General features: G+C 52.9%; 52 protein-coding genes (1 of these 52 running past the window's edge). 17 read left to right on the top strand and 35 right to left on the bottom strand.

Annotated features, from left to right (window positions below):
* From BLX24_RS09325 to BLX24_RS09310, 4 genes are all read right to left on the bottom strand, one after another.
* On the bottom strand, positions 1-1,057 hold the 5' portion of the coding sequence (locus tag BLX24_RS09325) for an aspartate aminotransferase family protein (protein WP_071503194.1). It extends 149 nt beyond the left edge of the window; 1,057 of the gene's 1,206 nt are visible here — the first part of the coding sequence; its start codon is at positions 1,055-1,057; its stop codon lies off the left edge, out of view.
* Between the two features lie 155 nt (positions 1,058-1,212).
* Positions 1,213-3,567, bottom strand: coding sequence for a PAS domain-containing sensor histidine kinase (locus tag BLX24_RS09320; RefSeq protein ID WP_071503193.1), 2,355 nt, complete (start codon positions 3,565-3,567; stop codon positions 1,213-1,215).
* 224 nt (positions 3,568-3,791) lie between these two features.
* Positions 3,792-4,895, bottom strand: a complete 1,104-nt coding sequence (locus BLX24_RS09315; protein ID WP_071502865.1) for a mevalonate kinase family protein — start codon at positions 4,893-4,895, stop codon at positions 3,792-3,794.
* A 174-nt stretch (positions 4,896-5,069) separates the two neighbouring features.
* The gene (locus BLX24_RS09310; RefSeq protein ID WP_071502864.1) at positions 5,070-6,446 is read right to left on the bottom strand and encodes a Gfo/Idh/MocA family oxidoreductase; all 1,377 of its coding nucleotides are present in this window, start codon (positions 6,444-6,446) and stop codon (positions 5,070-5,072) included.
* Between the two features lie 514 nt (positions 6,447-6,960).
* On the opposite strand from BLX24_RS09310, the gene BLX24_RS09305 reads away from it, so the two are divergent.
* On the top strand, positions 6,961-7,581 hold the full coding sequence (locus BLX24_RS09305; RefSeq protein ID WP_071502863.1) for a T9SS type A sorting domain-containing protein: 621 nt from the start codon (positions 6,961-6,963) through the stop codon (positions 7,579-7,581).
* A 166-nt stretch (positions 7,582-7,747) separates the two neighbouring features.
* Here the strand turns inward: BLX24_RS09305 and kbl are convergent, their stop codons facing one another.
* Entirely contained in the window at positions 7,748-8,953 is a 1,206-nt protein-coding gene (kbl, locus tag BLX24_RS09300) for a glycine C-acetyltransferase (protein WP_071502862.1), read from the bottom strand.
* A gap of 10 nt (positions 8,954-8,963) precedes the next feature.
* Positions 8,964-9,917: an NAD-dependent epimerase/dehydratase family protein gene (locus BLX24_RS09295; protein WP_071502861.1), complete on the bottom strand. Its 954-nt coding sequence runs from the start codon at positions 9,915-9,917 to the stop codon at positions 8,964-8,966.
* Positions 9,918-10,140: 223 nt separating this feature from the next.
* On the opposite strand from BLX24_RS09295, the gene BLX24_RS09290 reads away from it, so the two are divergent.
* From BLX24_RS09290 to BLX24_RS09275, 4 genes are all read left to right on the top strand, one after another.
* Positions 10,141-10,602, top strand: coding sequence for an Lrp/AsnC family transcriptional regulator (locus BLX24_RS09290; RefSeq protein WP_071502860.1), 462 nt, complete (start codon positions 10,141-10,143; stop codon positions 10,600-10,602).
* 14 nt (positions 10,603-10,616) lie between these two features.
* Positions 10,617-11,633: a LacI family DNA-binding transcriptional regulator gene (locus tag BLX24_RS09285; protein ID WP_071502859.1), complete on the top strand. Its 1,017-nt coding sequence runs from the start codon at positions 10,617-10,619 to the stop codon at positions 11,631-11,633.
* Between the two features lie 80 nt (positions 11,634-11,713).
* Positions 11,714-12,514 (top strand): SDR family oxidoreductase, encoded by an 801-nt coding sequence (locus BLX24_RS09280; protein WP_071502858.1) that lies wholly within the window; start codon positions 11,714-11,716, stop codon positions 12,512-12,514.
* 43 nt (positions 12,515-12,557) lie between these two features.
* Positions 12,558-13,430, top strand: a complete 873-nt coding sequence (locus BLX24_RS09275) for a glycosyltransferase family protein (protein ID WP_071502857.1) — start codon at positions 12,558-12,560, stop codon at positions 13,428-13,430.
* Here BLX24_RS09275 and dprA read toward each other — a convergent pair.
* On the bottom strand, positions 13,427-14,542 hold the full coding sequence (dprA, locus tag BLX24_RS09270; protein ID WP_071502856.1) for a DNA-processing protein DprA: 1,116 nt from the start codon (positions 14,540-14,542) through the stop codon (positions 13,427-13,429). The two genes, BLX24_RS09275 and dprA, sit on opposite strands and share 4 nt — an antisense overlap.
* Positions 14,543-14,702: 160 nt before the next feature.
* Here dprA and BLX24_RS09265 point away from each other — a divergent pair, with 160 nt between their 5' ends.
* On the top strand, positions 14,703-16,190 hold the full coding sequence (locus tag BLX24_RS09265) for a PhoX family protein (RefSeq protein ID WP_071503192.1): 1,488 nt from the start codon (positions 14,703-14,705) through the stop codon (positions 16,188-16,190).
* A 62-nt stretch (positions 16,191-16,252) separates the two neighbouring features.
* Entirely contained in the window at positions 16,253-18,055 is a 1,803-nt protein-coding gene (locus BLX24_RS09260; protein WP_071502855.1) for a cytochrome-c peroxidase, read from the top strand.
* On the opposite strand, the gene BLX24_RS09255 is transcribed toward BLX24_RS09260, so the two are convergent.
* Positions 18,052-18,429 carry a MerR family transcriptional regulator gene (locus BLX24_RS09255; protein ID WP_071502854.1) on the bottom strand — a complete coding sequence of 126 codons (378 nt, stop codon included), beginning with the start codon at positions 18,427-18,429 and terminating at the stop codon, positions 18,052-18,054. The genes BLX24_RS09260 and BLX24_RS09255 overlap by 4 nt on opposite strands.
* A 182-nt stretch (positions 18,430-18,611) precedes the next feature.
* Here BLX24_RS09255 and alaS point away from each other — a divergent pair, with 182 nt between their 5' ends.
* Complete coding sequence (gene alaS, locus BLX24_RS09250; RefSeq protein WP_071502853.1) at positions 18,612-21,272, top strand: alanine--tRNA ligase; 2,661 nt, start codon at positions 18,612-18,614, stop codon at positions 21,270-21,272.
* Between the two features lie 71 nt (positions 21,273-21,343).
* On the opposite strand, the gene BLX24_RS09245 is transcribed toward alaS, so the two are convergent.
* The 3 genes from BLX24_RS09245 to BLX24_RS09235 all read right to left on the bottom strand — a co-directional run bounded on the left by BLX24_RS09245 (position 21,344) and on the right by BLX24_RS09235 (position 24,168).
* Positions 21,344-21,601, bottom strand: coding sequence for a hypothetical protein (locus BLX24_RS09245; RefSeq protein ID WP_071502852.1), 258 nt, complete (start codon positions 21,599-21,601; stop codon positions 21,344-21,346).
* A 230-nt stretch (positions 21,602-21,831) separates the two neighbouring features.
* Positions 21,832-23,463 carry a gamma-glutamyltransferase gene (gene ggt / locus BLX24_RS09240; protein ID WP_083421914.1) on the bottom strand — a complete coding sequence of 544 codons (1,632 nt, stop codon included), beginning with the start codon at positions 23,461-23,463 and terminating at the stop codon, positions 21,832-21,834.
* Between the two features lie 141 nt (positions 23,464-23,604).
* Positions 23,605-24,168 carry a hypothetical protein gene (locus BLX24_RS09235; protein ID WP_071502850.1) on the bottom strand — a complete coding sequence of 188 codons (564 nt, stop codon included), beginning with the start codon at positions 24,166-24,168 and terminating at the stop codon, positions 23,605-23,607.
* 101 nt (positions 24,169-24,269) lie between these two features.
* Between BLX24_RS09235 and dinB the strand changes: the two genes are divergently transcribed.
* Positions 24,270-25,349, top strand: coding sequence for a DNA polymerase IV (dinB, locus tag BLX24_RS09230; RefSeq protein WP_071502849.1), 1,080 nt, complete (start codon positions 24,270-24,272; stop codon positions 25,347-25,349).
* A 166-nt stretch (positions 25,350-25,515) separates the two neighbouring features.
* Here the strand turns inward: dinB and BLX24_RS09225 are convergent, their stop codons facing one another.
* The 6 genes from BLX24_RS09225 to BLX24_RS09200 all read right to left on the bottom strand — a co-directional run bounded on the left by BLX24_RS09225 (position 25,516) and on the right by BLX24_RS09200 (position 29,848).
* A complete protein-coding gene (locus BLX24_RS09225) occupies positions 25,516-26,226 on the bottom strand; it encodes a PepSY-like domain-containing protein (protein WP_071502848.1) in 711 nt (236 codons plus the stop codon).
* A 152-nt stretch (positions 26,227-26,378) separates the two neighbouring features.
* A complete protein-coding gene (locus BLX24_RS09220) occupies positions 26,379-26,900 on the bottom strand; it encodes a Spy/CpxP family protein refolding chaperone (RefSeq protein ID WP_071502847.1) in 522 nt (173 codons plus the stop codon).
* An 8-nt stretch (positions 26,901-26,908) separates the two neighbouring features.
* Positions 26,909-27,202: a hypothetical protein gene (locus BLX24_RS09215; protein WP_071502846.1), complete on the bottom strand. Its 294-nt coding sequence runs from the start codon at positions 27,200-27,202 to the stop codon at positions 26,909-26,911.
* Positions 27,203-27,240: 38 nt separating this feature from the next.
* A complete protein-coding gene (locus BLX24_RS09210) occupies positions 27,241-27,825 on the bottom strand; it encodes an RNA polymerase sigma factor (protein ID WP_071502845.1) in 585 nt (194 codons plus the stop codon).
* A gap of 164 nt (positions 27,826-27,989) precedes the next feature.
* Positions 27,990-28,778, bottom strand: coding sequence for a CPBP family intramembrane glutamic endopeptidase (locus BLX24_RS09205; protein ID WP_071502844.1), 789 nt, complete (start codon positions 28,776-28,778; stop codon positions 27,990-27,992).
* 65 nt (positions 28,779-28,843) lie between these two features.
* The gene (locus tag BLX24_RS09200; protein WP_071502843.1) at positions 28,844-29,848 is read right to left on the bottom strand and encodes a 2-hydroxyacid dehydrogenase; all 1,005 of its coding nucleotides are present in this window, start codon (positions 29,846-29,848) and stop codon (positions 28,844-28,846) included.
* 148 nt (positions 29,849-29,996) lie between these two features.
* Here BLX24_RS09200 and BLX24_RS09195 point away from each other — a divergent pair, with 148 nt between their 5' ends.
* Together BLX24_RS09195 and BLX24_RS09190 are read left to right on the top strand one after the other, a co-directional pair.
* A complete protein-coding gene (locus BLX24_RS09195; protein WP_071502842.1) occupies positions 29,997-30,917 on the top strand; it encodes a hypothetical protein in 921 nt (306 codons plus the stop codon).
* Positions 30,918-30,969: 52 nt separating this feature from the next.
* Positions 30,970-32,454, top strand: coding sequence for an ATP-binding cassette domain-containing protein (locus BLX24_RS09190; protein ID WP_071502841.1), 1,485 nt, complete (start codon positions 30,970-30,972; stop codon positions 32,452-32,454).
* 88 nt (positions 32,455-32,542) lie between these two features.
* Here BLX24_RS09190 and BLX24_RS09185 read toward each other — a convergent pair whose 3' ends face one another.
* Both BLX24_RS09185 and BLX24_RS09180 read right to left on the bottom strand, forming a co-directional pair.
* Positions 32,543-33,508, bottom strand: coding sequence for an alpha/beta fold hydrolase (locus tag BLX24_RS09185; RefSeq protein WP_071502840.1), 966 nt, complete (start codon positions 33,506-33,508; stop codon positions 32,543-32,545).
* Between the two features lie 193 nt (positions 33,509-33,701).
* Positions 33,702-34,100, bottom strand: a complete 399-nt coding sequence (locus tag BLX24_RS09180) for a hypothetical protein (RefSeq protein WP_071502839.1) — start codon at positions 34,098-34,100, stop codon at positions 33,702-33,704.
* Between the two features lie 139 nt (positions 34,101-34,239).
* Between BLX24_RS09180 and BLX24_RS09175 the strand changes: the two genes are divergently transcribed.
* Together BLX24_RS09175 and BLX24_RS09170 are read left to right on the top strand one after the other, a co-directional pair.
* On the top strand, positions 34,240-35,085 hold the full coding sequence (locus BLX24_RS09175; RefSeq protein WP_083421886.1) for a glycoside hydrolase family 16 protein: 846 nt from the start codon (positions 34,240-34,242) through the stop codon (positions 35,083-35,085).
* A gap of 48 nt (positions 35,086-35,133) precedes the next feature.
* Entirely contained in the window at positions 35,134-35,475 is a 342-nt protein-coding gene (locus BLX24_RS09170; RefSeq protein WP_071502838.1) for a cupin domain-containing protein, read from the top strand.
* Here the strand turns inward: BLX24_RS09170 and BLX24_RS09165 are convergent.
* The 4 genes from BLX24_RS09165 to BLX24_RS09150 form a co-directional block, all read right to left on the bottom strand.
* Positions 35,465-36,277, bottom strand: a complete 813-nt coding sequence (locus BLX24_RS09165) for an alpha/beta hydrolase (RefSeq protein WP_071502837.1) — start codon at positions 36,275-36,277, stop codon at positions 35,465-35,467. The two genes, BLX24_RS09170 and BLX24_RS09165, sit on opposite strands and share 11 nt — an antisense overlap.
* A 125-nt stretch (positions 36,278-36,402) precedes the next feature.
* Entirely contained in the window at positions 36,403-37,827 is a 1,425-nt protein-coding gene (locus BLX24_RS09160) for an arylsulfatase (protein ID WP_071502836.1), read from the bottom strand.
* Between the two features lie 73 nt (positions 37,828-37,900).
* Entirely contained in the window at positions 37,901-38,299 is a 399-nt protein-coding gene (locus BLX24_RS09155) for a response regulator (RefSeq protein ID WP_071502835.1), read from the bottom strand.
* A 194-nt stretch (positions 38,300-38,493) separates the two neighbouring features.
* Complete coding sequence (locus BLX24_RS09150; protein ID WP_071502834.1) at positions 38,494-39,615, bottom strand: MBL fold metallo-hydrolase; 1,122 nt, start codon at positions 39,613-39,615, stop codon at positions 38,494-38,496.
* Positions 39,616-39,801: 186 nt separating this feature from the next.
* Here BLX24_RS09150 and BLX24_RS09145 point away from each other — a divergent pair, with 186 nt between their 5' ends.
* Complete coding sequence (locus BLX24_RS09145) at positions 39,802-41,778, top strand: sensor histidine kinase (protein WP_083421885.1); 1,977 nt, start codon at positions 39,802-39,804, stop codon at positions 41,776-41,778.
* Here BLX24_RS09145 and BLX24_RS09140 read toward each other — a convergent pair.
* From BLX24_RS09140 to BLX24_RS09130, 3 genes are all read right to left on the bottom strand, one after another.
* Positions 41,711-43,426: a M14 family metallopeptidase gene (locus tag BLX24_RS09140; RefSeq protein ID WP_071502832.1), complete on the bottom strand. Its 1,716-nt coding sequence runs from the start codon at positions 43,424-43,426 to the stop codon at positions 41,711-41,713. The genes BLX24_RS09145 and BLX24_RS09140 overlap by 68 nt on opposite strands.
* 99 nt (positions 43,427-43,525) lie before the next feature.
* The gene (locus BLX24_RS09135) at positions 43,526-44,959 is read right to left on the bottom strand and encodes a Gfo/Idh/MocA family protein (RefSeq protein WP_071502831.1); all 1,434 of its coding nucleotides are present in this window, start codon (positions 44,957-44,959) and stop codon (positions 43,526-43,528) included.
* Between the two features lie 62 nt (positions 44,960-45,021).
* Positions 45,022-48,657: a carboxypeptidase regulatory-like domain-containing protein gene (locus tag BLX24_RS09130; RefSeq protein WP_071502830.1), complete on the bottom strand. Its 3,636-nt coding sequence runs from the start codon at positions 48,655-48,657 to the stop codon at positions 45,022-45,024.
* Positions 48,658-48,798: 141 nt separating this feature from the next.
* Here BLX24_RS09130 and BLX24_RS09125 point away from each other — a divergent pair, with 141 nt between their 5' ends.
* Together BLX24_RS09125 and ypfJ are read left to right on the top strand one after the other, a co-directional pair.
* Positions 48,799-49,482 (top strand): MCP four helix bundle domain-containing protein, encoded by a 684-nt coding sequence (locus BLX24_RS09125; RefSeq protein WP_071502829.1) that lies wholly within the window; start codon positions 48,799-48,801, stop codon positions 49,480-49,482.
* A gap of 109 nt (positions 49,483-49,591) precedes the next feature.
* Complete coding sequence (gene ypfJ, locus BLX24_RS09120) at positions 49,592-50,452, top strand: KPN_02809 family neutral zinc metallopeptidase (protein ID WP_071503190.1); 861 nt, start codon at positions 49,592-49,594, stop codon at positions 50,450-50,452.
* A 91-nt stretch (positions 50,453-50,543) separates the two neighbouring features.
* Here the strand turns inward: ypfJ and BLX24_RS09115 are convergent, their stop codons facing one another.
* The 5 genes from BLX24_RS09115 to BLX24_RS09095 form a co-directional block, all read right to left on the bottom strand.
* Entirely contained in the window at positions 50,544-50,852 is a 309-nt protein-coding gene (locus tag BLX24_RS09115) for a hypothetical protein (RefSeq protein WP_310590776.1), read from the bottom strand.
* A gap of 156 nt (positions 50,853-51,008) precedes the next feature.
* Positions 51,009-51,239: a hypothetical protein gene (locus BLX24_RS09110; RefSeq protein ID WP_071502827.1), complete on the bottom strand. Its 231-nt coding sequence runs from the start codon at positions 51,237-51,239 to the stop codon at positions 51,009-51,011.
* Positions 51,236-51,799 carry a phosphonate degradation HD-domain oxygenase gene (locus BLX24_RS09105; RefSeq protein ID WP_143092631.1) on the bottom strand — a complete coding sequence of 188 codons (564 nt, stop codon included), beginning with the start codon at positions 51,797-51,799 and terminating at the stop codon, positions 51,236-51,238. Before BLX24_RS09105 ends, BLX24_RS09110 begins: the two co-directional genes overlap by 4 nt.
* A 149-nt stretch (positions 51,800-51,948) precedes the next feature.
* Positions 51,949-52,581, bottom strand: coding sequence for an orotate phosphoribosyltransferase (gene pyrE, locus BLX24_RS09100; RefSeq protein ID WP_071502825.1), 633 nt, complete (start codon positions 52,579-52,581; stop codon positions 51,949-51,951).
* A gap of 16 nt (positions 52,582-52,597) precedes the next feature.
* A complete protein-coding gene (locus BLX24_RS09095) occupies positions 52,598-53,887 on the bottom strand; it encodes a hemolysin family protein (RefSeq protein WP_083421884.1) in 1,290 nt (429 codons plus the stop codon).
* Positions 53,888-54,073: 186 nt separating this feature from the next.
* Between BLX24_RS09095 and BLX24_RS09090 the strand changes: the two genes are divergently transcribed.
* Entirely contained in the window at positions 54,074-54,745 is a 672-nt protein-coding gene (locus BLX24_RS09090) for an NUDIX hydrolase (protein ID WP_071503189.1), read from the top strand.
* 16 nt (positions 54,746-54,761) lie between these two features.
* Here the strand turns inward: BLX24_RS09090 and coaD are convergent, their stop codons facing one another.
* From coaD to BLX24_RS09070, 4 genes are all read right to left on the bottom strand, one after another.
* Positions 54,762-55,226, bottom strand: a complete 465-nt coding sequence (coaD, locus tag BLX24_RS09085; protein WP_071502823.1) for a pantetheine-phosphate adenylyltransferase — start codon at positions 55,224-55,226, stop codon at positions 54,762-54,764.
* 153 nt (positions 55,227-55,379) lie between these two features.
* Complete coding sequence (locus BLX24_RS09080; RefSeq protein ID WP_071503188.1) at positions 55,380-56,261, bottom strand: DUF3822 family protein; 882 nt, start codon at positions 56,259-56,261, stop codon at positions 55,380-55,382.
* Between the two features lie 74 nt (positions 56,262-56,335).
* Positions 56,336-56,797, bottom strand: coding sequence for an NUDIX domain-containing protein (locus BLX24_RS09075; protein ID WP_374755000.1), 462 nt, complete (start codon positions 56,795-56,797; stop codon positions 56,336-56,338).
* Positions 56,798-56,946: 149 nt separating this feature from the next.
* On the bottom strand, positions 56,947-57,384 hold the full coding sequence (locus BLX24_RS09070; RefSeq protein ID WP_071502821.1) for a CBS domain-containing protein: 438 nt from the start codon (positions 57,382-57,384) through the stop codon (positions 56,947-56,949).
* Positions 57,385-57,671 lie beyond the last annotated feature (287 nt).

Below are 57,671 nucleotides of genomic sequence, written 5' to 3'. Positions count from 1 at the left end.
TAATCGCGCGGTCGATGACTGGTTTAAGTACCTCGAATGACTCCATGCCGGCCGCCAGCATCAGCCCTTTACCGCGAATCTCAAGCAGTTTCGGGTGAACCAGTAAGTCTCTGATCAACCGGCCTTTGGCTTCGGCTTGCTGGTAAAGGTTGTTGGCCAGAATGGTTTGGAGCGTAGCCAGGGAAGCCGCCGCCGAAACCGGATGGCCGCCAAAGGTAGTGATGTGTCCCAGAATCGGGTTTTCTTTAAACACACCCATGATGTCGGGTGAGCTGATAAACGCGCCTATGGGCATACCGCCACCCATCCCCTTTGCGCAGAGCAGGATGTCGGGGACAATCGGTTCGCCAAAGCCCTGGAATGCCCAGAACGTACCTGTACGGCCGAAACCAGTCTGAATTTCATCGAAAACCAGCAAGGCTCCGACGTCTGTACAGCGCGCTCTGACGGCCCGCAGATAGGCCGGGTCCGGAACCCGTACCCCGGCTTCGCCCTGCACGACTTCCATGATCACCGCCGCTGTCCGTTTGGTAATGTGTTCGAGATGAGGCCAGTGGCCGTGTTGGATGTGACGGATGTCGGGGAGTAAAGGCCGGAAATTACGCTTGAAATTCTCTTCGCCCGATAAAGACAACGCGCCCTGGGTAGAGCCATGGTAGGCGTTGAAACAACTGATGATTTCAGTGCGGCCGGTGTAGCGTTTGGCGAGTTTCATGGCGCCCTCCACGGCTTCGGTACCGGAGTTGGTAAAATACACATTGCTCAGGGCGGCCGGCAAGGTCTGGCTCAGGGCGTGTGCGAGCCGGGTTTGCGGGCTCTGCACATATTCCCCGTATACCATCAGGTGCATGTAATGATCGAGCTGCTCCTGAATAGCCGCCAGGATGGCCGGGTGCCGGTGGCCGACATTACTGACGCCGATTCCGGAAATCAGGTCAATATACGCCTGGCCCCCGTGGCCATACAGATAAATGCCTTCTGCCCGGTCGATTTCCAGGGCAAGGGGAAAATCAGATGTCTGGGCAACATGCTGAAAAAAAAGCTGCCGATGCGTAATTTGCTGCAATGGAAAATAAAACTGGTCTGTCACAAAGGTACGGCTTTCACGGATTTTTAAAGTAGTTTCCTCTGTGAAAAGGGGCGCGCCTTCCAGAGATCATTCTTACCGTTCCTGTTCCGTTATGACAGTCCGGTCTTGCCTTCTTTTTTAAACTAGGCGTGTCGGCAGGGCAGAATAATGCGGAATATCGCCCCTTTCCCTTCTTCTGAAACCGCCGAAATCTGACCGGCATGATTAGCCACAATGCGTTGGCAGAGGGCAAGCCCGATGCCGGTGCCTTCGTACTGATTTTTGCTGTGCAGCCGCTGGAACAAGCCGAAAATTTGCTGGGCATACTTCGGGTTGAAACCGATTCCATTGTCTGTTACCAGTATTTCGCAGTAATCAGACCCCATACCGGTTTCGGCCCCATCCGGCAAATGCGGCATAATGGTCGACGAGATGGTGATCAATGGCGGAAGGCCTGCCTGGCTGAATTTCAGGGAGTTGCTGATGAGATTATAAAACAGCTGATAAATCTGTAGCGGAACGGCATCAATGGTGCAGAGGTTTTCGAAACTGATGTGCCCGTTTTTTTCAGAAAGCAATAGCTCAAGGTCATTCATTACATCACGGATAACCCGATTAAGGTCGACCCGCTGCATCGGTTGCTCCTGCTGGTTAATCCGCGAAAAATTCAGGATATCCTTAATGAGCAGCGACATCCGGTTGGCCGATGCTTCTATCCGGTCAAGTAATCCGGTTGCGGAGTGGCCGAGCTTATCGCTAAACTCTGCCTGTAGTAAGCTGCTGAATGACTGTATCTTACGTAATGGTTCCTGCAAGTCGTGCGATGCAATGTAAGCAAACCGTTCCAGTTCCTGATTGGATTGCTGCAGGTTGACATTAAGTTTGCGTAGTTGCTCGGTGCGTTGTTGAACGAGGCGCTCCAGCTCCTGCTCAGCCAGTTTCTGGGCTGTAATATCCTGTACGGTTCCGATAATCAGATGGGGAATGCCGTCATCGTTGAAAAACACACGGCCTACGGAACGAACAACCCGCTCCTGACGGGTGATCAGGTGCACAATGGTGTATTCATCTTCATAGTAGCCATTGGTGCCGGATTCAAGCGTCTTTTTGGCTTTTTCAATAAATCGGGGGCGGTCTTTGGGGTGTATCGCAATGACCCCTTCTTTGGGATCAATGCTGGTTTGTTCGAAGCCAAACCATTGACGAAGCCGCTCCGAAAAGAACGCCTGACGCTCCTGAATGTTGATACGCCATGTCCCGAGCTGGGCGGCTTCGATCGCCGTCCGGAGCTGTTCTTCGGCCTGGCGGACCTTCCGCCGGTTGTGTACCAGATTTGTCACATCGACAGCCATATTCAGGATCGCGTAAATGTCGCCCTGCGAATTGCGGAGGGGTTTATACGTGAAGTTGAAATAATAGCTTTGCAGTTTGCCGTCAACAACCAGATCGGCGCGGTCTTCTTCGGCCTGGTAGGGCACACCGGTTTCGTACACAGTGGCCAGCAACTCATGAAACGGCTGCCCTTCCAGCTCAGGGAGGGCTTCTGCCAGTTTTTTGCCGATGACATCCGGTTCTTTACCCCAGACCTTGAGCATGGCTTCGTTCGCCAGCTGAATAACCATGTCTTTCCCCTGATAAACGGCGGTAGCAATAGGCGCCTCGTCAATCAGGGTCTTAAATCGTAACTCACTTTCAACCAGCTCTTTCTGTGATAAAACCTGACTCGTGACCTCATAAGCCACCACCATAATGCCCCGGTTTGCCTGGTTGATTTCGTTGAGAGGGGCGTATACAAAGTTGAACCACGCCTCTTCAAGCGTATTGTTTCTGAATAAAAAGACCTTTGCATTAAAACCGGTGTAGGGTACTCCGGTTTGGTAGACATCGGCCAGAATATCGGGAAACGGCTGTCCGACCAACTCGGGTAAACCTGCCAGAAGGGGCAGGCCAAGAACCGCGCTGGTTTTACCCCATACCGTCAGCAGCATGGCATTGGCGGATTCTATAATCAGGTTTTCACCACGTAAGACACCCACGGCAACGGGGGCCTGCTCAATCATTTTACTGAAACGGGTTTCACTTTCAGCCAGCTGATGCTTGGTGTTTATTTCATCGGTGACGTCAATGGCGGTACCGGCAAACCGATAGGCAACATGCTGATCATCAAAGTAAACCTTCCCCTGGCAACGTAGCCAGCGCAGTTTATGGTCTTCGGCACCAATGGTCCGGAAAACGCAGTAATAGCGCCCGTCAGAGTTGGGGTCCAGCGCTCGTTTTACCGCCGAATCGACTGTTTGCTGATCGGCCGGATGAATATGTTTCAACACCTCTCTGTAGGTGATGATCGTATGTTGTGAAAAGCCGTAAAGTTGCTGGCAGCGTTCATCCCAATGAATGATTTCATTGACAGGGTCAAGGTCCCATATACCCATTTGGGCTGATTCCAGCGCAAAGCGCATCCGTTCTTCATTATCGGTTTCGTAGCCTGCCTGTGCCATTTTAAGATAGTGTACCAGGATGATAAAGCTACAAATCACAAAAATGTTTAAGGTTTCCCAAACATAAAAAACTGCAAAATCAGATTGAACGGGACGGGATACGAAGCAATAGAAACGGAATGTAAGGTGGTATTCAGGTAATATTCAGAAAAAGAAGCCCCGGCTAAAGAAACTTCAGCCGGGGAGCTTATGGTAAATTATACGTCGAAAAGAAAAGTAATTCCTCAGTTTGTAACAAAAGCAGGTACGGTTTCCTGCCGCGTACCTTCATCCACATGGATGACATACGCTTTTCCGCCCGCCCGCTCAATGGCTTCTGCCACCTTGTCGGGCTGCTCCGGCGCATAGGCAAACATACAGCCGCCGCCCCCGGAACCATTGATTTTTCCGCCGTATGCGCCGGCCTCAAGGGCAGCGTCGAGCATACGGTCGATTTTTGGGGTTGAGATGCGCTGCGCCTCCCGTAAATTCGTCTGATGACGGTACAGCAACCGGCCAAACGCTTTGTGGTTAAGTTCAGGCGCCTGGACAATCGTCAGGGCTTCCCGCAGAATGTCGCGGTTGTCGATATTGCCCAGCAATAGCGTAAACTCATCGGCAGTAAACAGGTGCCGGAACGGGGCAACCTCTTCGGCCGTAGTCGTATGCAGGCTGAACGCAGGAATTTCGGCGTTCAGCCGTTCCATAATCCGGAGCATACCGCCTTTTACCCGGCCCAGAATACCAATGGTATCTTTAGGCTCGGACGAGTCGCCGAGTACAAAACTCCCCAGAGCCGGCCGCAGGGATTGCAGCTGAATCGACGGCTGGCTGTTCAGGTAAATGAGATTACCGACAGCGGTTGAATAATGGTCCATCATGCCGCCCGGTTCACCAAATTCGAGCACTTCGGCTACGTAGGCAAGTTCGGCCAGTCGGGTGGCCGGAAGTTGCTCCGGCTGATCGGCCAGCCGGGTAAGTACGTTCAGCCACGAAATCAGCAGTGCCGATGAACTCGACGTACCTGCGTTGATCGGAATGTTGCCGTGAATCTCACCCTGTATGCCACGACTGAAGCTAAACCCTTCGCGACGCAGCACGTTGATGGCACTCCGGAAATAATCCCGGTCGTGCTGATACACCAGCGGCGAGTCGGTCAGGTCGAATACGTCTTCGGCGCCGATGTCCGGCAATTCCAGTCTGACCTGCTTGTCAGGCGTAGCCGTGGCACTGATCTGCACCCGGCGCGAAATAGCTGCGGCAATGACCGGTAAGCCCAGGTAATCCTGATGCTCACCGAAAAGGCAGATGCGGCCGGGTGTCGAAACGGTTAAGGGTGAAGGATGCATGAATGTCGGGTAATTAAACAAAGCGTAACGGGGGGATAAGCCGGTTTTTCAGGTTGAGTAAATCAGAAAAGCCTAAAATGGACAATGTGTAATGAATAATGGACAATGTAAAATGAATAATGATGGCTTAAGCCCCGTTACAACATTATTCATTGTCCATTAAACATTATTCATTTAATATATGTCGTTCAGGGCAAAGATCGGAGCGTTGGTTTTCCATTTGCCACGGGTGAAATCAGGGATTTCGATAGGCTTGCTGCCCTGCGCGATTGACTGCTCCGACAACGGACTGATGGCGCTCCAGACGGCGGCATCGTATACATCAATCGGTGGCGCCACCTGATTTTTTACAGACTCGATAAACGCACGGAGCACAAAAAAGTCGATCCCGCCATGTCCGGAGTTTGCGGCGGTTTCAGCATGTTTTTTCCACAGCGGGTGGTCATACTTATCCTGATAGTCGGCAAACGGTTCCCACTGATGCGGCTTCGGACTCTTTCCTTCCAGATAAATCATGTCGTTATCGTCCATCCAGATGCCTTCTGTGCCTTGTGCCCGGAAACCAAGTGAATAGGGGCGGGGCGAGTTGGTATCGTGGATAATCATGATGTTTTCTCCGTTGGCACACTGCAGCATTGTTGTCACCACGTCGCCTAGTTTAAAGTTGACCTTTGCGTTCGGGTGGTTGGCGCCGCCTTTGTCAACGACATATTTATGCAGCCCCCGCGATTTGGTAGCCATGCTGGTGAGGTACGTAAAGCGGTTTCCCCGGTTGATGTTCAGCCAGTGAGCAACCGGGCCGAGGCCATGGGTCGGGTACAAATCACCGTTGCGGTCGACTGAATGCTGGGTACGCCAGCGGGCTTCGGAGTAGCCTTTCTCCCCGAATTCAGCGCCGACACCGCCAATCGACTTTCCGTCGTTGAACTTAATGTTGCGCAGGTCGTGCTGGTACCCGCAGTGAGCATACAGCATTTCGCCGAACATTCCCTGCCGGATCATGTTCAGAATCGCCATCACATCGCGGCGGTAGCATACGTTTTCCAGAATCATGCAGTGTGAACCTGTTTTTTCAAACGTATTCACCAGATCCCACGACTCTTTGAGCGTAACGGTTGCCGACACCTCGACACCGGCATACTTGCCGGCTTTCATCGTGGCTACGGCCATCGGAACGTGCCATTCCCACGGCGTTGCAATCACCACTCCGTCGATGTCATCCCGTTTAAGCATCTGTTGGAACGCTTCGTCCCCTTTGGTATAGGCTTCCGGAAGTTTACGGCCGGCCTTCTCAATCATTTTATTGGTCCGGCTGATGGCGTCCGGGTCAACATCGCAGATGGCGGTAATATCGACATCATTGCGGTAGAGCGCCTGCGCAACGTGGCTGCGGCCACGGGCACCGACGCCAATGAACGCCAGACGCACCCGCTGAAGCGGTGCTTTAACCGGCGTTGCCGCTGCCGGCGAGAGCAATGACGGGATAAAAGGCGTTGCCGCGCCGGTAAGGGCAGCCGTTTTCAGAAAAGTTCGACGGGAAGTCATAGGCATATAGCGTAGTGCTTAAAATCGGCAAAGGTCATCTCAGGTTAGGCTTAACCCGATTTCGAAGGAAAGTTAGCTGGCTGGCCGGCGAAAAACAATGATAATCTAAAGGTAAAAGTGGTAATCTCCCGAATATTTATTGTACAAACGTTTGCACACTTGTATGCAAACGTTTGTACAAAATCACAGAAAATACAGGATTTAAGCAGGGATTTTTCGGATCGTCTGACAAGAGTTTTTCTGTTACGAAAAATAGCTGGAAAATCAAAATAGTACTAAAGAAATATTTTTTGTATTTTTCTGAGAGCATAGTCCAATAATTTAGAATTATTAGAAAAATACAATCGAACTGACTTTTTAATGAATCTATGGTATTTAACCAATAATTGCCCTAATTATCCCGAAAAATGTAGGACAAAATAAAGAACTTTTGCATTTTTCAAATTGGATCGGTACAAAAGTGTTGCTTTAAAAATAACTGTGAGCATACCTTTGTCACGGAAAAATTAAATAATCCATTATGAAAACGATCCAATTATCCGCAGCTGCACTGATCGCAGCATTTACCCTGGCAACAGCCACTACAGCGTCCGCATTTGATGGTGCTATTATGGGTAAAGTTACAGTTGTTAAATCTGAATCTAAGAAGTTTCAGTTGCACATTCCTAAGACAATGACACAAGGCAGCGGTGCTGTACAGGTTTCATTGATCGATGTAGACGGTACAACCTTGTTTACCGGTACAGTAATCGACCGTACACAAAAAGGTGTTCCGTTCGACGTAGCTTCTCTGCCAGACGGTAAATATTACCTGACAACAAGCACTAACACATGGTGGTCTTCACAGGAGCTGAACATCCGCGACAACGCCCTGTCAATCGATGATACAAAGCTGACGCAGATCGCCCGCCCAACCATCTCTACATACGCCAAAAATAAACTGCAGGTAACCATCCCGACCGTTAACGTTGAATCGACAAACGTTGCGATCTACAATCAGAACGATGAGCTGGTATTCGTTGAAGAAGTAGCCGGTAACATCAGCCGTCTGGATCTGAACGGATTGCCTGAAGGTGCTTACACCCTGACCGTTGGTTCAGACGTAAAGCGTTTCGCCGAACAAATTAAGGTACAAAAATAAGAGATGGGGTCAGCGCTCGTATGTCGGCCCCCTTTCTTCTCGCTTTCCCTTCGGTTGAGAAGATAAAACGCCCGGATTCGTGATCGATCCCGGGCGTTTTTTTATTGAGTGATTGAGTGGCCGCTTTGCGGCAATTGCTGATTGAGTGATTATCGCTTCGTAAGGCTTAAACCGTAGCTTCGGCGGGGATGACGCCGAGTTCCTTACCGACTTTCGTGAAGGCCGCTACTGCTTTTTGCAGGTGTTCCATCTCGTGGCCGGCCGAAACCTGCACCCGGATGCGGGCTTTGCCTTTCGGTACGACCGGATAGAAGAACCCGATGACGTAAATGCCTTCTTCCAGTAAGCGTGCGGCAAAGGTCTGTGCCAGCGGCGCATCGTATAGCATAACCGGTACAATCGGGTGCTCACCCGGAATGATGTCGAACCCTGCCGCGGTCATCGCTTCGCGGAAATAACGGGTATTGGCTTCCAGCTTATCCCGCAGGGCCGTTGATTCTTCCAGAATATCCAGCACCGCCAGCGACGCACCGACAATCGACGGGGCGAGGGTGTTGGAGAACAGATAAGGCCGTGACCGCTGCCGCAGCATCTCTACAATTTCCTTCCGTGCGGCGGTAAAGCCACCCGAAGCGCCACCCAGCGCTTTACCATAGGTACCGGTAATGATATCAATCCGGCCAAACACATTTTTCAGCTCCGGCGTACCCCGACCGGTTTTGCCCATAAACCCGCTGGCGTGGCATTCGTCAACCATCACCAGGGCTTCGTATTGGTCGGCGAGGTCGCAGATTTTGTCGAGCCGGGCAATGGTGCCGTCCATCGAAAACACACCGTCGGTCACAATCAGTTTACGGCGACAGCCCGACGCGGCCTGCAACTGGGCTTCCAGATCGGCCATGTCATTGTTTTTATACCGGAATCGTTTGGCCTTACACAACCGGATACCGTCGATAATCGACGCGTGGTTCAGTTCGTCCGAAATGATGGCATCTTCTTCGCCCAGCAGCGGTTCAAATACCCCGCCGTTGGCATCAAACGCTGCTGCATACAAAATGCAGTCTTCGGCACCGACAAACTCAGCCGTCCGGCGTTCGAGTTCTTTATGAATGTCCTGCGTGCCACAGATAAACCGGACCGACGACATCCCGAAACCGTGCGTGTCCAGTGTTTTGTGCGCGGCTTCGATTACCGACGGATGCGAAGACAGACCAAGGTAGTTATTGGCGCAGAAGTTAATGACCTCGCGGCCATCCTGAATGGCAATCGCGGCCGATTGCGGGGTAACAATAATGCGCTCGGCTTTATAGAGGCCGGCTTGCTGTATGGCGTCGAGCTCCTGACGCAATTCGTTTTTCAGATTTCCGTACATGGCTGTTGGTTTATGCAGTTTGTTGATAAAGTGCTGTCAATTGATGGATCATCTCGCGGGTCATCCGCGGCAGGTCGAAGGCCGGTTGCCAGCCCCAGTCGCGCCGCGCAATCGAATCGTCGATTGACTTTGGCCACGAATCGGCAATCTGCTGCCGGAAATCAGGCTTATACTCCGTTGTGAAAGCCGGAAAATACTGCTGAATTTCAGTAGTCAGCTGCGCCGGGGTAAAGCTCATGCCGGCCAGGTTGTAGGATGTCCGGACCCGGATCCGGTCGGCCGGAGCCTCCATCAGCTCAAGGGTTGCCCGGATAGCATCGTCCATGTAGATCATCGGCAGGAGTGTGTCCTTGTCAAGAAAACACTCAAAATTATTCCCTTTTACGGCCTCGTGGAAGATTGCCACCGCATAGTCGGTTGTACCGCCGCCCGGCATAGATTGGTAGCTGATCACCCCCGGATAGCGGAGGGAGCGGATATCCAGCCCGTAGCGTTTGTGGTAATACAGCTGCCAGTTTTCGGCGGCCACCTTGCTGATACCATACACCGTTGCCGGGTCGAGCGATGCCGTCTGGGGCGTTTCGTATTTGGGTGCCTGATCGCCGAAGGCGGCGATAGAACTCGGGACAAACACTTTGTCGAGGCTGAAGGTGCGGGCCACTTCCAGCACATTCAGGAGTGTCTGCATGTTGAGGTTCCAGGTGGCAATCGGGTCTGTTTCGCCTTTGGCCGATAAGACAGCGGCCAGGTGATAAATCTGGGTAATGCCGTGTGTCTGCACGATATCGGCCAGATCGTCGGCCCGGGTAGCATCCAGCTGTAAGAAGCGGTGGCCTTCAGCAGCGGGTTTGCGCAGGTCGGCGCCAATGACCTGATCCGCGCCGAAGCGGTGCTGAAGTTCGGGAAGGAGGGCGGTTCCGATTTGCCCGTTTGCTCCAATGATTAAAACGGTTTCCTGTTTCATAACGGCCTTTTTGTTAAGGTCTTGCGGCGGCAGAAACCACCGTAAGCGTTGTTTAGCGGAACAATTATTGATGAAGTGATTTTATTGGCAAATGTATAAATGAAAGGTAAAAAGATGGAGTATTGTTAATAAATCAGTTAATATTGTGGTTTAGATCTTTATATAAAGAAAAAATATCTTATTGATTATTTCTTTGGAGAACGCATAAAGAAAAAATTTCTTCATGGAGCAGATCGACGAAATTGACAAGACTATCCTGCGTCTTTTACAGCAGGACGCCAAGCTGACGACCAAGGAAATTGCCGCACAGCTCAGCCTGACATTGTCGCCGGTTTATGAACGCATAAAGCGGCTGGAAAACCTCGGATTTATTAAGCAGTATGTGGCCATTCTGGATAAAACCCGCCTCGGACGGCCCATCACTACCTTCTGTCAGGTGTCGATGCGATACCATGATAAGGCGTTTATCGAAAAATTTGAAGAGGAGGTACAGAAACTGGAAGAAGTGCAGGAATGCTACCACATGGCCGGCCAGGTCGACTTTCTGCTGAAGATCAACATCAGCAGTCTGGACGAATACCATGATTTTGTCAAAAATAAACTGTCGCAGATTGAGAATATCGGTATTCTGAACAGCACCTTTGTGTTAAAGGAAATTAAGCACGAACTTGGATATCGGGTGTAACGCATGGAGAAACGATGAAAGAAGCCGTAACGATCAAAGAAATTGCCCGTCGGTTAATGATTTCGCCGTCGACGGTCTCCAGGGCGTTGCAGGATCATCCCCGCATCAGTGTTGCCACGAAGCAGGCGGTCAGGGCGTTAGCGGAGGAGCTGAAGTACCTGCCCAGTACTACTGCCCGGAACCTGCGGCAAGGAAAAACGGGCATGATTGGCGTTGTTCTGCCCGAAATCCGTGAAAACTTCTTTTCGGAAGTACTGAACGGGGTTGAAGCAATCGCCTTCGACCGGAATTATACGGTGGCACTCTATCAGTCGCATGACCGGTATGACCGCGAAAAGCAGATTCTGGACGTATTGGCCGCCCAGCGGGTCGATGGTGTTTTGCTGTCGGTGGCCAAGGAGTCGCGGCGGTTTGAGCATATTCAGCGCCTGATTGACTTACAGATTCCGGTGGTGTTGTTTGACCGCATACCGCCTGATATCCGGACGCATCAGGTAAGCTGCGATATGGAAAAAGGGGCGTATGAGGCCATTAAATGGCTGGCGGGGCGGGGTCACCGCCGGATTGCCTTACTGAACGGGCCGCACCCGCTGGTAGCCAGCGAAGAGCGCTATCGGGGCTATATTAACGCACTGCTGGAAGAAGAACTGCCGGTCGAAAATGCACTGATCAAACGGGTTGACCTGACCCGTGCCGACATTCATCAGAAAATGGCCCAGCTGCTGGCCCTGCCGGAGCCGCCGGATGCGGTGCTGGCCTTCAATGACTATGTGGCGCTCGATGCCATGCAGGTCTGCCGGACGCAGGGGCTCCGGATGAATCAGGATATTGTCTTTGTCAGTTTTGCCAATCTGCCCCTCAACGCCTATCTCGAACAACCTCCGATGGCATCGGTGGAGCAGCATCCTTTCCTGATCGGGCAGACAGCGGCCTCTATTCTGATGGAGGTTGTACAGGCGAAGGAGCCGGTGACAGACTGGAAACAGGTCATGCTGGAACCAAAGCTGGTGCTGCACAACGGACAGGGGTAGCGGAATGACATTCCGCTGTAGATGTAGTAAATCCTGTCAAAAATGCCCAATTTTGAGGCTCCAATCAATTAATAGCAGCAATGGCAAAAGTTGTGCTCATTACCGGCGCTTCGACCGGCCTGGGTGAACGCATTGGTAATCATCTGGCGCAGAAAGGATATATCGTGTACGGCACTTCGCGGAATATCGAAGGGCAGAAAAAAGTATTCAAAACGCTCAACATGGATGTCAGCAATGAAGAAAGTGTTGGCCGTGGCATAGAGCGTGTGCTGGCCGAACAGGGACAGATCGACGTTCTGATCAACAATGCCGGTCTGGGTATTGCCGGTCCTGTTGAATCGTTACTGACCGATGATATTACCCGTGTTCTGGATACCAATGTCATCGGGCCGGTCCGTACTATTCAGGCTGTGCTGCCCCATATGCGTGACCGCCGGACGGGTCTGATTATCAACATCAGTTCAATTGCGGCCGAAGCCGGCCTGCCGTATCGCGGAGCCTACAGTGCCAGTAAGGCGGCCCTCGACCGGATTACCGAAGCCCTGCGGCTCGAACTGGCCCCGTTCGGAGTGCAGGCCTGTACCGTACAGCCTGGCGGTGTCCGTACCGACATCAACAAAAACCGCCTGAAGGTGCAGTTACCGGTAACCAGTGTCTACAAAAAAACATTCGACCGGACCTACGAACTGATTGACGAGAGTGTGAGCCAGGGGCTGGCGCCGGAGCTGTTCGGTGAGCTGATCGAAAAAATAATCAATACCCCGAACGTAGACCGCCTGTACCGGTTAGGGAAACCGCTGGAAAAGTTTTCGGTTATCCTGAAACGTATTTTACCCGTCGCCACCTACGAAAAAATGATCCGCAAGCATTACGACATGTAACCCAACTCCACGCGGTAACCCAACCCCAAACGCATACACAACGATGAAAGTCAGTGGTTTTACTATTATCCGGAATGCCCTGAAATACGATTACCCGATTGTTGAAGCGATCCGGTCGATTCTGCCGGTTTGCGACGAAGTGGTGGTTGCCGTCGGAAATTCGGAAGATGGTACCCGCGAGCTGGTGGCCGGCCTGAGCCCGAAAATCCGGATTATCGACACCGTCTGGGACGATAGCCTGCGGGCAGGGGGGCGTGTGCTGGCTGTCGAAACCGACAAGGCGCTGGCGGCTATTTCGCCCGATGCCGACTGGGCTTTTTACATTCAGGGGGATGAGGTCATTCATGAAAAGTACCTGCCCGTTGTACGGAAAGCCATGGAACAATACCTCGATCAGCCGGAGGTCGAAGGGCTGTTATTCAACTACCTGCATTTTTACGGCTCTTACCGTTACGTGGGCGACTCCCGCCGCTGGTACCGCCGCGAAATCCGGGTAATCCGGCCGACGGGTAAGGTAGTGGCCTACCGCGATGCCCAGGGCTTCCGGACGCGTGATAACCAAAAGCTGCATGTTAAACTCATCGATGCCTGGGTCTATCACTATGGCTGGGTGAAGCCGCCCGAAAAACAGAAAGCCAAACTCCGGGATTTCGGCCGGTTATGGAACGACGACAGCAAAATGGACGGCGTGCTCGAACGAGCCGAGACATTCGACTATTCCGGTATTGATGCCCTTGCGCTCTTCAAAGACACCCATCCCGCTGTTATGCAGGAGCGCGTTGACCGCATGAACTGGCTGTTCGACTTCGACATCAAGCAAAAAAAGTACTCGTTCAAAAACCGGATTCTGATGGCTGTACAGCGCTGGACAGGCTGGCGCGTCGGCGAGTACCGGAATTATAAGCTGCTGCGTTAGACATAAACGACCTGGTATTTTTTGCCCGGCAACGAGCGGATAACGCCCTGGAATTCGAGGGTGAGCAGGATGGAGGCCAGGCGTCCCATCGGTATCCGGCTTTTCCAGCTGAGGTCGTCAATGTGCAGGTCGCTGTGTTGCCGGAGCAGGGCCACGAGCTGGCTTTCTTCTTCCGTAAACTGATGGGTAATCGGCGGGGTGTTGGCGCTGCCCGGCTTGTCTGTCCGGTCGGGCTGGTCCCAGTTCATGGCCGTAATCAGGTCGTCGGGGCTGGTATAGATCTGGGCCTTGTTTTCGCGGATCAGTTTGTTGCAGCCCAGCGAAAAGGTCTGATTCAGCTGTCCGGGAACGGCAAATACCTCCCGATGGTAATTATTGGCGTATTCGGCCGTGATCAGGCTGCCGCTTTTGGCCGCTGACTCCACCACCACCACCATGTCGCTGAGACCGGCGATAATCCGGTTTCGGGCCGGAAACAGCCGTGCGTCGGGCTTCACGCCCGGCCGGTTTTCGGTCAGCAAGCCACCTTGCAAAACCATTTCCTGTGCCGTTTTCTGGTGGACAGACGGGTAAATCACATCCAGCCCGCTGGCCATGACACCGATGGTCGGTAGCTGTGCGGCCAGGCTGGCGCGGTGGGCAATGATGTCGATGCCGTAAGCAAGACCGCTGATGATACTGACCCCATACGGTTTCATGCCCTGCACAATGTCTTCCGTAACCCGGCGGCCATAGTCTGTGGCCTGCCGGGTGCCAACCAGTGCCAGTGTCCGGCGGGCGTTGTGGTCCGCGACTCCCTGCGCATAGAGCATTACCGGTGCATCGTAAAGATCCTTGAGGCGTTTGGGATAGGTGTCGTCGGTATAAAACAAGGCACTAGCCTGCATCCGGCCGAGCTTCTGCGCTGTTTTTTCAGCCTCCTGCCGGACATCTGTGTGGCGGATTGCATGGGAGGTAGCCGGTCCGATTCCCGGAATTTTCTGCAGTTTTGCCGGGGTGCTCCGGAACACATCCTGCGCCGAACCACAGTAGGCCATCAATTGCCGGATCAGGATATCGCCGATGCCCGGCACGAGCGTTAACGCAATCTGGTGGAGTTTTTCGTCTGTCACAGCGTAGTCGGGAAATGAACACGTGTCAATGATATATTAGCGTTACTTGTGACGGGAAAACCCGTTAATTGGACACAGTATCTTTACGTTTCATTCACATTAAAGTAATATCCGGAGTAGAATTTTGCAGGTGATTCTGGTAATCATCTATCTACTCTACATGTACAAGACCAACCTTCTAAACGTATCCGCAGTTATCTTCGGGGTGACTGCGTTCTTCGCCTGTTCAACGGATGAGCCATCGAACGGGGTAAATTCAGCCATTGTGTTTAAGGCACATTCGGTCAATCCGTCACTGGTAAAAACAATGACGGGCTTTGAGAATCTGGAGGTGCTGCCGCTGATCAGCTCAGACGACAAACTGGAGCAGTCGCCGAATTTTGTGTATGGCGGTCAGCCCGACGGAGCTGGTCTGATGAAAGATCCGGCAAGCGACGGCTACATTTTCGTAACGAACCACGAATACCTGCGTTCGGCCTCCCGCGTTTACCTCGACAAAACCCTGAAACCCGTGAAAGGGGAGTACATCGTTAACTACGAAGGCGGGGTATGGCGGCTTTGTTCGGCCACCCTGGCCACCCCTGAGGTACATGGCTTCGGGCCGGTGTTCCTGACAGCCGGTGAGAGCGGGGCCGAGTCGATGGTGCATGCCATCAGTCCGGTTGGGGCTGCCGATGTGAAAAACAAAGACCGTGTATTGCCGGCCCTCGGCAAGGCATCAATGGAAAATGCGGTACCGCTTCCTAAAGATGCTTTTGCCGGTAAAACGGTGATTATCATCGGCGAAGATGACTCGAACGGTCAGCTGCTGGCGTACGTATCGAATACGGTCGGCGACCTGCAAAACGGTAAACTCTACTTCCTGCGTCAGAAAAGCCAGGACCCGGTTGAAACAAACATGAAAGTTGGGCAGGCCTACGATGTTGAATTTGTGGAAGTTGACAATGCCAAAACGCTGACGGGTGCGCAGATCGCTTCCCTGTCGGTCGAGAAAAAAGCTATCCAGTTTGCCCGTGTCGAAGATGTCGATTACCGCAAGGGCGGCGGGGCCAACAGCCGGGAGATTTACTTTACCGCGACCGGTGTGGCGGCGGCGCAGAAAGACCCGATTGCCGGTAAAACGATGTGGGGCCGCGTGTATAAACTGGTACTGGATGCGGCCAATCCGCTGGCCGGTAAACTGACGCCGGTGATTGATGGCGAAGTAGACCCGGGCAACAGCATCGTTAATCCGGATAACCTGTGCGTTACCGAAAATTACGTATACATCCAGGAAGACGGGGATTCGTTCTATCTGGACAACAAACACGACGGCCGCATCTGGCAATTCAATATCGCTACCGGTCAGAATAAGGCAATGATCGAAATGAACCATCGCCGGACGGATGCAACGTTTAACGCGAAATACAACTCCGTGAACACTAATCTGCTGAGTTCATGGGAGTACGGGGCGATGCTGGATATTTCAGACATCATCGGTGTGCCCAATACGTTTATGATCAACCTGCACCCGCATACGTGGCGGGACATGAAATACAGCAACGCCGACGGAAGCTCAGTGAGCAAAGCCAGCAGCCTGACCGATGCATCGACCGGCGCCTATGCCGAAGGTGGTCAGACGATAATCGTTCGTGGTATTCCCCGTTAACCCAATCCACTAAAAACCGGCCCCTCATGCCTGTGTGTGAGGGGCTTCTATTTTTTAGCCATATGAAGCAGAACGGATTGGTATTGGCCGGCATTTGTCTGGTGGCCGTACTCACGGTTAGCTTTCTGAGTATCCGGCAGTCCGGACAGCCGTTGTTCCGGCCGGCAGAGCAGCTGAAAGGACAGGTCGCCCGTCAGCTGGATTCACTGGATATGCGGCTGGAGCAGACGTTACTGATCCCCGCCGCGAACGGGGCGACACCCGATGAGCTGCGACGGGCTTTTCTGGACTGCCGCCGGATCTACAAGGGCATTGAACCCTTCTCCGAATATTTTTTCCCGGCTACCTCACGCTTAATCAACGGTCCGCCTTTGCCCGAGATCGAAGCGGAAGAAAACAAGGCGTTTGAACCCGAAGGCTTTCAGGTGATTGAAGAATTACTGTACCCTGAATTTGATACCACGCAGCGCGAGGTGCTAACGGGCGAGACCCGGAAGCTGCGCCGTGAAGTGGCCCGTTGCCGGCAATTGTGGGCGGTTACCGAAGTGACGGACGCACACGTATTTGATGCCCTGAGGTTACAGGTTTTCCGCATTCTGACACTGGGCATCAGTGGATTTGATACGCCGCTGTGTCAGGCCGCTATTCCGGAAGCGGCTGTGAGTATGCAGCATATCCGGCTATACCTGCATGGCTATGCAAAAACGCAGCCTGCGGGTGATACCCTGATTCATCAGCTTGAGGCGGCAGTGGCCTACCTGAATCAGCATCCGGATTTTAATTCGTTTGACCGTGCCCGGTTTATCCGGAATTATGCCAATCCGGTATCCGAGCAGTTACTGGCGTTTCAGCAAAAACTGTCGGTGCCGGTGCTGACCGACCGGCGGCCGTTGCGGCCCTCGGCGGCTACGTTGTTCGAGAACGGCGCTTTTGATGCCGACGCCTACGCCACCACCGCCGATGCGCGTATGAATCCGGCAAAAGTTGCGTTGGGCCGGAAGCTGTTCTTCGACCCCGTTCTGTCGGGCAATAGCCAGCGGTCGTGTGCCGGGTGCCATCAGCCGGGTCGTGCGTTTACCGATGGTCTGGTGAAAAGTAAAACCCTGACGGGAGACGGATTGGTGGCCCGCAACACGCCGACGTTGCTGAATGCGGCGTTGCAGGCGGCGCAGTTTTACGACATGCGGACGCCGACGCTCGAAAGCCAGTCGTTTGACGTGGTGCACAATACCGGTGAAATGAACGGTTCTTTGCGGCAGGTAGCCGCTGACTTACAGCGTTCACCGGCATACGTAGCCTTGTTCAAAAAAGCCTTTCCGGCCCATCGGGGGGCCATTGAGCCGGCCCATATTCAGAACGCCCTTGCTGCTTATGAGCGGACGCTCGTATCGCTGAACAGCCGGTTTGATCACTACATGCGGGGGAATGACCGGGCATTGTCGGCCGAAGAAGTCTACGGCTTTAACCTGTTTATGGGTAAGGCTAAATGCGGAATCTGCCATTTTATGCCGCTGTTCAACGGAACGGTGCCGCCGACGTTTGCCAAAACCGAGTCGGAGGTGATCGGCGTACCGGCTGCTGCCGATAACAAAAAGCCGGATACTGACATCGGGCGGTATGCATACGTAAAGGTTGAGCCGTTGAAATATGCTTTCAAGACGCCCACACTGCGGCACATCGGCCAAACGGCACCCTACATGCACAATGGCGTCTACCGGACGCTGGAAGAGGTCGTTGATTTTTACGACCAAGGGGGCGGGACCGGACTGGGGTTTGTACTGGATAACCAGACCCTGCCCGCAGAGCCACTGAAGCTGACCAAAGGCGAGAAAAAGGCGTTAGTTGCGTTTTTGAAAGCACTTTAACCGCTTGTTTCGGAGGGCTCAGGCCGGTTGTTTTCCGGTTTAGACCCATCCGGCAGCGAATCGCGCAGCTCTTCCAGAAACTTTTTGATTCTGACCAGCTTGTTAATCATCTGTTTGTTCTCGTCGTGGCGGGTGTTTTTGGTCCGGAGGTGGGCCTTAACAGCCGCCAGCTTCATGCCTTTTTCGGTGGTCAGATGGATGATTTCGGCGATGTGGTCGATGTCGCTCTGGGCGTAAACCCGCTCGCCGGAACGGTTTTTCTGTGGTTTTAAACTCGGAAACTCTTTTTCGTAGTAGCGTAGTTTCGACGCATTAACGCCAAACCGTTCGGCCACTTCCTGAATGCCAAAAAAACGCTTATCGGACGAATCCATACCAATTCAAAGGGGGAATTATGCAATTGCTTGCCGGTGAGCAAGGAATGTTTCGTATCAAACGATGAAAATAACGTAAATTTGCGACAAAGATGCCGGACCGACAGACATTATGCGACAGACTCGTTTTTGATACGGCCGGCGTTACCAATTCACGTTTCTGAGTCTGCCGTCCGATTTTTATGACATCTTCCGAGATTCGCCAGCATTTTCTGGACTTTTTCCGTAGCAAAGATCACCTCATTGTACCGTCGGCGCCACTGGTAGCCAAGAATGACCCAACGCTGATGTTTAATAACTCAGGGATGGCGCAGTTTAAAGACTTTTTCCTGGGCAACGGCACACCACCGTCGAAGCGCGTCGCGGATACGCAGAAGTGTCTTCGGGTGTCCGGCAAACACAATGACCTTGAAGATGTAGGCTTTGATACCTACCACCACACCATGTTCGAAATGCTGGGCAACTGGTCGTTCGGTGATTATTTCAAGAAGGAAGCCATTGAATGGGCGTGGGAGCTGCTGACGGAGGTCTACAAACTGCCGAAAGACCGGTTGTATGTGTCGGTGTTTAAGGGCGACGAAAAAGACAATGTGCCCTTCGATCAGGAAGCGTGGGATCTGTGGAGCCCGATTGTCGGCGAAGAGCGGATTATCCTCGGCAATAAAAAAGATAACTTCTGGGAAATGGGCGATACCGGCCCGTGTGGTCCGTGTTCGGAAATTCACGTCGATCTGCGCCCGCAGGCCGATGTAGACGCACAGCCGGGTAAAGAGCTGGTTAACGCCGATCACCCGCAGGTGGTCGAAATCTGGAACCTGGTCTTTATGCAGTTCCAGCGGATGGCCAACGGCTCGCTTGAACCGCTGCCGGCCCGCCACGTGGATACAGGTATGGGCTTTGAGCGGCTGTGTATGGCGATTCAGGCGAAAATGTCGAACTACGACACCGACGTATTTACCAACACTATCAAGGTCATTGAAGAACTGAGCGGAAAAACCTACGGCGGCACACCGCGCGAATACGCTGACGTGGCCATGCGTGTGATTGCCGACCACATCCGTGCGGTTTCGTTTGCGATTGCCGACGGACTGGTGCCGTCGAACGCGAAGGCCGGTTATGTAATCCGCCGGATTCTGCGCCGTGCCGTTCGCTATGGCTATTCGTATCTGGGCTTTACCGAGCCGTTTATGACGAAGCTCGTGCCGACGCTGGCGAAGCAGTTCGACGGGGTGTTTCCGGAACTGATTGCCCAGCAGGATTTTGTGGCTACGGTGATTCGTGAAGAAGAGGCAGCCTTCCTGCGTACGCTGGAAAACGGCCTGAAACTTCTGGACAAAATCACGGCCGAACTGACCGATAAAAACGAGACGATCATCAACGGCGAAACCGTTTTTGAACTGAACGATACCTTCGGCTTCCCGGTCGATCTGACGGCCCTGATTGCCCGCGAAAAAGGCTTCCGGATTGATGAAGAGGGGTATCAGAATGCCTTACAGGCGCAGAAGCAGCGGTCCCGCAAAGACGCCGCTTCGTCGGCCGGTGACTGGGTTGAACTCGTTGATGACAACGACGGCGTGAGCTTTGTCGGTTACGATCAGACCGAAGCCGATGCCCAGATCATTAAGTACCGGAAGGTGCAGAACAAGCAGGGTACGCAATACCAGATTGTGATTGACCCGACGCCGTTCTACGCCGAATCGGGCGGGCAGATCGGTGATACCGGTACGCTGACACTGACCGTCGGCGGTGAAACGAAGGTCATTACCATCTCGGATACGAAAAAGGAAAACGACCTGTCGATCCTGATTTCAAGTGATAAGAACATCGATGAGGTGTTGCAGCAGGCCACGGCGGTATCGGCGCAGGTCGATGCCCACCGCCGGACACTGACCAGCAGCAACCACTCGGCCACGCACTTGCTGCACGCCGCCCTGCGCGATGTGTTGGGTACGCATGTAGCGCAGAAAGGCTCATACGTTGGTCCGGACGCCCTGCGGTTTGACTTCAGCCACTTTACCAAGGTGACGGACGAAGAACTGGCTAAGGTAGAGGAGATTGTAAATGCCAAAATCCGCGAAAACATCCTGCTCGACGAGCGCCGGAATGTGCCGATTGATCAGGCGAAGGCGCTGGGGGCTATGGCCTTGTTCGGGGAGAAGTACGGCGATTTTGTCCGCGTTATCGTGTTCGATCCGGCTTATTCGGTCGAACTTTGCGGGGGCACGCATGTGTCGGCAACTGGACAGATCGGTTTGTTCAAGTTTACGTCGGAAGGGTCCGTATCGACCGGTGTACGCCGTATCGAAGCCGTTACGTCGGAGCGGGCACTGGCCATGCTGAACGAACAGCAGGCGATTCTTGACCAGCTGAAAGAACTGCTGAAAGCCCCGAAAGACATTGTCAAAGCGGTGGAAAGTCTGTTGCAGGAACGCAGTCAGCTACAGAAGAAAATTGAAGGCTTCGAAAACGAAAAAGTGCAGCAGCTGAAAGAGCAGCTGCTGACGAAAGTAAGCCAGACGGCCACGGGTCATTCGCTGATTGTGGAGCGTGTTGACGTTCCATCGGCCGATGCGCTGAAGCAACTGGCCTATGACCTGAAAGCGAAAATTGACGATCTGGCCCTGGTACTGGGTGCTGATGTGAGCGGTAAGCCGCAACTTGCCGTCATGCTGCCGGATAGCCTGATTCAGGGCAAGAAGCTGCAGGCCGGTCAGATCGTGAAAGAACTCGCCCGCGAGATTAAAGGCGGCGGCGGCGGTCAGCCGTTTTTTGCCACAGCCGGTGGTTCTGACGCAAGCGGCCTTGATGCCGCCCTTGCCAAAGGCCGCGAGGTGCTGGCGTAAGGGGGCTGGATTTCGTACAGTTAAATGTCAAAAGGCGCCATCGGCGCCTTTTGACATTATAACGGATAATGCTACTTTTTGTGAACGTCTTCGCCAAAAAGGACCCCCATGAATGAATGGTGCCAATCCTCTACCTGCTCCGGACTTTTCAGTTCATCCAGCTTCGCAACACGGTGCGTCAGGTGAGGGTAGTCGGCATTTAGCTTATTTTCAATATCGGCCTGAATTGGCTCATAGATTGCTTTTATCGGAACAGTTGTCTGCGTTTCGTTGCCATATTGATCTACAGCTACTACTTCTGCAATATAAGTTTTTGGCGTCTTTTCCATGGCTTCCAGTAGTTAGTGTTTATTCATTCAACAACCAGAATTTGGAAAGGTTTATGCCACAAACTAGTTTAACCAAAGGTTAATCCGGGTTTTAATCCGGATGATGGGCGACCACTTTGGTTGGTTCTGCGGCTTTCCTGCGGATGATGGGCGACCACTTTGGTTGGTTCTGCGGCTTTCCTGCGGATGATGGGCGACCACATGGGGTCGCCCGTACGGGCGGGGCGGCATTAATATCCTTGGGCCTGTCCGTCCTTGCGGGATTCGGTAGCACCGTGGTAAACTTTATTTTTTGCATCGTACATAATCGCCTGATACCCGCCGTAGCCGCCGAGGCCGAAACCGATTTTGTGGCCTTTGCGCATCAGATCGCGGATGGTTTCGTAGGAGTATCCCGATTCGAGGGTGATTTCACCGACGCCTTCCATTTTCTCACCGGTCGGCTCCGACGATCCCTGATGGTCGATACGGGGAGCGTCGCCGGCTTCCTGCGGATTCATGCCATAGTCGATCATGTTCATGATGATCTGCACGTGGCCGAGCGGCTGAAAACTGCCGCCCATCACACCAAAGCTCATAAACGGCTGACCGTCCTTTGTCACGAATGCCGGTATAATGGTATGAAACGGACGTTTGTGGGGCGCATAGGTGTTGTTCTGTCCTTCCTGAAGCGAATACAGCTCGCCGCGATCCTGAAACATGAAGCCAAGGCCGTCCGGCACCATGCCCGATCCGAACCCACGGAAATTACTCTGAATCAGCGACACCATATTGCCCTCGCCGTCGGCAACCGTCAGATAAATGGTATCGCCGTCTTTCAGCGCCACGTTAAACGAACCGGCATCAATCTTCGTCAGGGCACGGTTCATGTCGATCAGCTTCCGGCGCTCGTTGGCATAGGGCTTGGAAATCAGCTCTTTAACGGGAATCTGTGCAAAAGCCGGATCGGCGTAGTATTTGGCCCGGTCTTCATACACCAGTTTTTTGGCTTCCACAAACAGGTGCACATGCTCCGGACTACCCCACGGGATTTTTGAAAAATCGTAGCCTTCCAGAATATTCAGCATCTGGAGAGCGGCAATTCCCTGACCGTTTGGCGGCAATTCCCATACATCGTAGCCCCGATAGCTGGTCGAAACCGGCTCAATCCAGTCGGATGTGTGTTCGGCCAGGTCGCGGTAGCTGAGAAAACCGCCCACCCGCTTCATGAACGCATCAATCGTGCGGGCAATATCGCCTTTGTAAAACGCATCACGGCCCCCTTTAGCAATCTTTTCCAGTGTATTCGCCAGGGCCGGATTCTTAAAAATCTCGCCGCGTTTCGGCGCGGCCCCGTTGGGAGCATAGGTTTCTTTCACGTTCGGCAGGTTCCCGAGCCGGCTGATCATGCTTGCCCACGAGATAGAGGCCTCGTCGTGTACCGGATACCCTTCCCTGGCGTAGTGAATGGCGTTAGACAACAGTTTCTCCATCGGCAGTTTGCCAAAGCGTTTGTGGAGTTCAAACCAGCCGTCTACACAACCCGGCACCGAAACCGGTAACGGGCCCGTCGCCGGAATATGCGTCAGCCCGCGTTTTTTAAACTCGTCGAGCGTTAGCGAGTAAGGCGAGCGGCCCGACGCATTCAGGCCATACAGTTTTTTGGTTTTGGCATCCCACACAATGGCGTACAGGTCTCCGCCGATGCCATTGACATGGGGTTCCACCACCCCTTCCATGGCATTGGCCGCAATGGCTGCGTCGATGGCTGTGCCACCGGCTTTGAGAACGTCAATCGCTGCCTGCGTCGAAAGCGGATGGGAAGTACAGGCCATGCCGCGTTGCGCCATCACAACCGAACGGGTGGTCCATGCCTTGCCCATCAGGCGATCCTGGGCAAATACCGTTGCCGGTAAGCAGAGTGTCAGGGTAAGTAGTAGTTTGTTCACGGAGGTAAAGAGTGAAAGAGTGAAAGATAGAAAGAGCGGCCTGCCCTTTCGGAAGTGCCGCTCATGGTACCACTTTCAGGGGTTGACGACGTGCATGCCCCGGACGTTCCAGCAGGTTTGCTCGGCGGTGTCGGCGCATTCGTACATGTTGAATTCTTCGATGCCCTTGTCGAGCCGGGGGAAGTAAAGCAGGAACTGGACTTCTTTGTTGGGATGCACTTCGGTATAGTCGGGCGACAGGGTAATGCCTTCGGCTTTGATCAGTTCGTAGCTTTTCAGTTTATTGACAGCAATCAGTTTGGTTTTCGGCTGTATCGAAATCTGACTGCTGGTGACGCTCCAGTCGCGGGTCGGATCTATTTTAAAAACCATGTGCAGGATGGTATACTGATCCGTTAACTGAATATCTGTCACACGAATATTGGGGTCGTTGGTACTGCCCAGACCATTGGTCGGGTCGGGGAGTAGTTTGCGCGAATACGGAGCCGTGCCGGCCCGTTGGTCTACATAATAGTCGGAGGTCTGTCCGGGCATGCGCCGGAGGCCGGCATCAGCCGTGCCGGTAACGGGAGATTGCGAACGGGTTACACAACCTGACAGGCCCAGCAGGGCAGCGTATAGGTAGAGAAAAGGGCGCATAGGGCTGAGAATTTTAGGGCAAGAAAAGGTACAAACTTGGGCTTGGTTTTCAAAGGCCTGTAGTAGTTTTTATAAACCTGCGGTGTTCGTATTTTTGTTTTATGACAACAAATACGGTTCGTAAAATTATCCATATCGACATGGACGCCTTTTACGCGTCCGTGGAGCAACGGGATAATCCGGCCTTACGGGGTAAACCCGTGGCAGTCGGCGGGTCGCGGGCCCGTGGGGTGGTGGCTGCTGCCAGTTACGAAGCAAGAACCTTTGGCGTACGGTCGGCGATGGCCTCGGTGACGGCCAAAAAGCGGTGTCCGCATCTGATTTTCGTTCCGCCGCGTTTTGAGGTCTACAAAGGGGTCTCTGCTCAGATACGCCGTATTTTTGACGAATACACTGCCCTGGTAGAGCCGCTTTCGCTGGATGAAGCCTATCTGGACGTGACCGATTATCGGGACGGTAATGTGTCGGCAACGGAAATAGCGAAAGAGATAAAGGCGAAAATCAAGGCCGATACCGGGCTGACGGCTTCAGCGGGTGTTTCCTACAATAAATTTCTGGCTAAACTGGCGTCTGATTACCGGAAACCGGATGGGCTTTACGTCATCAAGCCAGGTCAGGGAGAGGCTTTTGTCGAGCCGTTATCAGTCGGGCAGTTTCACGGCATCGGTCGGGTGACCGCCGAAAAAATGAACCAGCTTGGCATTCATACCGGCGCTGACCTGCGCCGGCAAAGTGAAGTCTTTCTCCGCCGTCATTTCGGCAAATCCGGGGGCTATTACTACCAGATTGCCCGCGCCGTTGACGACCGGCCTGTTAATCCGGAGCGTATCCGCAAGTCGTCGGGTTCCGAAAATACGTTTGAGCATGACCTGTTTACCCCGGCCGAACTGGAGGAAGGGCTCCGGCCGTTGATCGATGATGTGTGGGACTACTGCACGAACCGGCGCATTGCCGGCCGTACGGTGACAGTCAAGGTAAAATTTGAGGATTTCCAGCAAATAACCCGCAGTAAGTCTGCCTTGTCGGTTATTCTGGATAAACCATTTTTTGAACGACTGGCATACGGCCTGCTGGAGTCTCTGCATCCCGTCCCTAAAGGCGTCCGGCTGCTCGGCGTTACCCTCTCCAACCTCGAACCCCTCGATGAGCTGGAAGGCCGGCAACTGACGCTGGATTTTTAAGTTTTTTGTTGCTGATGGTTGCTGATGGTTGTGGTGGCTTTTTGTCATCCCGACGAAGGAGGGATCTCAACGCCGTCAATGGCCAGAGATCCCTCCTTCGTCGGGATGACAAAAAAAGACAAAAGTGATGATTAAACGGGGGAGTCCCCCCCTAAAGTCCACTCAATCACTGTCTCGGTGGTGGCGGCAGCTCTTTCTGGAATACTCCGGCACTATTGAACAGTAAGCCTTTCGGTTGATTATTCTGACTGATCAGGACTACATAATTGCCTGCGTCGTCTTTCCCTGCTTTTTTTATCTCAGCACCAGCGTATTTACTTTTGATATAATCCGTTATGGCAGCCGGCAGGGCAGAGACTTGAATCTCTGTTAGTTTTGGCGGCGCTGGCGCGGTTGATGAACCCGGAGGGCCTGGCCGCGGTCCAGGGCCCATGCCAGTACCTGAGCCGGGAGGTGTGGCCGTTCCCGATTGCGGGCCACCCTGTTGCGGGCCACCCTGTTGCGGGCCACCCTGCTGCGGGCCACCTGGTGGAGGTGGTGGCAGAACTTTCAGGAATTTACCCGATGCATCGAAAAGCAGTCCTTTCGGCTGGTTGTTTTCCAGGATCAGAACCACATAGTTCCCGTCTTTGTCTTTACCGGCCCGTTCGATGGTGGCTCCGGCATAGCTACTGCTGATGGCACTGGTGATGGTTGCCGGTAAGGCACTGATCTCGATAGGTGTTGGCGGGGCAGGACGGCCTTTTGATGTATCGGCAGCGGTGTTGCTGGCCCCTGACCGGGCAGCCCCGTCAACCAAAGGGGCAACGGAATCCTTGTTGCAGGCAACCAGACTGATCATCAGCCCGATCACTGCAAGACAAATTGTCTTCTGCATAGTAGTGATTGTTTAAACGTAATGTAAACTAAGACGTGAAGTGGTAAGAATACCCGTATAATTAGTTCATGCGTTTTTAGCGGTTATATTGGTTTAGATGCAGGTGTGGTGTAAAACCTGCGGGGCCGGGGATTTTTTTTAAAATTATTTTTTCAGGGGCCGGGCGGTCCTTCCGGCGGTCCAGACGGCCCGCCTGGCGGCCGATGGCCATTGCCCGGCGGCGGGCCCTGCCGTTGAGCCAGTTCGTCCAGAATACTGTCGAACCGGCTTTGTTGTTCAGGCGTCAGCACATCGCGGATTTCCTTAAAGTGCTGCAGGCGGTTGCGTTCGAGCTGTGCTATCAGACCGCCTAGCTGCCGGGAAAGCTGATCCGTTTCGGCAACCGGCAGCGGGGTTTGCCGGGTCAGGGTAAAGAGTTGTTTCCGCAAGGCGCGGGCACTGTCTTCCAGTGGCCTCGACCGCTCCGATAAGGCTTCGCGGGAGGCAATGACCTGTTGTTCCTGCGTATCCGTCAAGGACAGTTCCCGCTCTAAAAAACGGAACGCAACCGGACCTCCTCCGCCGGGGGGCATGCCGCTGCGGGCAAAAAACATCCAGCCGATCAGGCCAAGGTTTAACAGAACCAGAAGCGCAATAACGCCTGATAGCCAGCGAATAAGCGTTTTAGTTTCCATAGCTGTATTTATTGAATGTCAAAGGAAAGACCGTAGTCTGAAGCCATGGCGTCGATGGACGGTCTGGCAGTATCAGACTGCCGGTGCGACCGGTTATAGACCAGAATGGCAGCCACATTCAGGACGATCAGCAGGGCCACGGAGGCAATTACATAGGCCGGTTTGAGCTGCCAGATGCGCGAATACGTGTCTGCCCTGCGCCGTTCGATACGTCCCTGGATGCGGGTATACAGAAACGGCTTCGGCTCAGCCCGTTCGATGCCATCCAACGAGTGCAGTGTTTTTTCTATTTCATCTTCCATACCAGTTTTTCATTATCGCGCCGGCTTACGGGCCTGTATCACGCGTTGTAGTAATAGTTGCGTAACTGTTTTCTTAGATTCTGTTTTGCCCGGAACAGCAATGACTCGACCGAAGAAAAGGAGGTTTGCATCACGTCCGTAATCTCCTGATAGCTCAATCCTTCCACGTGGTGCAGGGTAAACGCTACCTTTTGCTGATCCGACAGCCGGTTGATGGCGGCAAACAACACCCGTCCCCGTTCCTGCTGTTCCAGTTGAATACCCGGATGGTCAAAATCCACAGGGTGCAACCGATCGTCGGGTTCATTTCCGTCGTCCTGGCCGCCAAAGAGGCTGGTCAGGAAAGCGAAACGCTTCCTGGCGTGTTTTTTCCGGTACGCTTCCAGCGCACGGGTCGTGGCAATCCGGTAAAGCCAGGTCGATAACTGCGCATCGCCCCGAAACTGCCGGATAGACTCGAATACCGTCATAAACACCTCTTGGGTGACATCATCGGCATCATCGGGGTGCTGCACAATGGCCAGCACGGTATTATAGACCCGGCGCTGGTACGTATCTACCAGATGCCGGAATGCTGACTCGCTTCCGCGCTGTAGTCCGACGATGAGTTCCTGTGTTTCCAAACGGTTATCCGGGCGGTTTCAAAAGGTTAGATGCGGCTATGACGGGAAACTTGCGGGGGAAAGCAAAAAAAGATGCAGATTTTTTTGTTGCTGGATTGTTGCTGGTGGTTTTTGTTGGTTGCGGAGCGGGTAGGGCTGGCAGCCGTTGAGCGGCGGCCACTCTTTCAGTCGTTCGCTCTTTCACTCTTTACCATCCGTATGCCCGTCCAAATGCCCCAAAGGGTAATCAGGGCACCCAGATAATTGACGATGTGCTGATCGGCGGAGTCGGCCAGAAACGCGATGTCAATCGTTGAATGAAAAACCGCACAGATGAAAAGGCTGCCTTTTGACTTATTATAAAGCCATGTCAACAGGATACTGCCGGTTAACAAACTCATAAACCAGCCGGCCACCGCCGCGCCATTCATTGACATCATGCCGGGACGGTAGAAAAAAAGCGGCCAGTGCCAGATCGCCCAAAAAACGGACATGACCAAAGCGGCAAGAAACGGGCTGACGTGCATCTGAACCCGCGGGAGTGCAAAGCCCCGCCAGCCGGTTTCTTCGCCAAACCCATAAAACAATAAGTTGACGATAAAGAACTGGATAAACGTAAATTCCGGAAACTCAGGCGTATGAAACAGATCACCGATCCGGGGAGAGGTATCATTTACCAGAAAGTTGAGCAACACACTGAGCATAACCAGTATGAACGGGCTGAACAGGGCAACCAGTAAATAACGTATCGGCTGAATCGTAACGCATCTCTTAACTAATTGCCGCACACCGTTAAATCCTTCAACTAAATAGGTGGTGATGAATGCAGCCAGCAGGGGCCCGAGGCTACCAATACCGTGGTGGAACGGCAAGACGGGTAAGGCCGGCAGGCCGAATACCTGCCCGTACAACGGAAGCCAGATCACCCAGGAAAGTAAATAGGCGAGTGAAAAAAACAGGATGAGCTGTTTCATCGTTAGGTGTACATAAAATAAACTACTTCATTTTCCGTCAATCGCTCTTTCACTCTTCCGCTCTTTCACTCTTTAAAAACCACTTCATTCTCCAGCGGCCCGCCGTTTACAAAGGCGTGGATATTGGCGAGGGTAGTTTCAGCGATACTTTGCAGCGCATTACGGGTAAAAAAGGCCTGATGGCCGGTGATAAGTACATTCGGGAAACTCAGCAGGCGCGAAAACACATCGTCCTGAATGACTTTGCCCGAAAAGTCCTCGAAAAATAAATCAGCCTCCTCCTCGTACACATCCAGCCCCAGGTAACCGATTTTGCCGGATTTCAGGCTCTGAATGACGGCCATCGTATCAATTAAAGCCCCCCGGCTGGTATTGATCAGCATCACCCCGTTTTTCATGCCGGCGAGGGTTTGAGCATTGATCAGGTGATGGGTTTGGGGCGTCAGCGGGCAGTGGAGCGATACAATGTCTGACTGGGCCAGTAACGACTCAAGCGGGACGTAAGAAACGCCGGTCCGTTTGGCTTCCTCGTCTTCATAGACATCGTATCCGAGCACCGTACAGCCAAAGCCACGGAGGATCTGCGCCGTTACCCGACCGATTTTCCCTAAGCCAATCAGCCCGACGGTCTGGCCATGCAGATCAAAACCCATCAACCCTTCGAGGGCAAAATTACCTTCTCTGACGCGGTTAAATGCTTTATGCGTTTTGCGGTTTAGCGTCAGAATCAGGGCCAGTGCATGTTCGGCGACTGAATACGGCGAGTAGGCCGGCACCCGTACCACGCCGATCCCCGCCTGTTTACAGGCCGCCAGATCGACGTTGTTGTAGCCCGCACACCGGAGCGCAATCAGCTTCACACCGGCCTTCGCGAAGGTGCTGATGATAGCCGCATCTGCTTTGTCGTTGACGAACAGACAGACAACCGCAGACCCCTGTACCAAGGGCGCCGTAGCCGGATTCAGGTGGGTGTCGAGGTAGCAGAGCTCAAGCGAATCGTCGTGGTTTGCCTGGTCAAAAAAGGCAATGTCGTAGGGTTTGGTGCTGAAAAAAGTGATTTTGGTTTTCATACGCGAGCGCGGGGTTAATTCAAACGACAAAGCTAAATACGGATTTCCGGGCAGAAGATGATAACAAGCAGGCTGGCATTGTCGTGCAGATCGTTTAATTTTCCGCAATTTTTTAGTAAGCCTCACGCATTCTTAGCCATAACCCCGTATGATCTACCTGATCCTGAGTATTTTATTGTCAGTTGTTCTGCTGCTCAACTTCAGATTGTTTCCCCGGTTCAATATCAATACGTTTCAGGCCATCGTTTTTAATTACCTTGTCTGCTTCACAACCGGCTATTTTCTGATGCCCGCCGGTCAGCACTTTTCGGTCGATTTTAGCCAGACCTGGACCTGGCTGTCCCTTGCCCTGGGCGTTGGTTTTATCGTTACCTTTCTGCTGTCGGGCGCATCGACCCAGCAAACGGGCATCACTGCTACGTCGCTGGCCAATAACCTGTCGCTGGTGATTCCGGTTTGTTTCAGTCTCTTCATCTTCAAAACCGGCGGAAAAACCTTTGACCTGACCAACTATGCCGGCCTGGTGCTGGCGCTGGTAGCCGTTGCCCTCAGTACGCTCAAAAAAAGCCCCGCCACTGCCGAACCCGCTGCCGTTAAACCAAAGACTGGCCTGGGGGTATTGCTGCCGGTAGCCGTCTTTATCATGTACGGCACCACCAATACGCTGATTAACTACATTAACCTCAACTATATTCCGTCAACCGATCAGACGGCCGTTGTTACGCTGACGATGGTGCTGGGGGCGATCATTGCCGGGATGGTCATGATCGTGGTGCGGGTTGTTCAGGGTAAGGAAAAAATTGAGCCGCGTAGCTTTATCGGGGCTGTTACCCTGGGTGTGCCGAATTATCTTAGTTTTTATACACTCCTGCTGGCCTTGTCGGATTTTGGCAGTAACGGGGCATTCGTGTATCCGCTGTATAACATCGGGGTAATTGTGGTCGCAGCGCTGGTGGCCCTGCTGTTCTTTCAGGAGCGGTTGTCAACAGCGAATAAAATCGGGCTAGGGGTAGCCGTGCTTGCCATCGGTATGATTTCATGGCAGGAACTGGCGGCTTTTTTGGAGTAATAAGGAAGGTGCGGAAATCGTACATCGTCATTCGTAAATCAACCAGGGGTTAATGCTTTCATTACATACTGTTTCGGTCCGCCGGCCGACGGGGCCGGTGCTCCATCAGATCGACTGGGCACTGGAGCCCGGGCAACATTGGGCCGTGATCGGGCCGACGGGTTCGGGAAAAACGTCATTTCTGGAAACGCTGGCAGGGCAATTGCCTGTGGTTTCCGGCCAATACCGGCATACGGGTCGCCTGCGCGAAACCGTAGAGCGGGTCGCCAATGATTACCGCTTCGACCGGAATGTGTCGGCAGCGGCCCAGTTTTACCAGCAACGTTTCAATGCTGATGCCGCTGCTGAAGCTCCGACGGTCCGGGAGGTGCTTCAGGAACAGGTCCGGCCCGTGGGAACGGTCGATCCGGAGTCGGTGCCGCTGCCTCCGCCGCGGTACGATGAGCGCTGGTTGCAGGAAGTCGCCTCATGGACCAACATCAGCCATTTGCTGGAGCGCCGGTTAACCTCGCTATCGAACGGCGAAACCCGCCGGACGCTGCTGACCCGTTCGCTGCTGCGCCGGCCGAAGGTGTTGCTGCTGGATAATCCGTTTACGGGGCTTGACACCGTGAGCCGTGAGCGGCTGCATGCAACGCTCGACCGGATTGCCGCTGAGGGCACAAGCCTGATTCTGGTGACAACCGTCCGCGATCTGCCCGCCGGTATTACCCATGTGCTGGTACTGGAAGATGGGCGGGTAACATACAGCGGTCCCAAATCCGCTGCCCCGCTGGCAGGCGAGGAAAGCCACGAACCGTTAACCAATCCGGAACGGCTCCGCGAGTGGCTGGACAATCCGCCGCAGGGATCATTTGCCAAAGCCATTGCCATGCGCCAGGTCACTGTTTCGTATGGCGAAAAAGTTGTACTGGATAACCTGAACTGGGACGTAACGCGTGGGGAGAAATGGGCGGTGCTGGGGCCAAACGGTTCCGGAAAGTCAACCTTGCTGAGCCTCATAACAGCCGACAACCCGCAGGCCTACCGCAATGATTATGACCTCTTTGACCGGAAACGGGGACGGGGAGAAAGCATCTGGGACATCAAGCGGAACATTGGCTTTGTTTCGCCCGAGCTGCATCTGTATTTCCCGCGAGAACAACCCGTCTGGAAGGTAATTGCGTCGGGTTTATTCGACACCGCCGGGCTATTCCGGAATCTGACCGATGAGCAGGCCGCGCGCGTTGACTTTGCCCTGGATCTGCTGCAAATCCAGACCCTGCGGATGAAACGGCTGGCCGATTTGTCGACCGGGCAGCAACGGTGGGTATTGCTGGCGCGGGCACTGGTGAAAAATCCGCCATTGCTGGTGCTCGACGAACCGTGTCAGGGGCTTGATTTAATGCATACGGCCCGTTTCCGCGACCTCGTCGATGAGCTTTGCGAGTCGCCGGAGCGCACGTTGTTGTATGTATCACATTATGCCGACGAAATTCCGCGCTGCGTTAGTCAGGTGCTGCGGATGCAGGAGGGCGTCGGCACGATTGAACGATAAACCAACCACAAAGGCGGGGAGACAGACAGCGGCACGAAGATGTTTTCATGGTGCCGCTCCGGTTCTTCCGGCCTTTGTGGTAAAAAAACTATTTCAGAAATTCCCCCAGGGCCTTCACAAACCGGTCGGGTGTCTGGATATGCGGAATATGACCGACACCGTCCAGCTCGACCAGTTTCGCATTACGGATGCGTTTGGCGGTTTCCTGCCCCAGCACCGGATATTGCCCGTACTTAGCCTGTTCGTTTTTAGGCAGCACGTTTTTGCCGACCACCGTCCGGTCTTCCTGCCCGATGATGAGCAGGGTTGGAGCCGTAATATTTTCGAACTCATAATAAACCGGCTGCTCATAAATCATCTGATACGTTACCGCATTGGCCCAGGCAATGTTCTTAAAATCAGGTGATTGCAGATCGGCTGCCTGGGCTTTTACGAGGTCTTCATACTCCGGTTTCCAGACCGGATAATATGTCTGCTGATACTGTTTGTAGGATTCATAGGTTGCCGACCGTTCTTTCTTATACAGCGTTTCGAGCGGCTGGTATGGAATAAAGGTTTTGTAATCTTCCAGCCCGATCGGGTTTTCGAGTACCAGCCGTTCAACGGTTTCCGGATACAGCAGACTAAACCGCGTGGCTAGCATGCCGCCCATCGAATGGCCGATAACCGTTGCTTTTGTGATTTTCAGCGTATTGAGCAGGTGTTTGGTATTGGCCGCCAGCCGGTGAAAGCTGTAGTGAATGTTTGGATGGCTTGATTTGCCCCAACCCAACTGATCGGGAACGATGACGCGGTAGCCTCGCCCGGTGAGGTACTGAATAACGCCTTTCCAGTAAAAGCCGTTAAAATTCTTACCATGCAGTAAGACCACTACTTTGCCGTTGGAACGGGCCGGTTTTACATCCATGTAGGCCATTTTTACCGGCTGTGATTCCAGCTGAAAACTCAGCATCTGTACCGGATAGGGGTACGTAATGCCTTCCGGTTGCTGAGCCGGAGCAGTGCCAATAGTCAGGGTAAAAAATAACGTGAAAAGAAGTTGATAATAACGCATTCGACAAATGTGTTTACGGAAAAAGAAACGTTTACCGGATGTGCCTCACCGGATCGTTCAGGCAGGGCATATCCGGGACAAAGGTCCGTATCTTTCCCGACGAAGCCAAAATAAACTACTAAATGACAAGAGTAATGAAAAAACAAAAGAGCGCCCGAAGGCGCTCCTGAACGGTGGGTAAACGTCGGGACTGCTATCCCCGCCGTTGTCGGTACGCCCGATCCCGCTGCAACATATCGCGCAATTGATTTTGCTGCGAAGGTGTCAGTACGGCCATCAGATCACGGCGTTTTTGTTGTTGAAGCCGTTGAAAAGCGGCCGCGTTATTGCGTTCATCCGCTGTCAGTCCGCGACGGTTATACCGGTCCTGGATCTGTTCCAGGTCGCGCATCTGACGGCGGGTCAGATTCAGCTCATTAGCATATTGCTGGATACGTTCTTCAAAACGGTCATTGTCGTATCGCCGGTCATTGCGGCCTTCATACCGGCCACCGTAAGGACCATCATACCGGCCGCTGGTAGCCGGGCGATTACTGGTACAGGCGCCGACAAAAAGGCTGGCTGCCAGGGCGAAGATTATTCCGGTTTTCATCTCGTTGTTCGTTGTTGTTTACGATGGTTGGATGGCTGTTGCCGGAAAAGGTTTAAGAGCACGGAAAAGATTTTCCGGCTTCGCTGGTAAATTGCGGGCTCAGCAGGCTTTGCTGAGAAGAAAATCAACGTGTTGACGCATGAAAAAAAAATGGTGGCTTGGCTTATTTGTCGGCCTGGGGGCAAGTATATCGGTGGCAGGGCAACAGGCACCGGCCTATGAAGGCTGGAAACTCGTCTGGGCAGATGAGTTTACCGGAAACGGCAAACCCGATCCGAAAAACTGGAAATTTGAGCAGGGATTTGTCCGTAACCATGAGCTTCAGTGGTATCAGCCCGATAATGCGTATTGCCGGGATGGGTTCCTGATCATTGAAGCCCGAAAGGAACAAAAGGCCAATCCGGACTACGAAGCCGGGAGCAAGAACTGGAAGAACAGCCGTCAGTTTATTGACTACACAGCGTCGAGCCTGAAAACACAGGGGCTTCACAGCTGGCAGTATGGCCGGTTTGAGCTGCGGGGCCGGATTAATGTGCAACCAGGAATGTGGCCTGCATTCTGGACATTAGGCGTTTCGGGCGAATGGCCCCGCAACGGCGAAATCGACATCATGGAGTATTATCGGGGCATGCTGCTGGCCAATGTGGCGTGGGGAACCGAAAAACGCTATACCGCCGAATGGCGCAGTACCAAAAAGCCCCTGACCGAATTTAATGACCCGGACTGGGCGAATAAATTTCATGTATGGCGGATGGATTGGGATGAGAAAGTCATAAACTTGTACGTCGATGACCAGCTGCTGCGGTCGGTATCACTGGCCGAAACCATCAACCGCGACGGAACGCAGACCAACCCGTTTATGCAGCCGCATTACCTGCTGGTGAATCTGGCCATTGGCGGGGATAACGGCGGCGATCCGGCCACAGCAACCTTTCCGGCAAAGTACGAAATTGACTATGTCCGGGTATATCAGAAACAGAACTAGTATTGATCGGGTGAAGAGCGTTGACTATTAAATCGTAATTATTGTAGTATGACCACTGAACAAAAATTAGTTGTCCGCGACGAAGATGTGGCCTGGGAGCAGGTAGGAGACGGTGTCCGGCGCAAGATTCTGGCCTTCGATGCCAATCTGATGCTCGTAAAAGTTGCCTTTGAAGCGGGTGGAGTAGGGGCGATTCATCACCACTACCACACCCAGATGAGTTATGTCGAAAGCGGTCGCTTTGAAATTACGATCGACGGCGAAAAGCATATCCTGAAACAGGGCGACGTTTACCACATGCCACCAAACCTGCCGCATGGTGCACTGGCGCTCGAAGCAGGGGTGCTGGTCGATGTCTTTACGCCTATGCGCGAGGACTTTATTTCTTAAAGCCGCGCCGGAAGAAGAGCAGGTGGTATTCGACGTTTTCGCGCCAGTATGCCCATGTGTGTGCGCCCGGCCGTTCGATGTAATCGTGCTCAATCCCGCGCTCCAGCAGCTTCTTGTGCAGATTGCGGTTTACCTCAAAAAAGAAATCACCGGTGCCGCAGTCGATAAATAAGCGTAGGTCCTTATTCTTCAGACTGTCGGCAACGTTGATAACCGTGTTACGCTCCCAGTTCTCCGGGTTAGTCCCGATCTCACCCAGCGATTTTTTGATCTCCCAGTTATTCGGGAACGGCCGGATATCCACCCCGCCGCTCAGGCTACCCGCCTGCCCGAACGTATCGCGGTGCCGGATTGCCAGATAAAGGGCTCCGTGGCCACCCATCGACAGGCCGGTTATGGCCCGGTGGTCGCGGTCGGCGAGGGTGCGGTAATTGCTGTCGATATACCCCGGCAACTCCTTACCGACAAATGTTTCATACCGGAGCGAAGGCTCCAGCGGACTGTCGATATACCAGCTGTTGGCCCCGCTCGGGCAAACGATCATGACCCCGTATCGGTCGGCCATCAGCGCCAGTTCGGGCACCTGCTTAATCCAGTCACTGTATTTACCGCCATAGCCGTGCAGCAGATACACAACCGGAAACCGATCGGTACCCAGTGTGTACTGATCGGGTGAGATAATGACGCAGGGAATACTTTTGTTCATGGCAGCGCTCTGCACCTGAATAGTATCCACGCGGCCGGCCAGTGCCGTGAGGACGAAAAAAAGCAATAGGGAGAGGGTGAGAAAAATGCGGTTCATGGAGAAGTATAATGAGTAATGTAGAATGAATAATGGATAATGAAAAATGGATAATGAAAGTAGCAAATGAGATGCAGAGCCACCATTATACATTGTTCATTCTTCATTGTCCATTAAATATGTGTTTAGTTTTCAACAGAATTCCAATCGAATAATTGGTTTTCGGCGGGGGATTTGGCGGCGGTCAGCAGGGCACGCATCTCCTTTACTTTCTGCGGATTCGCGGCGGCCAGGTCACGGGTTTCGCCGGTATCCTTGCTCAGGTCGTATAACTCCACGGTTTCGGCTTTGCCCTTGTTTTTAAACCGCACCAGCTTCCAGTTGCCTTGGACAATGGCTTCCTTAAAAGCGCCTTCGTTGAATTGCCAGAACAGATACGGATGGGTCTGTGTCTGCTTTTTGCCCTGTAGGGTCGGCACAAACGACAATCCGTCAATAGCTTTTGGTGAGTGTGTGCCAGTCAGTTGGCCAACGGTTGGCAAAATATCCCAGAAGGCCCAGATCGCATCGCTTTGGCGGTTGGCCGGTACGCGTCCCGGTGCCCGCACGATCATCGGTACGCGGATGCCGCCCTCATACAAATCCCGTTTAATGCCCCGCAGGGGGCCGCTGCTATTGAAAAACTCAGGGTCCCCGCCGCCCTCTTTGTGCGGCCCGTTGTCGCTCGTGAAGAAAACATAGGTATTGTCGTCGAGGCCCAGCTCTTTCAGCAGACGCAACAGCCGGCCGACATCGCTGTCGAGTTTATGCATCATAGCTGCAAAGGCCGCGTGGGGCTGTAACTGCGTGCTGTATGTCCGGCCGTTCTGGTAGAACGGGGTTTCGGGCGGGAGTTTGCTGCTGCCATCGGCGTTCAGGAACGGCTGCATGTAACTGGCCGGCGTTTTCAGTTCGGCATGCGGAATCGTAACAGGCAGGTACAGAAAAAACGGTTGATCTTTATTGGATTTCACGAACGAAAGCGCCCGGTCGAAAATAAGGTCGTGGGTGTAAACCGTGGTGTCGAGCGAAAGCTTGCTGATTTTCCGGTTCCTGACCTCAAACAGAAAATTGGTGAAGTAATTGTGCGCGTGGCGCTGGTTGAGGTAGCCCAGAAACTCGTCAAACCCTTTACGTTCGGGCGAGCCGCCATCGTCTTCGCGGCCGAGGCCCCATTTACCGAACATGCCTGTTTTGTAGCCGGTGGCCTGAAGACGTTGGGCCAGTGTTGTATCCTGAGCCCGGAGGGAAACATCGCCGTTGCCCCGCACGTAGGCGTGGCCCATGTGTTTGCCCGTCATCAGGGCGCAGCGGGAGGGGGCGCAAACCGTACTGCCTGCGTAAAAGCGGGTAAACCGCGTTCCTTCTTTCGCCATCCTGTCCAGATTTGGCGTCGGTATGCGGTTTTGGGCGTTATAGCAGCCGAGGTTCCCATACCCGAGATCATCAGCCAGAATAAAGATGATATTCGGCCGTTTTTGCCCGTTTTTTTGCTGAGCGCTGGCCGTCGATAAACCGAAACCACTGAGAAGGGCACCGGCAAGACAGAATACGGAGAGGAATTGTCGCATGGTGCAAGTATAAAGTACCTGCACCAAGACAACAAAAAGTATATACTAATTCATGGCAAATCTTCCGGAAACGTCAGGCACTAAGCCATTTTTCCCGGATATGACCTGCCAGTTTAACCAGTGAGGTAAAATTACCCGGCTTGGTAAAATATTCATTGGCACCCAGACCCATTGACGAACTGATGTCGGACGGGCTTGACGAGCTGGAGAGGATGATAACCGGAAGCTGCCGGAATTTTGGCATCAGCCGGACTTGTTCAAGCGTTTCCAGACCGGTCATCGGACTCATGTTCAGGTCCATGACGATCACACGGGGTGGTTCGTTGGTGGCATGAAGTCTGGCGAGCAGTTCGTTTCCGTCGTCGAGCGTACAAACCTGTAGGTTTGGATTAGCCTCCCGGAACGCTTTTTTGAACAGATACTGGTCGTCAGCATCATCGTCTACCAGCCATATAGATTGGTCAACTTTCATGGGAATAAGCAAAGTACAAGTTAGAAACCAAGAACATCGTATACACGCATCCCGGCGTTTTGGCGGCCGGTTCAATCATCCTGAAGGATGCTGTATTCGTTAAGCATTCACGTTATTGGTAGCGTTCAATGGGGAGTTACTTAATCAAAGGTAGCATTAAAATGATAAATAAGACATAAAAATGTACGAATTTGTCATTCCCACCATTGAGTTTGAGGCATATAGACATCCAGGACCGTCACCTCACCGATTCGGGGAGTAATTAGTGTTGTGCCCAGTTCTGCCGACTTTTTGGTAATGCGCCGGATGGGTTCACGCCACGGATGGGGAGCCAGATTAAATTTAGCCCAGTGGATCGGGATCAGCTTTTTGGCCTTTACATCAACCTGTGCCTGCGCCGTTTCTTCCGGCATCATGTGGATATTGGCCCAGGCTTCATTGTAGGCCCCGCACTCAAGCAAGGCCAGGTCAAACGGTCCGTATTTTTCACCGATTGTTTTGAACCCCGGATAATATCCCGAATCCGCTCCGAAATAGACGCGTCGTTCCCTGCCCAGTAATACCCATGAGCTCCACAGGGTGCCGTTTCGTTTGAAGCTACGGCCGGAAAAATGGCGGGAGGGCGCACAGACCAGTTCCAGATCGCCCAGTTTGGCCGATTGCCACCAGTCGAGTTCGGTAATGTAGGCGGGATCAATACCCCATTTCTCGAGGTGAGCGCCAACGCCTAACGGGACAAAAAAGCGTTTTACTTTTCCCTTTAGCCGGAGAATGGTCGGATAATCGAGGTGGTCGTAGTGATCGTGAGACAGAATAACAGCATCAAGCGGCGGCAGGTCATCGACCGTTACGTGATGGTCATAGTTGAACCGCTTAGGCCCCATAAATGAAAAGGTAGACGCCCGTTCGCCGAAAACCGGGTCGGTCAGGATTGTTTTGCCTTCCATACGAATCAGCACCGACGAATGGCCGAACCAGGAGACCGCCACTTCGGTGGCTGAGCCGGGGCCGGTAAATTTCGAGTGATCAAGCGGGACCGTTTTGATGGGTTGGTCCGGTTCTGCTTCCGGAAAACCTACCAGCATCTTGTAGGCAGACGAAGCCATGAGCGAAACGGGTATTTCCAGCGGAGTGGGGACGAGGTTCTGAAAAACGCCGTCCTTATAGTTTGGTGAGGCTTCCATACGCTTGAGGCGTTCGCCGGCCGGGACAGCACCCAGCTGCGGGGCGGTATTCAGAAAGATGACAACACCAAGGGCGGCAACCACTAAAATACCGAGTATCGTATAAAGTATCATTTTAGGTTTTCGTTTCATCAAACAGGGCAGATTATGCGCTGAGTGGGAAACAGCCCGGCAGGCAACCCGGTTCCCGGAAATATGAAAGAACACTGGTGCACTTACGGCATTATTGTGAGATTAAACCTATTTAGTGGCTATTGATTATGCGGGAAGAGTTACATCTTGCCAACTTATTTATTCCGTTTTTGGTCCGACACGGTAATGACAGACTTCGAGCGCGCGTCTCCGTCGCTGCAAACAAAACTATTGGATAACTTACCGGACGCTATTGCCTGGCTTGTGCCTGTTTCGGATGAACAAGGTGAAATTCAGGACTTTGTCTTTCAGTATGTAAACCAGAAAGCACATGAAGTAACTGGCGAGGGGTTTACCTGCGAAGAAGGCTTATTGCTGGTTGCAGACAACCAGTCAATCGCCGGGTTTGCCGAAACGCTTTTTGACCAATATAAGGAAGTATTTCTGACCGGGATTACCAAAGAATACAACTATTATAACCCCCTCGTAAAAAAATATTTCTACGTAAACCGGAAACGCTGGGAAAACGGTGTGCTCAGTATTACCCGTGACCGTACGGCCGAAATTGATGCCGAAACAGTGGCACGGGAAGAGCGCCAGCGGCATATTGAACAGCTTCAGTTTGTGACAGATAGTTCGTTGACTGCCATTGGTTTATACGGCATTGTCCGCGATCCGGAGACGCGTGAGGTGATTGATCTGCGCTACGAACTGATTAACCAGATGGCCGAACGGATGACCGGCCGTAAAGCGGCTCAGTTGGTTGGCCGTACGATGCGGGAGACATTTCCGGGTATTGAAAAAAGCGGGATCTGGCAACTCTACAAAAAACTGGCGGAGACCGGCGAGTCGATCCAGTACCACAATCATTATACGTTCGATGGCTACGATCTCTGGTATCAGGTACAGGGCGTACGAAAAAATGAACACATTGTGCTCTCGTTTCTGGATATCACCGAGCTGAAACGATCCCAGGAAGAAAAACAGCAGCAGGCAGAATTGCTCAACAGCATGCTGACAAATGCGCCGATCGGTTTTGCGCAGTACGAGTCGATACGCGATGCATCGGGGACCATTACCGATTTTAAGGTGCTGCTGATGAATCAGATGGTGGCGGAAATTATCAACAGTACCGTTGAGGAGGCCCTCAAAACCACCTTGCTGACCATTTCGCCCGTTCTGAAAACAACCGGTGCGTTCGATAAGTACATCGATGTGGTTGAGAAAGACGAACGGATGGAGGTCGACCGGCATTTTGGCAATCACTGGTACCGGTTATCGGCTGTTAAGTTCGGGGACGGCTTTATTCTGGCCGGCATCGATATTTCGCAGAGCTATCAGGATCAGTCGCGGCTGGAAACGATAAACAAAGAACTGCGGCGGTCTAATGAGAGTTTACAGCAGTTTGCCTACGTGGCCAGTCATGACTTGCAGGAGCCGCTGCGGAAAATTCAGTCGTTCGGAGATTTGCTGCTGAATCAGTTTGAACCGCAGCTGGGTTTAACGGGCCGGGACCTGATCGTACGGATGCAGTCTGCTTCGGCCCGTATGTCATTACTGATCCGTGATTTGCTGGCATATTCGCGGGTGAGTACCCACCGGGAGGCGTTCCGGGTGGTGAACCTGAATGAGATCATCAGCGAAGTACTCGAAGATCTGGATGTGGCGATGCGGGAGACCAATGCCAGTGTCTTTTGTGATCCCTTGCCATCCTTATCGGGGGATGCGGTTCAGCTACGGCAGTTGTTTCAGAATCTGATTGCCAACTCCATCAAGTTCCGGCGGGAACATACCCCGCCCGTGATTCAGATTACCTGTCAGGTGCTCTACGCCGGTGAGGCACCGGCACCGTTAAACGAGGCCGGTGGATCCTGTTATGAGATTACACTGACTGACAACGGAATCGGTTTTGAACCCCGGTATGCAGAACGGATTTTTGAAGTATTTCAACGCCTGCACACCAGACAGAATTATTCGGGTACAGGCGTTGGTTTATCCATTTGCAAGAAGGTGGCCGAAAATCACGGAGGCACCATTGTTGCGGAAGGCCACCCCGACGAGGGAGCAACCTTCCGGATTTTCCTGCCGCAACTAGCTACTCAAGCCGGTAAACCGGATACCGGGTATGCGTTCGCTCGTAATACGGGGAGTACCGGTAAATAAACTCCAGCTGTGCCCCGGCACTTTCGGCAAAGGCTTTGTCGGCTGCTTTTTTCTCTGCCAGCAACTGCTGTAGTTTGGGGTCTTTTTTCAGCAGATCCGCCGCTACATCCTCGAATACATAGGCCGAAAAGTGCTCTTTCTGATCGAGTATGCTGTCGAAAAAATTCCAGGCAAAAAACGAGTCAGTGCCCTGAGGTTCGAGGGTCTCCACGATATACCGGTTGCTAACCTGATTGGTCGGGACAAGTACGTCGCCGGCATATGCCTGTATCGTCAGCGTTTCGGTGCGTACCTGTACACCTGTGTGCAGGAAATGACCCTCGTAGGGGCGGGCGGGGCTCTTCACATCCGTAACATAGTAGGCGTTAACCGTCAGGGTGGAATCTTTCCGGAGCCGTTGCAGTCGGACACCGTTGCGCTCCAGCCGCTCGATAATGGCTGTCCAGCCCTGCGGAATCAGGTAGGCGTTCGGGCGTTTGACCTGGACATCCGGCACAAAGTAGTTCCAATAGGCAATCTGCTTCCGGAACGGGGCCGACCGGTCATAATACAACCGTTTCAGACCCGACACATCACTGGGTTTGTAATCGGCACGGAAGCCGGCAAACGGGATCGAATCCGTTCTGGAACGGTCTGACTTCCAGCTCACGGCAAACGTCGGCTGGGTTGTCAGCGCCTGATCGGCCTGTTGCTTGTTGGCCACAATTTTCGTTGCATCGCGCTCAATGAGTTTCAGCGATTCTTCCATAAACGCACGCGTACCGTCTACCCGCGACGGGTAGTCTTTCAGCATGTGCAGTTCGACCACAAAGCTGAAGCAGTTGAAGAGAGCAGCGTATCCCGACGAGTAGCGCGGCATGTCATTGAAGCCTGCAATGCCGCTTTCCGGCGTATTCGAAAAGTTGTTTACATAAGGCACCGGCTCAAACCGGCGGGCAGTCAGGGCTTTGTCCAGCTCCGGCTGAAACGACTGGCTCATATAGCCGGAAACCAGCGGATGCAGTTTATCTTTCTGTGTGGCAAAGTAAGTCAGAATGTGCTGGTAGTCAGCGCCGTTGCTGGTATGGTTGTCGATCATAACATGGGGTTTCAGCTCCTGAAACATCCGTTGCCACGACCGTGCGTTTTCTGTGTCGTTTTTGATAAAATCGCGGTTCAGGTCAAAATTACGGGAATTGCCCCGGAAGCCGTATTCAATCGGGCCGTTCTGGTTGATACGCGAAACACCGCGGTTCAGGCATCCGTCGACGTTATAGACCGGCACGATGGCCAGTAAGACCTGTTTGGGTAGCTTGCCTGTCTTCAGCATGTCGCGTACCCACATCATCGTGGCGTCGATGCCTTCGGGTTCGCCGGGGTGAATGCCGTTGTTGATCAGCAGGGTAACGCGCTGCGGGGTTGACCGGAAGTTTTTATCCGCCGCTATCAGGAAGAGGTGAAGCGGTTTGCCAATGTCCGTTTTGCCGACCTCGATTAGCCTGGCCTGCTCATATTGCCGGTCGAGCTGTTTATACCAGTCGATCACTTCGGCATAGGTGGCGGTTTCCCGGCCTTTGGTTTTTTCGTAGCGGGTAACGAGCGTGGTGGTCGATTGAGCAGGGGCAAAAAACGGCATGAGGCATGCCAGCCAGAGGAGATGTTTAGTCATGTTGATCGGGAGTAGCGCGCGGCCGGTTTAAAGGCCCGAAAATAAGCGCAAAAAGGCGCGGATGAAAGTCCGCGCCTCGTTGGTCAGGCAGAAAACACGTTACTTTTTCTTCGCAGCAGCGGCCACCGGTTTCTGCGGGGCAGGCTTTGCGGGGCCGGGGCCGGTTTTCTGAGTCATGGTCACGGGGTCCCAATACACGACTTTTTTCTCGAAATAACTTTCATTGCAAGCCAGCACCGGTGCTGCCGCGCGGAAACCGAAAACCGGATCTTCAATCGTTCCCTGGCTGCCTTTCCGGATGTTATCGAAGAAATCCCCGAAGTGGCGGCCGTGGGCATCGTCGTTTTTCGGCGATTCAAACCGGACTTCTTTGACCGGTTCGGCGGTTCGGGTCTCGGGCGGGTATTTCGCGTCGTACTGTTTGGTAAACTCCTTCTGTACATCTTCGGTAAACGTGAAATAACTGTCGTACCCTCCGTAACCGGGTGCCAGCGGCAGTTTTTTCTTCGTCATAATGAGACCATTTTCCGAAAATTCGATCTGTCCCTCGTTGCCGATAATGCGGGTCATGTTGTTGATCTTGCCTGCATTGGCGAAGTTGACCCGTAATACCATCTGGAACGCTTCGTGTTGATCGGATTTGGGGTAATCCATTACACTCGTCATGACATCCGGTACATCGCGGCCATCTTTCCAGTAAGCGAGGTTCCCGGACGAATAAATCCGGTTCGGTCCCATTGAATTTGTGACGAAGTGGACCCCTGTAATGAGGTGCACGAACAAGTCGCCGGCCACGCCGGTGCCATAGTCGCGGTAATTCCGCCAGCGGAAAAAACGGGCTGCCTCAAACGGGCGTTTGGGGGCGTCGCCCAGAAAACGGTCCCAGTCAAGGGTTTGCGGAGACGCATCCGTCGGGATCGAGTAGTTCCAGGCACCAATGGCATTAAACCGGTCGCTGTTCGATTCGATGTAGTTGATGGCCCCGATGTCGCCGGCCTGTACGAGTCGTTTGGCCTCCTGAAAGGCAGCGCTGCTGATCCGCTGACTGCCTACCTGCATGGTTTTTCCAGACTTTTTCCAGGCATCGATAACCGCTTTGCCTTCATTGATGTGGTGCACCATCGGCTTTTCGCAGTAGACGTGCTTTCCTGCTTTCAGGGCGGCAATCGTAATGTGGTCGTGCCAGTGGTCGGGTGTGACAATCAGCACGGCATCAATGTCTTTGCGGGCAAGGATTTCACGATAGTCGCGGGTAGTAAACAGGTCTTTGCTGAACGCCGTTCGGGCATGTTCAAGCCGTCCGTCGTACAGATCGGCCACGGCAACCAGTTCAACATCCGGATTGCGGAGAGCAGCCTGTGTATCGTAATTTCCCTGAATCCCCATGCCGATGGTAGCAATCCGGATTTTATCGTTGGGGCTCACCTTATTCAGATTTCTGATGATGGAAAAAGGCCTTGCCATACTCTCGGTTGCGGCCACTACGGTAGTAGCCGTGACACCTTTGATAAAGTTGCGACGCGTCGGTTGCATGCTTGTCAGATCGGTTTAAACGTATACGGATAAAAGCAGCCGGGGCGCCGGATATACCGGCGTTAGTTAAGCGGCTGGCTAATGGAAACAGGGTCGCCTGATGGCGTAATGCCCTGAATCGTAATACGTGTCCGGGCCGGCAGTTTTGGTACCGGTAACTGTGCTTCAAAACGACCCTGCTTGTCGGTAAAGGCGGCCGGAAACCAGCCGATCACATCCTGCAAAGCCGGTTGTGCCGGTGTTCGCCCCGCAGGATAGCGGGTGGTAAAAAAGTCGCGGTAGACAGTGTAACCCGGGAGTTTGTAAAAGGCTGTACTGCCTGCATTGCTGGTTGTGCCAGCTCCCTGACGGGTATAAAAAGCGATAATACCGTTATTACCCCGGACTCCGTATACACTGGCTGTAGCGCTTTTCAGGATCTCAATACGTTCAATGTCAGCCGCCTGAAACAGGAGCAACTGCCGCCCATCGTCATCCTGAACCGGATAACCGTCAATGAGGAATAACGGATTGGAAAACGTATTACTGACGACTTGTTTGGCCGTATACGGATTGGCATCCAGCGAGCGCGCTGTCGCATTAATACTGGTGACCCCTGCCGTTGGGCCAACGCCGTAAATACGGACATTATAGGCGAGACTCCCTTTGTTGTCGACCTCGGTCACGCTGATGCCTGACAGGTTGCGAAGCAGCGTGTATAGACTTGTCTGACCGGCGCGCTTCTGGTCAGTAATAATAATAGTCTGATCAACGCGGTCATGCATACTCCGTCTGCGGATGCTTTCAGGGCGCTCATCAGTGCCCGGTGCCTTCACGATGACTTCTTTCAAGAGTTTGCTGCCTGCCTGCCGATACAGAGCCGGATCTGCCGATTGCCGCTCACGGCCACCAGCCAGCAGAGCGGTCAGCGTGGCCGGTACCGGATCGATGGGTGACAGCATAGGGCCGGGCAGAAATGTCCCTACATTATTGTCAAAAATGACCTTTGCCTTGATCTCTCGTTTAGATGCATCAGAAAGCTGAACCCGCAGCTGCGTTGAATCCGTCAGGACCAGTCCGTGTATAAGAAAACGCCCCTCCTTGTCGGTAAAGACTTCCCGGACCTGCCACTGCGGTCCGCCGATAACCGACAAGACCATCTTCAGTCCGTTCAGCGGCTCATTCTGCAGGTTGACCACCTGTCCCCGTAAGGTTATATTGCCGGTTTGAGTGGCTTTCGCTGCCACATCTATAACCGGCTGCACGCGAAAATGCCGCCACCCCTGGGTTAACAACACCTGATCAAGTGCCTGATAGGTTTTCCGGGAACGATTCCGGAAATAGACGCGGGGCTGCTCCACCACACCGGATAATTCGCCGGTCAGCAACAAGTGTACGGGTATGTCAGCGGCCATGGTATCGGCCGGTACCTGCGCGTCGCTTGTAACGGCGACCGATAACAGGGCCTGCACAGGAACAGGTGTGCCATCGCTCAGCCGGAGGGTAATGGTGGTTTGATTGGCAGCCGGAGCCGACGACAGATCAAAACCAGCCTGAATGGCTGGCCGTCGTTCAGGGATGAAGACAAGCCGTTCGGCCTGCGGACGGCCCAGCGAATCGTACACTGTCAGTTGTGCAATGCCCGCCGGAAATTTAGTGGTGTTAATTGTCAGCTCTGCCGGTTTACCCGATAATCCCAAAACCAGTGCATCCACTACCCGGCCACGGCTTTGGGCAATCAGGTAGGCAGTGCTGTGCTGATAAGCCTCCGAACCCATAATGCGTACCAGAATCTGACTGGAGTCCGCGGCCAGGCTGGTGCGCAGCGTCAGGCCTTCGGGAAGGGAAGCCGGGAGGGTAACCTGCCCGTTTTGCGGAGCTTGCAGCTTCGCTGTAAGCTGCTGCGACGGAGCTGGAGCCGCCGTTAATTCGGCCAGTCCAAAACCAAGGCCATTGGTCTGAAAGCGTGTAAGTTCCTGACCGGCAGCGTTAAGGATGTGCCCTTGCACGGATTGTCCTTTCCCTTCTGCATTAATGGCCCTGATTCCTAAACGGACAGGTAAGCCAGCCACCATATGCCCGCCTTCGGGTAAGATCTGGATCTCAAGGTTACCTTGTACAGGCAGACTACTGGCTGGAGATGACGATTGTGCAGTTGATTGCAGAACAGATATAGTGCGCTCGAATGCCGGACGATTACTGAACCGGTCGGCATCGGAGTAGGCGCGGAGTTGGTACACGCCACCAGCCAGCGAATCCGGCAGATATACAGAACCTTCGCCCCGGCCGGTATGGATGGCAACCCACTGCTGGCTCACCAGCTGCCGGTTTGCAGACCAGAGTTCAAGCCGCACGGCCGGTCCGGTATCGCTGGTATCGGGCTGATGAGTCTGGCGTTGCAGGGCATACACACTACACCAGATACGGTCGCCGGTGAGGTATACCGGTTTATCAATATGGACAAATAACGCCTTGCTGCCCGATACCGGCGACGTGTTCCAGGCTCGCCGGAGCGAGTCAATTCGTTTGTCGGCAGGACGGATTAGCGATGTGGTGAGAGCTGGCAGGTTGGTTTGGGGGACCTGTTTTGACGGTTGAGTACCGTTTACGGGTGTTTCGGGAGCCCAGTCATCAGGTAAGGCATTGGCCAGCCGGTCATTACTCAGATACCCGCGTGCTTCAAAGCCATTGGGTTTCACAATGAGCCCGCTTGTGCTGATGTCGATGGAACGTTGCGGAAAAACCAGTTGTGAGTAAGCATATTGTGCATCGCGGTAGGGGGAAAAGCGGGACGATACCGGCGTATAGAAAACCACCAGCGGCAGGTAGCTCGTCAGCACCCGTTCCGCCGACACCTGACCGGCCGTTAGTGCGGCCTGTGCATCAAACGGTTTGAGGTGATTGCCCAGCTCGCTGCTCAGCATCGGTACGGAGTTTTTGGCAATAGGTATGGTAATGTCTTCACGATAGACCAAAAATTTCTCTTCTTCCAGCCGGTTTTGCAGGAGCGCGGTCATAAAATGGCGCAGTGACCCGCGGTAGGCCTGCAACCGGTTACGCTGCCACTGACGTATTTGTTTGTCTGATGTAGGTGTGAGTTCAGTAAAAAGCGGGAGACCTGCATAAAATGTGCCGCGGCCCGGCTCAAACCGGAAGTTAATGAGCTGGTAGGTAATCCGATAGCCCAGCGACTGATTCTCAAACTGGAGGGGTTCGGCTGCACGGGCTGATAACACGCCGGCGGTTTCTGTAAAGCTCAGCACTTCGGCGTTGAGCAGGCGGCAGTCGCCGGCAAACGGCGATTGGCCAAGCAGTTCTTTTTCGACGGTACGGGCGCGCTGAAGCCATTCCTTATCCCGTTTGGCCACAACAACCAGTTCCTGCAACATCGTGATTCGCAGGGCCACATCGACCGGTTTGCCGGTAGGGCGCAGGCGTTGCCGGAAGGGTTCATAACCCGTAAAGGATACAACCAGTTCAACCGTATTCTGCGGAACGTTGGGCAGCACATAATTACCTTTTTCATCGGTCGTAGTGCCTTTGGTCGTTCCGCTCAGATATACATTGGCCGCCGGGATGGGCTGATGTGTTTCCGCATCGGTTACCGTGCCGCGGAGTGTCGTGACTGGTACCTGTGCTGCCGCTTTGTTTCCTGCCAGCCACCAACCGGTCAGGCAACACAGAAAAACCAGCAGACGCGTGATATGCACGGATTTCATAGACAAGTTAAGGAGCTTAACACTGTTTTGGTAAACTAACCGCCCACCGATTAGGTGTTATTATACAATTTTTTGTAGGTTCGTTACAAATATAGCAGTCTGCCGGACTGCTTCTGCGTAATACTCAATAGAAAAACGGTTATGAAGTGGTCATTTGTCATTCAACAGAAAATCAAGGCGGCTCTGCTCTTAAGCGGCATCATGGCCATCATCACGCTGAATACCCTTATTTCCCGAAAGAATATCCGCAGCATCGATCAGTCGTTCTCATCTATTTATGCCGACCGGTTGATGCCTGCCATTGATATGGTGTACCTGACAGAAAATCTGTTCAACAAGCGCATTGCCCTGCAAAAGCAAATGATTCTGGGTCGTTCGATTGATGAACCTTTGTTTATCAGCCAGCAACGGCTACACCAGCGGCGGATTGACTCCCTGCTGACGGCCTATGAAAAAACGTTTCTGGTCGACGGAGAAACCAGAGGACTCCGGCTCTTTAAACAGCAGCTGGCTCAATACCGTGGTCAGGAAACGGAATTGCAGACATTGTACCGCAGCGATAAAACACAGGCACTGGATGAACTGGTAAAAGGGAAAAATGCCCAAACGTTTCAGGCGCTGATGGGAGAGGTACACGAACTGACTGCCATTCAGTCGGCTGAAGGGAAAGCGCTGATGATGGAGTCAAAAAGTGAGTCGTCGGTCTTTAACCTGGTATCAACGATTCAGATTATCAGTGCCATTGTGATTGGCCTGCTGATTCTGGGGCTGATTCATCAGTCGAAGCTGATAAATACCGATTCGCAGCCCTTTCACCTGAATTGACATTTAGTCAATAAACCTAACAATGATCAGATAAAGTGGTTTGCTGGTTAGCAAGAAGTCACGAAACATACTTACTTTGGGCTTCATTTTAACCAAAACAACAGAGACCATGCGTTGGATAGGAAGACGTGAAAGTGATAATGTAGATGATCGCCGGGGCGGCGGCGGAGGAACCGGAATGGTGGTCGGCGGCGGTATCGGGACACTGGTTATTGCCCTGATTGTGATGCTGCTGGGCGGAGATCCCTCGCAGGTATTCAATCAGTCGGGGTCTGATCAGGTCGCGACGGAAGCACCGGCCGGCCCGCAGGCAGATGACGAGGCCGCTAAATTTGTTAAGGTGGTATTAGCCGATACCGAAGATGTCTGGACCAAACTGTTTGCCGGTCAGGGCGAGCAATATCCCAAACCGATAATGGTGCTTTTCCGGGGGCAGACACGATCGGGTTGCGGCATGGCCTCTGCCGCATCGGGACCTTTCTACTGCCCTGCCGACCAGAAGTTATACATCGACCTTTCGTTTTATGATGAGCTGACGGAGCGCTTCAACGCCCCCGGCGATTTTGCGATGGCCTATGTGGTGGCACACGAGGTCGGGCATCACATACAACATCAGTGGGGCATTCTCGAAAAAGTGAACAATGCCCGTGGTCGTGTGAGCGAAGCCGAATACAATAAATTATCGGTTCGTCTGGAGTTACAGGCCGATTTTCTGGCCGGTGTGTGGGCGCATTACGCCCAGAAAACACTGAAAACGGTCGAAGACGGTGATATCGAAGAAGCAATGCGTGCCGCTAATGCCATCGGGGATGACCGGCTTCAGAAAGAGACACAGGGCTATGTGGTTCCCGACGCCTTCACCCACGGCACATCGGCTCAGCGGGTATATTGGTTTAAGAAAGGCTTCCAGACCGGTGATCTGAATCAGGGCGACACCTTCAACAGCCGCGAAGACCGGAATCTGCAGTAAGCAACCGGTTTGTCATACCTGAGCCGGCGAGGGATCTCGTATCGTTGAACGTGAAGAGATGCTTCGCCGGCTCAAGTATGACAATAACCGGTTAATTCTGTTGCCGGCGATAGTGTTCGGCGCGCTGTTCGGCCGGATCGTCCATCTTTGTTTCTCCGGTTTTGGGGCCCGTCTGAATGTTTGACCAGTCAAAAGGTTTGCCGTATGGGTTCATGACTTTCTGAGGGTCAACGATGCGTTTGTCAGGCAAGACAACCGTATAGGGTGAATAATCCGGTTTGTCGGTGAAAAAATCCTGCAACAGCGAAGCCGTCTGGTCATATTGATTGACGTACGGCACGCCCAGCGTGTTATAAATCACCTTCAGAATGGAGCCGAAGTTGCCGTGGGTGTGTGACACGTACCCGCGCTTTACATAAGGGCCTGCCATCATCAACACCGAACGATGCCCGTCAATATGGTCAACACCGCCCTGCGGATCGTCTTCGGTAGTCCGGTACCCGCGTTGGTCTGAGTGTGGGCAGATCCACGACCGTCACAACACCGTCGTGAAGCGTTACTGCATGCCGGCCGTCGGGGGCAATGGCCAGTCTGAAAGGATCGTTGGTAGTGCGTACCCGTTCCCGGCGGGTGTGACCAGGCGGCCGCTCGGTAAAACGACCCTGCGTCCGCCGGTGTCGATCTGACAGAACTGATGACGTCCCGGAACCTGTAGCGTCTGGTAGGTTTTTTGGGCCATAGCCGGCGTTATGGCGCAGACGGCTAGTACCTGAAAAATTCGTTTCATGCCTGATTCAGAAAGCGTTCACACACCTGAAGATAATGCCCGAGGGAAGGCGTCAGGGCGTCGGTATCTTTCGCCAGTTCGTCCCAGCGGCGCATTTGCAGAATACCGTGGAAAAAAGGATTCTGCTCGAAAGCCGCCGCTTCTTCCGGACTCATGGGACCACCCTGAAAGGTGAGTGTCTGCAGACTGGCTTCCGACAGGTTGGCCAGGTAATCGGGGTTTCTTGCCACCAGATAGCGTTTCGCATTGACATGGTGCTCGATCAGCTGCGCGGTTTTTTCGGAGAATCCCCGTTCGCGCAGATAGTCGGCCGCCAGCTTTTCATGGTCGACGCGGCCGTAGCCATCCATATGCTCTTCGGCAACGTCCGATGGCAATAAATGGCCGATGTCGTGCAGCAGGGCGGCAATGATAAACTCGTCATCGAGCCCGGCCCGTTCGGCCAGGTGGGCACACTGAAGGGCGTGTTGCAGTTGCGTAACGTCTTCACCATAATAGGCTTCCTGCCCGTTCCGGTCGAACAGGGCGGTAATGTCGGCCATGGTTTGCTGGGTATTCATGTCGGGGAAAGATGAGATTCAGGTCACTAACTTACGGGAAAATTACCGCGGAAGGCCATTCCGTATATGAAATTTCTGTTAATCAGCCCTTAACGAAAAAAGAGGCAACCCCGAAGGTGATGCCTCTTTTTTCTATGCGGTTTGGCGGGTTAGCCTTGCCAGACCGCCGGATTTTCACGCCATGCATTCAGCGACGCCATATCGGATTCAGAAATGTAATCGAGGGCGGCGGCTTCGGTCAGCAGTGCGGTATAATCGCTCAGGCAAACGAGCTTAACGGCTTTGTCAGTAAAGTTCTGATCGGCCACGGGAAACCCGTAGGTGAAGATCGCCACCATGCCCAGTACCTCTGCACCGGCCTGACGCAGCACATCGACTACTTTCAGTGAACTGCCACCGGTCGAAATCAGGTCTTCTACAACCACTACTTTCTGACCCTGCTCGATCCGGCCTTCAATCTGATTGCCCATACCGTGTTTTTTCGGTTCCGGCCGGACATAACAATACGGAAGCGCCAGAGCATCGGCAACCAGAACGCCTTGCGGAATACCGGCGGTAGCCACCCCGGCAATGATATCAGCCTCAGGAAAATGTTCCTGAACAGCCTGAGCCAGCGCATGCTTGATCAGCGTGCGGGCCGGCGGGTAAGACAAGGTAATGCGGTTATCGCAGTAAATCGGCGACTTCCAGCCCGAACTCCACGTAAACGGTTCCTGTGGCCGTAGCCGGACCGCCTTTACGTCGAGGAGCGCGCGGGCAACTTCACTTTTTATAGAATCCATACTAATCGCTACTAGATTATTCTTCAGAGAGTTTCTTCACCAGCATTTTGTCGATCCGGCTCTTGTCCATGTCAACAATTTCGAACTGGTAATTATGCCAGGTAAAGGTTTCGCCGGTCTGCGGAATATCCTTCAGGATATGCAGCGCAAAGCCACCGAGTGTATCGAACCCCGTCAGGTCGCGGCGGGTCTGAGCCGACAGAGTAATGTCGAAGTGTTCGATAAACTCATCAAACGGCAATTGGGCATCAATCAGGAAGCTGCCATCTTCGCGTTCCCGTATTTCGTAATTGAATTCGCTGGTTTCCGAAATATCCCCCACGAGCGCGTCCAGGATATCGTTCAGGGTAACAATGCCCAGCACACCGCCATATTCGTCGACGATGATTCCCACATATTGCCGCCGTTCGCGGAAACGTTCGAGTACCTGGTAGGCGCGGTTGTTTTCCGGAATGTACAGCACCTCGCGCTTCAGCGAGTCGAGGCGCAGGATTTCGGTCGACAGATCTTTTCCCAGCAGGTCTTTTGAGTAAATCAGGCCAACCACCTCATCAACCCCGCCGTTGCAGAGGGGATAGGTCGAGTGTTTATACTGAATGACTTTTTCGATATTTTCTTCGGCGGATTCTTCCAGGTCGAGATATACAATCTCCTGCCGGTTGGTCATCAGCGACGTAATGCGCCGGTCGCCCAGCTGAAACACGTTCTGTACAATTTCCTGTTCAATCTCTTCGATTGCTCCGCCGGTGGTTCCTTCCTGAATAAGGCTTTTGATTTCTTCTTCGGTAACTGCGCTTTCGTTTGGCTTAATCTGAAGAACTTTAATCAGCAAGTCGCTTGAAACACTCAGGAGGCTGATGAAGGGCGAGGTAATCTTAGAGAGGAAAATCATCGGCGCAGCCATGGTTTTGGCAATGCCTTCCGGATTCGACAAGCCAATCCGTTTGGGAACGAGCTCCCCCAGAACCAGCGACGTATAGGTTAGCATCAACAGCACTACAACAACGGCAACAGAGCGGGAGTAAGGTTGCAGGATATCAATTTGGGCGATGAAACTCTGAACGTCCGTCGTCAGCTGGTCACCGCTGAAAATACCCAGTAAGATACCAATCAGCGTGATACCGATCTGAACGGTTGATAAAAAGCGGTTTGGTGCGTTAGCCAGATCAAGCGCCACCTGAGCGCGCCGGTCGCCGTTCTTGGCAGCGGTTTCCAGTTTTGATCGTCGGGAGGATACCAGGGCGATTTCAGACATCGAGAAGACGCCGTTGAGTATCGTAAGTAAGAGTATTATGAGTATTTCCACAAAGGGAGAGAATTGGCCTGACGCAAAAATAGCATAAGTTCTAACTATGCAACAATGTTGGTTTTGCTAAATTTGCCCAAAAACTAGTTTTCAGCCGCCTCTCAGGCCATTTGTGAAGATAAGTTTGTTCATATGGAAACAAACCTTTTCGTCGGCAGAGAGGAGGAGGCTGTAATCGCACGCTACATGATTGTCTTTATTGACGACCGGCCCATTCGAATTATTGGGCGTAATGCAACTGACCGGCTCGAGAGCCACGATTATTTTGATAAGGTAATCGATGTCCGACTGGGTATTCTGAAAGAAAGTGCCTTACAGGGTCACTTGCTTCTCCTGAATGCAACTCCGTCTACGGCTGAAAAGCTGAACAGTTTACTCCAGAACGGCGATGCCTCACAGCTGCTGTCTGTCACGCTTGTCTGTATGGACAAAGAGGCGGTAGAGGACCGTTTCAAGGCATTATATAAAGTGGTAAAAGCAGCGGGCGGCGTGGTCTTTAAGGGCACCCGGATGCTGCTGATGTTCCGCCGGGGTGTTTGGGATCTGCCCAAAGGCAAACTCGACGACGGGGAATCCTCTCAGGAAGGAGCGATGCGGGAGGTGGAAGAAGAAACCGGTGTCCGTGTGGAGATCGAAGAAAAAATCTGTACCACCTGGCATACCTATACGCTGAACGGTAACCGGATTCTGAAACGGACCAAATGGTACCGGATGACCTGTGTCGATGACCGGAAAATGGCGCCGCAGGAAGAAGAAGACATTGAAAAACTAGCCTGGCTGGATGCCAGACAAACGCAGATGGCCTTGACCAATTCGTTTAGCTCGATCCGGTATGTGATCGAATCGTTATCAAAATAAGCGGTGGAAACACCGCTTATTTTTTTTGATCAATATTATACGGCAAAAAATTATCGATGTTTTTATGATACCGGTGTAAATCCCGGATGATACTCGAACTGATCGGAGCCAGATGGGGAGAGGTAATCAGAAAAACCGTTTCTACATCTTCGTAGATATACCGGTTTACCTGCGAAATGCCGTTTTCGTATTCGAAATCGGTGGTATTCCGTAACCCGCGTAATAGAAAGCGGGCACCCAGCTCGCGGGCGACATTAGCGGTCAGGTCATCATACGACACAACCCTGACCGCCGGGTACTCCCTGAATGTTTCTTCAATCAGTTGCTGCATGAGTTCCAGCCCGAAATAGCGTTGCTTATTCGCATTACGGCCAATACCGATAACGACTTCGTCGAACAGATTCAGGCCGCGCAGAACGATGTCTTCGTGCCCTTTGGTGAACGGGTCGAAAGAGCCCGGGAAAAGTGCGATTCGCTTCATTGACTCACATGAATGTGTCGGCGAATTAGCGAAGAAAAAAACTACAAACCTACAGGCGGGAGTAAAGAGTGAACGAGTGAATGAGCGAAAGAGCGAAGGCGTAAACGCATGATTCTGTAAAAAAGCAGATCGAACGTTCAGGTAATCAGGCGTTTATTGGCTGATGAGGCAGAGGCCGTACAGGCTCAGGTAACGGTGGTCGGGCAGTTCGTCAAACCCCGGTGCCAGCCGGAGCGGGGAAGGGGAATGGCCGAAACGGAGGTTAGGAAAAAAAGCCGCCAGCCGGGAGTACGTTTCCGAGAACGGCGTTAGCTCACCGAATAAAAAAGCGGTTAACACATCCGGTGTAAACTGTAGTTCGGCGATCAGATAAAGCAGGTAATAGACCAGATCGTCCGGGTTTTTATAGCCGAAGCGGTTCCCATATTTCAGCTGCCCGTTCTGACGGAGCATGACAGTCACAAATTCATTCTCAAAGCATAAGGTCATTACCGGACGCAGCCCTGTTTTCGCGTTGTCAGAAAAGCGGGAGGCTTCCAGAATGGTACTAGTCTGGTGCACAAACGATAACTGCTGCAACGGATACTGTGCGGAAAAAAAATCGCTGAGCTGATGATCCATGTTGAAGACCACATAGCAATCGTCGTGGCTGTGCAGATAAGCGGTCGGAAACTCGTGCGGCATCAGTTCGCTGCCACGCATAAAAGCCAGGTAGCTGCCTGCGTATTCTTTCCGGAAAAGGGGTTTGGGAATAAGGGTAAACGAGGGGGAGTTCACCGAAACCAGCACCTGTCGCCATGAGCCGTGTGACAGGATCTGATGCTGCTCAAAAATAGCCGGCAGCATGTCATGCGGTGCGCGATCATTCAGGAGCGACGGAAACATGAACTCTTCCAGCCAGACGCATAGCCCTGCCTTATCCAGCATGGCAAACCGGAACCGGTCTTTTGATACTTCGAGACACAGTGTCGCCTGTTCGGCAAGAACCGGATCAAAGGATTCCTGACGAATAGCAACAGTTGGTGAAGTAGACACGGTAGCGATCACGATAATTCAGGCAAAAAAGAGGATTGCAACAGCCTGGCTCCGGCCGGGCTGTTGCAATCCGGTTAGTGTAAGTATCCGCTCAGGCGGAAGACATCATCCAGTGACTCACACCGTTGAAAGAGCGTATGCACTTCTTCGGGCGGGTAGGCTTTGATTTCTTCAAAGTGCATCATCTGCACATCCTGAATGATTTGTTCGTCGGCACCCATTTCCGGGTCGAAACCCTGGTGGATGCTGCCGCCCAGGTTTTTTACGTCAAAAAATAATTCAAGCGCATGCAAAGGCGGCTGCATAAACTCGTTGACGAACAACAGATCACCAACCGCAATTTTCAGTCCGGTTTCTTCCGCAAATTCACGGACGAGGGCTTCATGCGCTGCCTCCCCGAACTGCGGACCCCCGCCGGGAGGGCACCAGAATGTATCGGTCGGGCCAATGCCACGATGGCGAACCATTAACAGACGATCTCCTTCGCGATAGAGGCCGCATACGCGCAGACGGAGCCGGTTGCCATATAATTTCAAAACCTCTTGCCGGGGTTTATCAAGTATTTCAGTCAAAATAATACCGGTGGTTAAAAAAGAGAAAAACAAATATAGTTACGAATTATGAATTCCGTAGAGTTGATGCGCCCGGAATTATGTGCCATGATCCGTAACCTGCTTTTCTGTTTTTAATACATACTACCGGTTATATAACTCTCAAGGGAATTAATTCGTGCCTTCTGGTCATTAATAATCGTTGACACCACGTCATTGATGGATATGATACCAATCAGCGTGCCTTCGTCAACGACCGGCAGGTGGCGGATGTGCTTGTCGGCCATGATCCGCATTGCGTCTTCGAGCTTATCGGTCGACGTGACGGTAATCAGTTTGCTGGTCATTACCTCATGAATGTGCGTTTCTTTGGAGGCCCGGCCCATCAGAATCCCTTTGCGGGCATAATCCCGTTCGGAGAAAATCCCCGTCAGGTTTCCATCGGCCATGACCAGTACGGCACCAATGTTTTTCTCGGCCATAAGCTCCAGAGCGTGATAAACCGATTCGTCAGGACTAACCGAGTAAATTGTGTTGATTGGCTTACGCTGCAAGATTTGTTTTATGTTCATGGTTCAGAGGGGTTTAGATAGGTTCTCAATTTACTCATATGAGAAAACATATCCAAGCCCTTTTACCCGGAAATTGGATCAATTCGATAGAATTCTGTACTACGTTGATGATTCTTCCGGATGGATATAGTTCATACCCGTCAGTCCGGGCCAAACTACCGGCTACATCATCACGGCTCACCCCGTTGGTCGTAGTGTAACCCACGGCCGCACGTTAGCCGGTCGCCGACCGGCGTACTATTAAAGAAAATCAGTAGCAATTAATCCAAGTTGCGAGATAGTTAATC

The sequence above is a fragment of the Arsenicibacter rosenii genome (assembly GCF_001870735.1).
Lineage (GTDB): Bacteria > Bacteroidota > Bacteroidia > Cytophagales > Spirosomataceae > Arsenicibacter > Arsenicibacter rosenii.
This window is presented reverse-complemented; position numbering and strand designations above follow the sequence as displayed.

Bases quoted from the DNA above. Each gene is read 5' to 3' on its own strand.
- BLX24_RS09320 (WP_071503193.1), bottom strand. From the start codon at position 3,567: ATGGCACAGGCAGGCTACGAAACCGATAATGAAGAACGGATGCGCTTT.
- BLX24_RS09315 (WP_071502865.1), bottom strand. From the start codon at position 4,895: ATGCATCCTTCACCCTTAACCGTTTCGACACCCGGCCGCATCTGCCTT.
- BLX24_RS09310 (WP_071502864.1), bottom strand. From the start codon at position 6,446: ATGCCTATGACTTCCCGTCGAACTTTTCTGAAAACGGCTGCCCTTACC.
- BLX24_RS09305 (WP_071502863.1), top strand. From the start codon at position 6,961: ATGAAAACGATCCAATTATCCGCAGCTGCACTGATCGCAGCATTTACC.
- kbl (WP_071502862.1), bottom strand. From the start codon at position 8,953: ATGTACGGAAATCTGAAAAACGAATTGCGTCAGGAGCTCGACGCCATA.
- BLX24_RS09295 (WP_071502861.1), bottom strand. From the start codon at position 9,917: ATGAAACAGGAAACCGTTTTAATCATTGGAGCAAACGGGCAAATCGGA.
- BLX24_RS09290 (WP_071502860.1), top strand. From the start codon at position 10,141: ATGGAGCAGATCGACGAAATTGACAAGACTATCCTGCGTCTTTTACAG.
- BLX24_RS09285 (WP_071502859.1), top strand. From the start codon at position 10,617: ATGAAAGAAGCCGTAACGATCAAAGAAATTGCCCGTCGGTTAATGATT.
- BLX24_RS09280 (WP_071502858.1), top strand. From the start codon at position 11,714: ATGGCAAAAGTTGTGCTCATTACCGGCGCTTCGACCGGCCTGGGTGAA.
- BLX24_RS09275 (WP_071502857.1), top strand. From the start codon at position 12,558: ATGAAAGTCAGTGGTTTTACTATTATCCGGAATGCCCTGAAATACGAT.
- BLX24_RS09265 (WP_071503192.1), top strand. From the start codon at position 14,703: ATGTACAAGACCAACCTTCTAAACGTATCCGCAGTTATCTTCGGGGTG.
- BLX24_RS09260 (WP_071502855.1), top strand. From the start codon at position 16,253: ATGAAGCAGAACGGATTGGTATTGGCCGGCATTTGTCTGGTGGCCGTA.
- BLX24_RS09255 (WP_071502854.1), bottom strand. From the start codon at position 18,429: ATGGATTCGTCCGATAAGCGTTTTTTTGGCATTCAGGAAGTGGCCGAA.
- alaS (WP_071502853.1), top strand. From the start codon at position 18,612: ATGACATCTTCCGAGATTCGCCAGCATTTTCTGGACTTTTTCCGTAGC.
- BLX24_RS09245 (WP_071502852.1), bottom strand. From the start codon at position 21,601: ATGGAAAAGACGCCAAAAACTTATATTGCAGAAGTAGTAGCTGTAGAT.
- ggt (WP_083421914.1), bottom strand. From the start codon at position 23,463: ATGGGCAAGGCATGGACCACCCGTTCGGTTGTGATGGCGCAACGCGGC.
- BLX24_RS09235 (WP_071502850.1), bottom strand. From the start codon at position 24,168: ATGCGCCCTTTTCTCTACCTATACGCTGCCCTGCTGGGCCTGTCAGGT.
- dinB (WP_071502849.1), top strand. From the start codon at position 24,270: ATGACAACAAATACGGTTCGTAAAATTATCCATATCGACATGGACGCC.
- BLX24_RS09225 (WP_071502848.1), bottom strand. From the start codon at position 26,226: ATGCAGAAGACAATTTGTCTTGCAGTGATCGGGCTGATGATCAGTCTG.
- BLX24_RS09220 (WP_071502847.1), bottom strand. From the start codon at position 26,900: ATGGAAACTAAAACGCTTATTCGCTGGCTATCAGGCGTTATTGCGCTT.
- BLX24_RS09215 (WP_071502846.1), bottom strand. From the start codon at position 27,202: ATGGAAGATGAAATAGAAAAAACACTGCACTCGTTGGATGGCATCGAA.
- BLX24_RS09205 (WP_071502844.1), bottom strand. From the start codon at position 28,778: ATGAAACAGCTCATCCTGTTTTTTTCACTCGCCTATTTACTTTCCTGG.
- BLX24_RS09200 (WP_071502843.1), bottom strand. From the start codon at position 29,848: ATGAAAACCAAAATCACTTTTTTCAGCACCAAACCCTACGACATTGCC.
- BLX24_RS09195 (WP_071502842.1), top strand. From the start codon at position 29,997: ATGATCTACCTGATCCTGAGTATTTTATTGTCAGTTGTTCTGCTGCTC.
- BLX24_RS09190 (WP_071502841.1), top strand. From the start codon at position 30,970: ATGCTTTCATTACATACTGTTTCGGTCCGCCGGCCGACGGGGCCGGTG.
- BLX24_RS09185 (WP_071502840.1), bottom strand. From the start codon at position 33,508: ATGCGTTATTATCAACTTCTTTTCACGTTATTTTTTACCCTGACTATT.
- BLX24_RS09180 (WP_071502839.1), bottom strand. From the start codon at position 34,100: ATGAAAACCGGAATAATCTTCGCCCTGGCAGCCAGCCTTTTTGTCGGC.
- BLX24_RS09175 (WP_083421886.1), top strand. From the start codon at position 34,240: ATGAAAAAAAAATGGTGGCTTGGCTTATTTGTCGGCCTGGGGGCAAGT.
- BLX24_RS09170 (WP_071502838.1), top strand. From the start codon at position 35,134: ATGACCACTGAACAAAAATTAGTTGTCCGCGACGAAGATGTGGCCTGG.
- BLX24_RS09165 (WP_071502837.1), bottom strand. From the start codon at position 36,277: ATGAACCGCATTTTTCTCACCCTCTCCCTATTGCTTTTTTTCGTCCTC.
- BLX24_RS09160 (WP_071502836.1), bottom strand. From the start codon at position 37,827: ATGCGACAATTCCTCTCCGTATTCTGTCTTGCCGGTGCCCTTCTCAGT.
- BLX24_RS09155 (WP_071502835.1), bottom strand. From the start codon at position 38,299: ATGAAAGTTGACCAATCTATATGGCTGGTAGACGATGATGCTGACGAC.
- BLX24_RS09150 (WP_071502834.1), bottom strand. From the start codon at position 39,615: ATGAAACGAAAACCTAAAATGATACTTTATACGATACTCGGTATTTTA.
- BLX24_RS09145 (WP_083421885.1), top strand. From the start codon at position 39,802: ATGACAGACTTCGAGCGCGCGTCTCCGTCGCTGCAAACAAAACTATTG.
- BLX24_RS09140 (WP_071502832.1), bottom strand. From the start codon at position 43,426: ATGACTAAACATCTCCTCTGGCTGGCATGCCTCATGCCGTTTTTTGCC.
- BLX24_RS09135 (WP_071502831.1), bottom strand. From the start codon at position 44,959: ATGCAACCGACGCGTCGCAACTTTATCAAAGGTGTCACGGCTACTACC.
- BLX24_RS09130 (WP_071502830.1), bottom strand. From the start codon at position 48,657: ATGAAATCCGTGCATATCACGCGTCTGCTGGTTTTTCTGTGTTGCCTG.
- BLX24_RS09125 (WP_071502829.1), top strand. From the start codon at position 48,799: ATGAAGTGGTCATTTGTCATTCAACAGAAAATCAAGGCGGCTCTGCTC.
- ypfJ (WP_071503190.1), top strand. From the start codon at position 49,592: ATGCGTTGGATAGGAAGACGTGAAAGTGATAATGTAGATGATCGCCGG.
- BLX24_RS09110 (WP_071502827.1), bottom strand. From the start codon at position 51,239: ATGAAACGAATTTTTCAGGTACTAGCCGTCTGCGCCATAACGCCGGCT.
- BLX24_RS09105 (WP_143092631.1), bottom strand. From the start codon at position 51,799: ATGAATACCCAGCAAACCATGGCCGACATTACCGCCCTGTTCGACCGG.
- pyrE (WP_071502825.1), bottom strand. From the start codon at position 52,581: ATGGATTCTATAAAAAGTGAAGTTGCCCGCGCGCTCCTCGACGTAAAG.
- BLX24_RS09090 (WP_071503189.1), top strand. From the start codon at position 54,074: ATGATTGTCTTTATTGACGACCGGCCCATTCGAATTATTGGGCGTAAT.
- coaD (WP_071502823.1), bottom strand. From the start codon at position 55,226: ATGAAGCGAATCGCACTTTTCCCGGGCTCTTTCGACCCGTTCACCAAA.
- BLX24_RS09070 (WP_071502821.1), bottom strand. From the start codon at position 57,384: ATGAACATAAAACAAATCTTGCAGCGTAAGCCAATCAACACAATTTAC.